The sequence below is a fragment of the Paracerasibacillus soli genome, from assembly GCF_042432965.1.
Taxonomy (GTDB): Bacteria; Bacillota; Bacilli; order Bacillales; family Amphibacillaceae; genus Paracerasibacillus; species Paracerasibacillus soli.
Genome location: NZ_JBHLWL010000007.1, coordinates 1 through 45,999, shown reverse-complemented (window position 1 = coordinate 45,999; position 45,999 = coordinate 1). Strand labels below are relative to the sequence as shown.

The window sequence follows — 45,999 nt, the reverse complement described above, 5'->3', positions numbered from 1 at the left end:
ACTTTAATTCTACAGGGAAACTCACTTGTTTTCTATTTTTACTAATACTAAAAATAGTGTTAGTGAATTTTTATCACCAACACTATTTATTGTAGAGCCTTTTTATTTTGCTTCTCAATCATCAAACTTTTCTAGTGCTGCATAAATTGCTGCAATTTCTTTTTCCAATCGAATGAGTTGTTCTTCGGCGGAAGAAACACGGCCTTTTACGTACTCCAATTTATCCATATCACTTTGAATCCGTGCATAATCAGCTTTTAAATTGGTGAGTTCATGTTCTAGTTGTTCTTTTGTCATATGTTTTATCGTCAAGTATATTCACGCTCCTTTTCTTCAGTTTAGCAAGGAAAATATACATCTGCAATTGTTTTTAATATAGGACGTTGACGCAAAATTCCTGTTGTACTATAATTACAAAAATTAATGGGGTGAGTCAGTGAATATATATTTTGAACAATCGATACAAAAGTTTAGTGATAAGGTTACCAACCTATTGGAAGAAAAGGAGGCATGTAACAATTTATTGTTGGGTTTGGTTGAACGAATGAAATCTCAACCTATGATAGAAGGAGTTTACCTTGGTTTAGTAGAAAACGATGGAAAGGTCATCTATTGCTTGATGCAAACCCCAGGGAATAATTGGATCTTGCCAGATGTCAATCATGTCCCACCAATTGTTTTGAAATGTATCGTGCACACGCTAATCGAGCAGGAAAAAGAAATACCTGGTGTAATTGGACCAACTACTGCTACGGTACATTTTGTACAGGAATACCATCGCTTGAAGGAAAAGGAAATATTGCACGAGCATATGAAACAACGAATCTATCAGTTACATGATGTAAAGTTATTGCCAGAAGGTCCTGGGGAATTAGTTGTCGCTACAATGAAATATCATGATCTTATATCCGATTGGCTCGTTCAATTTGGAAAACAAATAAATGAAAGCATGACAGAGGAACAAGCAAAAGAGATGGCTACCCGATTTATTGAGCAAAAGTCGTCTTATTTATGGATGGTCAATCAAGTTCCAGTATCTATGGTAAATAAAGCTAGAGCAACAAGGCATGGTGCGACAGTAAATGCAGTATTTACGCCAGATAAATTTAAACGGAAAGGTTATGCAACAAATGCAGTCAGTGCACTTTCGTTGAGGCTTTTACAGGAAGGATATCGATTTTGTGCCTTATATACAGATGATGCAAATCCAACTTCAAATGGAATATATCAAAAGATTGGATATGAGCAAGTAGGAACCTCTATTGTATATCGTAAGTAGAATGCTACTGATTAAGATCACAAATTATCCACATCATCATCATAAACATCAATAGAATAAACCGTCAAAATATGCTAAAATTTGAGCATATCACCTACATGGGGGAAATAGTTAAATGGAAAACTGGAAAAACGTATATGAAGCATGGATGTCAAAAGAAGATTTAGATCTAGCTTTGAAACGTCAACTAGAAGAGAGTAACGAAGAACAATTACATGAAGCTTTTTATAAAGAATTAACATTTGGTACTGGTGGGATGCGCGGCATTTTGGGACCAGGAATAAATCGGATGAATAAGTATACAATTCGAAAAGTTGTTAGCGGATTGGCAGATTACTTATTAGTCGCATGTGTTAATGTGAAAGATCGTGGTGTCGTCGTAGCGTATGACTCTCGATATATGTCGAAGGAATTTGCGTTAGAAACCGCAAAAGTACTCGGGATGTATGGCATTAAAACATATGTTTTTAAAACAATTCATCCAACACCACTTTTATCATTTGCTGTACGTTATTTAGGCACCGTAGCAGGAGTTATGATTACAGCGAGCCATAATCCACCAGAATATAATGGCTTTAAAGTGTACAATGAAGATGGTGGCCAGATGATACCCGAAGAAGCGGATGCTGTCATTGAAAAAATTCAAGCAATCGAGGATGAACTATCAATCCCGGTTATGGAACAAGATGAACTTGAAGCAAAAGATCTATTAATTTGGGTCGGTCAGGAAATTGACAATGCATACTTAGAACAGTTGCAGCTTATTACGAAATTAAGTGAAATAGATTTTAAACGTAATAAAGATTTAAGTATTGTTTATACACCATTACACGGTACAGGACGTGACCTCGTTGAACAAGGTTTACAACAAATGAATTTTAAACATGTTCATATTGTGGAAGAACAAGCCGTTCCGGACCCAGCATTTTCTACTGTAGCATCGCCAAATCCGGAGGAGCATCAAGCGTTTACGCTCGCAATAGAAGCAGGAGAAAAACAGAACGCAGATATTTTACTTGCTACCGATCCAGACGCAGACCGACTCGGTGTAGCGGTGAAAAATAGAGCGGGTGAATATACGATTTTAACAGGAAATCAACTCGGCTCATTAATGGTTGATTATTTATTAAAACATACGGAGCCTATTTTATTACAAAATGCCCGTGTATTAAAGTCGATTGTTTCTACAGAATTTGCAAAAGCTATTGCAGAAAAATATGGCGTAGAAGTTGTAAATACGTTAACTGGATTTAAATATATCGCTGAAAAAATACATCACTATGATGAAACGGGCGAAACGTTTATGTTCGGGTTTGAGGAAAGTTACGGGTATTTAGTCCAAGGCTTTGTCCGTGATAAAGATGCGGTGCAAGCATCCATTATGGCGTGTGAAATGGCATATTATTGGAAACAACAAGGGAAAACATTACTCGAAGCATTGGAAGAATTATATGAACAACACGGATATTACATGGAGGGAATGTCTTCACTTACATTGGAAGGAAGAGAAGGCATTGAACAAATCTCTCGTATAATGGAGACGATACGCAAACAACCTTTGAAGAAAATCGCCCATTTACATGTTTTAGAGGTGGAAGATTATTTGACTAGTATAAAGCGAACGATTGTAGACCAATCAGAGGAAGAAATAGCGTTACCACAAGAGAATGTATTGAAGTTTATTTTAGAAAAAGATAGTTGGGTTTGTTTACGGCCATCAGGAACAGAACCAAAGATTAAATGTTATTATGGCGTTTCAAGCAATAGCAGTAAAGAAAGTGAACAAAGCTTATTACAATTAAAACAATTCATGGAAAAAGTTATGCATGATATTATTGCAAGTGATGCGTAGTATTTTGGTATGATATTATTTTGTCTTATTATGAAGCTTCACACTGCCATGATGTTTTCACCAATTTAAAAAACTATTGACTTTATAGCGTTGCACATGTTTTAATAAAAGTAACAATCCTAAAGGGGAGTAGCTGGACAAAATAAGTCGTCATTACGAGAGAAATCTCCGGCTTATTTTGGCAACGGACGTTGTTAGCGAGACCTTTACCGTTCATGGTAGAGGTCTCTTTTTTAATGGACCTTTACCTGAAATAAACGGGTAAAGGTCATTTTTGTATAATCGGTACCAACAGCGCTTTTGTTTTACGATATACATATTGATGACCAAGGATTTATAAGGAAAAAGGGGAGTGTGGTACAGCACATATTTGATGCTGCTTTTCACACAGTGTATTTTCGGAGCGCTTGTATGCGCTACTTAAATTTCCAAGTTACGTTACGGAATAGTTTATCTGAATTTCGCTAGTGAAATAGCAACAAACAATAAGCCTTTCATAAAAGGAGAAGATAAAATGGAACTAATATTAGAATATGGATGGGTATTGCTCATTCTAATTGGATTAGAAGGTTTACTTGCAGCAGACAATGCACTCGTATTAGCAATCATGGTAAAACATTTACCAGAGAAGCAACGAAAAAGAGCGCTATTCTATGGTTTGGCAGGAGCGTTTGTTTTACGTTTTGGTTCCTTGTTTATTATTTCCTTTCTTGTTGATGTATGGCAAGTACAAGCAATCGGAGCTGCTTATTTATTAATCATTGCTTCTACAAACCTGTACCGGAAACTTCATAAACGGCAAGCACATCAGCCTGAGATAGTGGAACAACAAAAAGAGGCTTCTACGGGAAGCTTCTGGTGGACGGTTGTGAAAGTGGAATTTGCTGATTTAGCCTTTGCAGTTGACTCTATTTTAGCAGCAGTAGCGTTGGCAGTAGCATTACCGGCAACAGGACTTGGGCATGTTGGTAGTTTAGATACGGGGCAATTTATTGTCGTATTTGCTGGTGGAATGATTGGACTTATTATTATGCGGTTTGCTGCGAATGTTTTCGTGGAACTGTTAAACAAGCGTCCAAGCTTAGAAATTGCTGCATTTGCAATTGTTGGTTGGGTCGGTGTAAAATTGGCAATCATTGTAGCAGGGCATGAGGACATTGGTTGGATTCCAGCTGACTTTTCCCATTCGACCCTATGGAAGCTCATCTTCTACACGGTCTTAATTGCGATTGCGGTCATCGGTTGGTTTGCCTCAAGCCGTAACATGAAACAGGTAGAAACAAATGGGAACAATAAAATTGAAATTGAATAAACAAAAATAGGAAGTGAGTCGATTGGTCGTTCATCTCAAACGAATCTATGAAGCACCAAGTAATGCAGATGGTGTAAGAATTTTGGTGGATCGTATTTGGCCACGGGGGATATCCAAGGAAAAGGCGCAGTTAGATGAATGGTTAAAGGAAATTGCGCCCTCCCATGATTTGCGAAAATGGTTTGCACATGATGTGAGCAAGTTTCCTGCTTTTGCAGAAAAATACAAAGGTGAATTAAAGCAAAATGATGAACAAAGGACGGCTTTTCTGAAGTTAAAACAAATCATTCAACAATCCGAAATGGTGACATTACTTTATGCTGCAAAAGACGAGGAACATAACCAAGCACAAGTTTTAAAACAATATATTGAAAATGACGGGGGTTAACTTTACCCCCGTCTACTATTTTTGGGGTCTGACCCCTTTCCATGTTTGTTTGATATACATATAAAGAAATGGAATTGGTATGAGAAATAAAATTAGGTTTGGTAACATAACTGCTGATAATTGTTCTACCATTGTGTAATTTAAAAAATCAGGCATTGGAACGTCTAAAACCAAAAGAATATAGACGAATGTATTGTTACATATATGGATGAATATGGGCACTAGTAAATTATTTGTTTTTAAATAAAGTAATGACATAACAATACCAAAAATAAAAGCGCCAATGATATCCATATGTAAAATACCGAAAATGATATTCGTGATAATTAAACTAGCGATAATATGAAACTTTCGCTCAAGTCGCTTTAAAAGGAGTCCTCTAAATATGTATTCCTCAACAATTGGTCCAACGAGACAAATGTATAATATAAATAAAAAAGTAATGATACCCCTACCGAATATTTCGGTGTCATCTTGCAACATTTCCTCTACGTAATTTGGGAAGAAAAATGACAATCCGTAACTTGATACCCATACCGCACCAATTGAAAAAATAAATAATAGTAGCGTCAAGCCAAGTAAATTTGGAACTTGTCCGGAAAATCCCTTAAACGATATTGGGTAGAGTAAGGATTGTTGCTGTTTTCTCGTTTGTACTTTCAACCAAATGAAGGGAAAGATACCGAACAATGTATAAGAAAAAATAGTGTCACCTAGAAGTGAATCTTCCTCAGAAGGAAAAAGGAAGACTAAGACAAACAGAGTGCCGATAAACCCAATGACAAAACTTCTTATTTTCATTTCTTCAAACATGAAATACCTCCTTGCACATTTAACCATCATATCGTTTCATGCACATGTAAATTTTTATTTGATGTATAACATGTATACGCTTCAAGCGTAATTAAAGATTCATGTAGAAATATTATTTTTTAGTTGAATATAAGCGATAAATCTATTATGATGATAAAGCATACTAATTTAATCGGAATAATATAAATTAATGTGCACATGTCTATGTAGGAACGCATATGATGTGAAAACTAAAAAAACAGGGGGAGTTGAAAACATGAATACGGGTTTTGTCATCATAAATATCGTTGTATTATTAGCAATTATGGCTTTGTTAATCTTTATGCAAAGAAAGCACGTTTCATTTACAAAACGGGTTTTTACAGGTTTAGGTATTGGTATTGTATTAGGTTTCGCTCTACAATTTATATATGGTGCCGATTCTACTGTATTGGGGCAAACGACTGATTGGTATAGCATCATTGGAAATGGGTATATTCGCTTATTAATGATGATTGTTGTTCCACTTGTCATGGTCTCTATTATTCAATCCATTATTAATTTGGAAAAATCATCGGAGCTTGGGAAAATAGCGGCTTGGATTATCGGTTTTCTTGTTACAACGGCGATGGTTGCAGCGTTAATTGGTGTTGTTACAGCTGGTATTTTTGATTTGAACGCTGAGCAAATTGAAGCGGGGCAGGCTGAAACAGATCGCGGTATGATGCTGGAAGATCGTTTAGGGGAAGTGGAAAATCTATCCACACCACAGAAAATATTGAATTTCATTCCGTCTAATATATTTCTAGATATGACAGGAGATCGGGCAACTTCTGTTATTGCGGTTGTGATCTTTTCCATGATTGTCGGAATTGCAGTACTAGGCGTACGTAGGAAAAATCCCGAACAAGCGGAAATGTTTACGAAAATGGTCAATGCAGTATACGCTGTCATTATGCGGATTGTCACATTAATTTTACGATTGACACCGTTTGGTATTTTAGCATTAATGGCTAATACAGTGGCGAGCACAAATTTTGCCGGTATTATGGAATTAGGTAAATTTGTTATCGCATCTTATGTGGCGTTGTTCGTTATCTTTATATTCCATTTTATTTTAGTTGCAGTGTTTGGTTTAAACCCATTCACATATGTACGAAAAGTGATACCAGTACTTGGATTTGCGTTTACGTCACGTTCTAGTGCAGGTACCATCCCATTGACAATTCAAGTGCAAAAAAACTCACTTGGAGTTGATACAGGTATTTCCAATATGGCTGCCTCTTTTGGTGCAACAATCGGGCAAAATGGTTGTGCGGGTATGTATCCGGCGATGTTAGCCGTGATGATTGCGCCAACCGTTGGCATTGATCCATTTACTCCAGCGTTTCTTGTGAAATTGATTCTCATTATCGGAATTAGTTCATTCGGTGTTGCTGGAGTTGGTGGTGGTGCAACATTTGCAGCCTTAATTGTATTATCTTCAATGGGCCTTCCTGTTGCTCTAGCTGGACTACTTATTTCGATAGAAGCACTAATCGATATGGGGAGAACAGCAATTAACGTGAATGATAGTATTCTAGCGGGGACATTGACCGCGCGTGTATTGAAAAAATTAAATGTAAAAATATTCCAAGATAGAGCGGCAATAGAAGAAAATATTTCACTATAATGGGAGGAAGGAGTGTAAAAAGCTCCTTCCCCTATTTTTTGGGTAATATATACATTTGGATTAGTTGTTTGTGCGCAATCTATACGATTGCTCGGAAAGCTCCACTAAAAGTTTTCTTTAGCATATCGGGCTTCATTACTTTGCAGTGGCATAGCGTTCATCATCTTCGCTATGCCTTTTTCAAATGAATGCCCTTAAGTTTGTTAAAATCTGCTTCTCTTTTACTTGATGATATGTTGCAAAAGGACACCCGAGTTCTTGCATACGCTTCACACCATTTTTAATTGTAAACTGTGCTGGGTGGAGTGTGTCGTTTATTTCGTCCCAAAATAACGGCATTGCAATTGTACCATCATCTGTTCTTCGTGGAGAATATGGTGCGATAATCGTTTTGTCCTTTCCGTGTTGAACATAATCAATATAAAGTCTATTGTTGCGGTTTTTCTTCAGTCGTTCGGTTGTAAAGGAATCGGGATATTGCTGTTCTAGTGTCCAAGCAATGGCCTGTGTGAAAACTGCTGTTTCATCATAAGTCATACTGCCAGTCGGTATCGGAATATAAATTTGTAAACCTTTATTCCCTGACAATTTGACGAAGGATTGAAGTTTTAAACCGTCTAACATTTGTTTGATCAGTGTCGCAGCAAAAACAGCCAATGAAAAATGGTTACGGTCAGGAGGGTCAAGATCAAAGACAATTTCCTCGGGAGTGGATGTAGCGACTGTTTGAAAAGGAACATGGTATTCCAATGCGCCATGATTACTAAACCAAATGAGTGTCTCAAGATTGTTACATAGTATTAAATTTTCTGTGCCCGCTTCATTTGGAACATGTTCAATAAAATCAGGTGCATAGTTTGGTAGATGTTTTTGAAAAAATGATGCTTCCTCTACTCCTTCTGGACAACGGATGACTGTTAAAGCACGGTTTTTTAAAAATGGTAACATGTATGGTGCGATTTCGCGCATATATACGAGTAAATCTCCTTTTGTATATGCCGGTTTAGGCCAATATAATTTATCAAGTTTAGCGTAGTCTATGTCATCAGGCAACATGGCTTGTTCTAGCTGAACGCGGTCTGCAGTATAATTTGTTGCGTCATCGTGAGGTAAGAGCTCCACGAATTCTGGTTCACGTAATTCTTCCTCGTATAAATCAAGCGTATGAATCGTAGTACAAATTGCAGGTGGTAATGTATAATAATTTTCATTGTATGTACCATTTGTTAAAAAAAGTTCCGTTAACGTTTGTTTCGCTTGCGCTTCTAATTGATGTTTACATTTTCCAATATTTTTTAGTTTCCCGTCGGCATCATAAACTTGGATAGAAAAATAGCCATTTGTAGGATGATACGCCGTTACAATACCGTGAATGGTGCGCCAATTTTTAATTTTAAACCAATCATGATGTTGCTTTGCAAATAAATATTTGCTTTTTCTCCGTTTAGCAATAATCCCTTCTCCTTTATGTACAAAAAGCTCCCGCCAAAGGTCATCTGGATGTTCATATGGAAAAACATAATGTAGTGGATGTTCTTTTTGCTCGGATTTGATGGAAGCAAATAATGTATGTAATTTATTTTTTCGTATGAAAAGTTCTTGTGAGCGCATATTGATGCCATTTAATTGTAACAGATCGAATGCCATGTAAGAGGCGGGTCGAGAGGCTGCTGCTTTCTGAATGAAATCGGGCCTTCGTAGGCGCCCGCGTTTTTGTATCCAAGCAAAGTTAGCTTGAATCGGATTATTTAAAACGACTAGTTCGCCATCGAGTTGAAGCGGAAGATAGGGGGCTATATCCTTTTCAATTCGTTTACAGCCTGCGATGATTTCTGGGAATTTATCTGTTAAGTCTTTATTGTTTTTACTTATTAAACGAATTTCTTCCTTTTCCCATACTAATACACAGCGGAACCCATCATATTTTACTTCATAAAACCATTCGTCTCCTTGCGGAATATGTTTACTTGCGATTGGCTTCATGATATCCATATATCTTACTCCTCGTATATGATGTTTAGGTGTTATTTTTCCACCTACTGTTTCTAATTGAAGTATCAAGCTCGGTTAGTTATTTCGTGTTGCTATTTTAAACGAAATACAACTTCATACATTTTGTCTTCTTATGATGGCTTGTTACCCATCCTTTCATTCGGATAAAAATAATATATATTGCCAAACTATAAAAAGACAGATTTTATACCTTAACCGTGCTGAATCGCGATAGTGAAATGTCACGTACGGTCTTTAAAATTAGCACAATCACAATGGGGGAACGTTTTTTGTTAGTTGCTCACGGTGAAATGAATATTTTACTATGATGAGAACTGTTGCTATACCATTGTATTTATATATTGTACGTTGAAAAAACAAGAGGAGGTGCGTAATCATGCATACGATGTGGAAAGGTACGATTAGTTTTGGCCTTGTTAATATCCCTGTAAAAATGCATGCAGCAACGGAAAATAAAGATGTATCTTTACGTCAGCTACACAAAGAATGTCAGTCACCGATAAAATATCAAAAGGTTTGTCCAGTTTGTGATCGTGAAGTAAAGGAAGATGAAATTGTAAAGGCGTATGAGTACGTTAAAAATAAATTTGTCGTACTTGATGACGAGGACTTAGAGGCAATTAAAAGGGAACAGACTGATAAAGCGGTAGAAATTATCGATTTTGTTAAGTTGGAGGAAATTGACCCAATTTATTTCGAAAAGAGTTATTATTTATCCCCGAATGAAGGCGGGACAAAAGCATACAGTCTCCTACGTACGGCTCTTGAAGATACGGGGAAAATTGGTGTTGCCAAAATGATGATACGCTCAAAAGAACAACTTGCAGTAATTCGTGTTTATCAAAATACAATTGTAGTAGAAACTATTCATTATCCTGACGAAGTTCGTCATGTCCAGGATGTTCCGAATATACCTGATCAAATCGAAACGGGCAAGAAAGAGTTGGATACTGCAAAGTTACTCATTAATCAATTAACGTCTACATTTGATCCAGAAAAATATGAGGATGCATACAGAAATGATTTGCTTGCGTTAATTGATCAGAAAAAGGATACAGCACAAGTTACAACTGCAAAAGATAAGCCAACTCCTGATAATGTGACCGATTTGATGGAGGCGTTGCAAGCTTCTTTAGCAAAAGCAAAGAAGGATAAACCAAAACCGCGTCAGCCAAAACGTACGACGAAGAAAAAGACTGCAAATGAATAATAAAATTTGCTTGCTCTATCGTAAACCCCAAAAGTTAGTGTGTCATATAACTGAAGGGGTTTACGTTTTTATGTACAATTTTAAGTTGTTGCGTGGGCACTTCCGCGTGATTAACAAAGACAAAAAACATGTCCGAACGTAAGATTACAAATTTTACAAAGAGGATTACACTTTTTCAATTCTTTTACATTCTTCCAACAACCCTATTAAATCTATGTTTTTTATTATCGAACAGCGTACACTAGAAATATACTAGTAGAAGTACGACATATCATTCTCTACCTTATTAGATACCGAAATTGGAAGTGTCACTTAAGGGGGCATGGTTGGAAAAAGGTAAGTTGTAAGTTAGCGAAGAAGATAAAAGCAGATAAGTCAAAACATGAATATAAAGGGTGAGAAAATGAAACGGAATGCTTATTTTGATAATGCGAAGTTCATCTTGATATATCTTGTCGTGTTTGGGCATATGTTACAACCGTTTGTGCAGGATTCCCAATCATTAAACACCTTGTATACATGGATCTATACATTTCATATGCCAGTCTTTATATTTCTAGCTGGCTTTTTTGCAAAAGGTGCTGGATCTCTAGCATATATTACGAAACTAGCAAAGAAATTATTGGTACCATATATTATTTTTCAAGTTATTTATACAGGTTATTATCTTGCAATTGGAAAGCAAAATTGGTTAGCGGATAGCATTTTTTATCCGCATTGGTCATTATGGTTTTTAGTAAGTTTGTTTTGTTGGCACATCCTACTCATTTTTTATAAAAAATTACCACCAAGTTTAAGTGTCGTGATTGCAGTACAAGTAGGATTAATTGTTGGGTATTTTGGCCAAGTAGGGCATACGTTTAGCCTATCACGGACTTTTGTGTTCTTTCCCTTCTTCTTACTTGGATATTGGATCACAGTGGAACAGGTAAAAGTATTAAAACATGTTCGAGTTAAAATTGCCTCTCTTGTATTTATGGCAATCATGGCAGTCGGGATATATTATGCACCAGACATTAACTCTGGTTGGTTATTGGCTTCGAAATCATATGGGCAACTTGGTCTACCTGAGTATGGTGGAATTGCTCGTTTCTTTGTATATGTCACATCAGCCTTAATGGGAATGAGTATTTTAGCTTGGATTCCGCAGAGAGAATTAATCATTACATCCTATGGAAGTCGGACACTATATGTTTATTTACTCCATGGTTTTTTCATACAATTTTTCCGTCAATATGATTTATTAAGCGTAGATGGAATAATAGATTTACTTGGAATTGGATTATTATCTTGTTTGCTCGTCTTTTTACTAGCCAGTAAGCCGATTAGAATTGTCTGGCAGCCATTGATTGAAGGAAGAGTTACGATACTTCGAAGGCTATGGAAACAGCTAAATCCTAGGCAAACCTGAAGTTTTGAAATAATATGTACGCTAAACAGAAAGAAACTCGCATAAATAATGGAAGCGTGGAAAAACTAAAAAGGAATCCTTTTGTCTACAATCCAACCCACCTAGCGCATAATAACTACGGATTACAAAGAAATCAAAAAATTATAATTACGTATTGCGTAGCATGCTAATTCAAGGTACAATGGGTTATAAATTGGAATCGTTGTAGATATAGGGGGAAACGGTATGACAGATTTCCTTAAATGGTGTACGATATTTGAAAGAAAATTAGACAGACAGCTAAATGACCAAGAAATAGCGTTTATTAAATGGCTATCAAAGGAATATACAAAAGAGGAAAATCAAAATATATCATAACTTTCCCCTTGAGGATAAGACAAAAGTGATAAAACGTATATGGGAGGAATCCTTGTGTTACAACTTATCCTTTATATTATTGTGGCTACGCTTATCGGTTTAATGGCTTTTAGTTTATTTCGATTTAGAATGCCAGGTGGTGCAACAGGTTCGATTGTCGCCGCTTTACTCGGTGTATGGATAGGCGATGTCGTATTGCTGTGGGAGTTGGGGCCACAATTAGCCGGGTATCATATAGTTCCGTCTGTAATAGGTGCAACCGTTGTGGTGCTTGCAGTCGGATTGTTGGCGAGACGTGCTAATATTGTGCGATAAATATAAAACAAACTTTCTAGCAAAACGTAAATTGAAATAAGTGAGATAAAGTAGGGGCATTACATATTTTGTATGATAAATATGTGATGCCCTTTCTTGGTGGATAAGAGCACTCTGTTTGATATGTGCCATCAATGTAATTAATAATCTACGAGTATTTCAAGTGTACACGTGAAAATGACCTAGGACAGGTTTATAGGCGTTGTAGTAGGATGTGGAATTTAGGTAATAAATGATGAGTGGTTCTTCCTAAAAGGACGCTTATGAAATGATTATGTTATACTGAAAAATGAATGGGAAATTGGAAAGGAGACATGAGATTGGGTGTTTCATATGAAACGATTTTACATAGAATAAAGGCAGAAATAAATGAAGCTGAAAAAAAGGTGCACAACGAAAGTTTATTTGTAAAACATATTGAAAATATACAATTACTTTGTGATTTGGTTGTAGCTAGTGAGCAACCAAAGCCAACTAATCAAATCATGGAGAAAGCGACACATCCATCCAATTCGCTGGGCGATATTTCAGCAGCTGAGCTAAATATTATGATGGGTGGTAAAAGGCCCAAAAAAACAGCAGTGGATATGGAAGATGGAGAAGGGAATGGATCATCCATTTTTGATTTTTAACGTACTTTCCAGTAGGGAAGTGTGTCCTCTTACTAATTGCATGTACACTTTATAAGTAAGTTAGGGACGGTAGGCGGGAAAGATAGTGCCTAACATCATATTCGAGGAGAGATGGCGGAATGAAAATATTTTTACTATTAGGTGTGATAAACGGATTCCTAGCTGTAGCTTTGGGAGCATTTGGAGCGCATGGATTGGAAGGAAAAGTTTCAGACCATATGTTGGAAATATGGGAAAAAGCAGTTACATACCAAATGTTTCACACAACTGCTTTATTAGCGGTAGGCTTACTTGGCATGAAGCTCCAACAAGCGTCATTAGTTTGGTCAGGATGGTTATTTTTTATAGGTATTGTTTTGTTTTCGGGTAGTCTATATTTATATGCGACAACAGGTGTTAAAACACTTGCAATGATTACACCGTTTGGTGGTGTCACCTTTTTAATTGGTTGGGTGCTGCTTGGTTATGCCGTTTTAAAAATCGTTTAAATGCGCCATTATATTCTGATAAGCAAATAGGCAATTAAAAATAGGAGCAAGAGCGCGCGCGAAAATTGTTTTCCTGCATGAGGTGCTCTTCTGGAATGAAGAAAAATAAAGCCATCACAAACTAAACTAATTGTCATAAGTAATAGGCATAATACGAGTAACCATAAGGAACCACGAAAAAGAGCTGCAATTCCAAGCAAACATGCAAGGACAAGTGTAATAAGCTCAATTTGTATATATTTTTCATAAGGGTGTTTCATAGTATCGCCTCATTTGCAGTGATGATGACTTGTCATCCTTGTCTAAAATAGTTGGAAAGAAAAGGATAGTATCAATCACTATCCTTTTTTATGGCTTGATTATCGACTTGGGTACTGGGAAACCTGACCGGAACTTTGCCCGCCAAATGGATAAGAATATGCAATCTCTTCGTCAAATACAACATAATCTAAGTAAATCATTAATAATAAATAACGTTTATTTGTTGCTGGATCACTTAAAATAATATGATCCCTTCCAGCTGCTTCTATTCTCCCTTTAAATACCTTTTGAGTGCTATTGAAGCGCATATAAACTGTAGCTTCTTTTCCTCTATTTAACCGTAAGATATTCTCAATATATGATTGTTGAACTGGTAACATCCCCGGAAAATTAAATGCTTGATCACTTAATTGCTGTTGTTGCTGTTGCTGCGGTAGTTGCTGCTGTGGTGGAAATTGCCGATAACCATATGATGGATAATATGCTGGTGATGCTGTAGGGTAATAGAAATAAGGATATCCATACCCACTTTGATTTTGCTCTTCACTCATTAATTATTACCTCCTCTAAGTTTTCCCTTTTTAAAAAACTGCTGGACAAACAGATTGTAACGGTGCATAAAAGCAGTGAGATTTAAAGCGCCCACTATTCCATTGGTCATACCATTGCGCAGGACAATTTCCTTCTGGTTTAAAAAACCATAATGCATTTGTCGCTGGATGAAAACGTTGACCGTTCATCACACGTTGCGCTAAATTCTTATCAATATCTCGAGCACGTTGATAAAAGTAACCTTTTTGTGTCGCTTCAAACCCCCCAGGGCTTTGAAAGACCATGTCTCTTATAGAGCGGATTCCTTTAAAATCAAGACAGTTTGAAATAACGCGGTTAACACCTACGTTTCCAACCATCAACATACCTAGCTGACCTTCCCCTTCTGCCTCAGCACGAATTAGTCTTGCTAATAAATCTGTACCTTCATCCGTGATTGGAACGACAGCCAAAATTGACACCTCTTTTCTGTTTACCCATGATGCGAGTTCACTACATGATATGTATGATAAATAAAAGACAGATATTACTTTTTTAGAAAAAAGAAAATGATAGAATCGCATGTATCCAAAAGATTGTTAGGCGAAAGAAATGAATATGACGGGCTTGTAATTTTTTTGTTAAAAAGGAAAGAAGGTTGTCACGAATTTTTCATTATTTTCCAATGTCGATTGTTTTATTTCTTGGTGAAAGTATACTATCATTTTTATTGGAGAGATTTATACATGTATATAGATTTTTTCGTTTTAAAAATAGGATGGAGGCATCATCAATGAGCAATATGTTTATAGAATTAGAAGAAAAGTTAGCCGGTACATACAAAAAAATTGTTTTTCCAGAAGGACTGGATGAACGTGTATTACAAGCTGCAGTAGCATTAAGTAAAAAGGATGCGGTAAAGCCAATACTAATTGGGAATCGTGATGAAATAGAGAAAAAGGCGCAATCTTTACAAGTAGATATTACAGGCTGTGAACTACTTGATCCTCAAACGTATACGAATTTCTCACAAATGGTTGATCAATTTGTAGAGCGCCGTAAAGGTAAAGCAACAAAAGAAGATGCAGAAAAGATATTATTAGATGAAAACTATTTTGGGACGATGCTCGTGTATATGGGTGAAGCGGATGGATTAGTAAGTGGAGCAGCTCATTCGACAGCCGATACAGTACGACCAGCATTACAACTGATTAAAACAAAGCCTGGTGTTACGAAAACTTCAGGTGCTTTCATTATGGCGCGCGATGAAGAGAGATATGTATTTGCCGACTGTGCGATTAATATTGCGCCAAATAGTCAAGATTTAGCCGAAATTGCAGTGGAAAGTGCGAAAACAGCGAAGTTATTTAATATTGATCCTCGTGTTGCCATGTTAAGCTTTTCAACGAAAGGATCTGCAAAATCGGAGGAAACGGAAAAGGTATCAGCTGCATTGGATTTAGCCAAGGAAAAAGATGCCTCACTTGTCATTGATGGTGAGTTTCAGTTCGATGCTGCATACGTACCGAGTGTTGCCGCTAAAAAGGCACCAGATGCTGTAATTAAAGGTGATGCGAATGTTTTTGTTTTCCCAAGTTTAGAGGCTGGGAATATTGGTTACAAACTTGCACAACGTTTAGGAAACTTTGAAGCAGTTGGTCCAATCTTACAAGGGCTTAATAAACCAGTAAATGATTTATCACGTGGTTGTAGTACAGAAGACGTCTATAATTTAGCATTGATCTGTGCAGTACAAGCAGAGTAAGCGAAAGAACGTTATGAATTTCTAAGTCCATAGATATTAAGAAAAAATTCCTTATCCCAGTTGAAAGTGGTGTGTAAGGAATTTTTTCTAGATTGGCATGACTGTGTGAGCTATGGAAGATAGGTAGGTGGCCTCCGTGAAGTTAAAATGTGCCAACGCAAATTAAATAAGTAAATGGCGTTTTAATAGGTATTTTGAATGATTCGAATGCACGTACTTCAATAGCCACTCACAATATTGCAGAGGAAGACCCATCTATATGATAAAATGCTTAGTGAAGGGGATTTTATCATATAGAGATGGGTTTTATCTTTATTCAACTCTTAGTTGTGCAATTCTTTCATTACGTTTCAAAAGTTGTGTGTAGCGCTTTTCAAATGTTTCATATTCACGATCAGAGAAAGGTGGTGTCACGAGTTCCGTTGCAAAATGAGCTAATGCTTGCTTGGCACGATTTTTCATATCCGCAACAGTTAGTTTGTGCCCCAATAAATTCGATAGTGAATCCATCACTTGCGGGTCAACCGTTGGATATGTAAATTTCGTTTCTTCTCCTTTTATTCCTACATCGTAAAATCCTCTAACTAGCTGTGCACGTGCATGGCTATCCCCATTGACATCCAAATAAATTTGGATGGCGGCACTGTCTTTAATTCGCCGCTGGGAAATTCCGGCAAACTTTTTTCCATCAATACTTAAATCATAATCGCCAGGACAGTACGAACCGACGATTTCATAAGCTTTAATATCATTTGTAAGGTCACGTAACATATATTCGATAAATTGAACCATTGCCTCGTAGCAATCATGAATAGATAGATGTTTCATGTCGGACAAGATTAATGAAATATTTAATACGCCTTCATCTAGTACAACTGCTAAGCCACCGGAGTTGCGAATCATGCTATGGTATCCGGCGCTTGAAATATGTTGTACGCCATCTTCTAAATAAGGAATTCTTCCATCGGGGATCCCGAGTACAACAGTTTTTGGATGGACCCATAATCGCATCGCAGGAGGTGACTCACCATTACTAATGGATGTTGCAAGCGCGTCATCAATCGCAAAAGATGTGAACGCATCATTCTTTTTATGGTGAAATGTCGTTTCCTTTGTGGAATCAATATAACGAAATGTTGTATGGTGTATGATTTCTTGCCAGTTTTTCATATGTAACTCCTCGTATGTCATATTATTTAGGCACAATTTCCTGCCTATTTTTCTTAACTGATTTATAATGGATAACATCTGTTAACCCGTCACTTGCGCTACAGATGGACACTTTTCCTCTAGGCTACATGAGCCTTCCATCGCACAGGACGTGCTCGTGCTGTGAAAGGATGTCGCGTATTTAGCCTGTCGAACGGGTTTCACTCTATGAGATAGAGGGATTGATGTAAGCTGAAAAGCAGTTCAGACAAACACATTGTAATTTATGAACATTCTCTGTAACTTATTATCTCACCCTTTTATCTGTACATGCTTTATTATATAATAATACATATTGGTCGAAAAGAAACGAGTTGAAACGAACGATGGCATATAAAGATGAACAATTAAGTGAAGAAAAGGTATTTAAAGACCCGGTACATCGATATGTACATGTGCGGGACCGGGTAATTTGGGACTTAATTGGTACACCGGAGTTTCAGCGTTTACGGAGAATTACGCAACTTGGTACGACTTCCATCACATTCCATGGTGCGGAACATAGCCGTTTTAATCATTCGCTTGGGGTGTATGAAATTGTCCGGCGAATTATTTGGAACTTCAAAGATCAAGCCTATTGGAATCCTGAACAACGATTACTTTGCCTATGTGCTGCGTTGTTACATGACTTGGGGCACGGGCCTTTCTCACATTCATTTGAAAAAGTGTTTAAATTAGATCATGAACATTTTACACAACAAATTATTCTCGGTGATACTGAGATTCATAAAATATTGGAAAAAGTACGGACAGGCTTTTCACAAGATGTCGCCGATGTGATTGGCAAGACATATGCAGATAAACTTGTCGTCAGTTTAATATCAAGTCAAATAGATGCAGATCGAATGGACTATCTACAACGAGACGCATATTATACGGGCGTAAGTTACGGCCATTTTGATATGGAACGAATTTTACGTGTGATGCGACCGATGGAAGATCAAGTCGTCATTAAATCAACGGGTATGCACGCGGTAGAAGATTACATTATGAGTCGATATCAAATGTATTGGCAAGTATATTTTCATCCTGTATCAAGAAGTGCGGAAGTTATTTTGACGAAGACTTTCCAACGGGCAAAATATTTATATGAACAGAACTACCCATTCAAATTAGAACCATTACACTTTATTTCATTTTTTAATGGGAAAGTGAATTTAAAAGATTACTTGAAGCTTGATGAAGCAATTGTTTATTACTATTTTCAGTTGTGGCAAGAAGAGGAAGACGCTATTTTACGTGATTTATGTGAACGATTTTTAAATCGCCGTTTATTTAAATATATTGAGTTTAATCCAAATCAAATGATGGACGTTTGGATGGAACTACATGCATTATTTCGTGCAGTTGAGATTGACCCAGATTATTACCTTGTCGTGGATTCCTCATCTGATTTGCCATATGATTTTTATCGTCCTGGTGAGGAAGAGGAACGTTTACCGATTCATTTACTGATGCCAAATCAAGAGCTGAAAGAGTTATCAAGGCAATCGGATATAGTAGAAGCAATTTCCGGAAAAAAACGGACAGATCATAAATTATATTTTCCATTAGATGTACTAGAGCAGAAAAAAGACGTACCAGAAGTAAAAAGAATTTTAGCAATTTTAGCTGGTTGAGGAGCTGTTTAAAGATGTTGACGAATCATGCAAAAATCATGCAGTTTTTTTCTGTAGTAAAAGGGGTTACGGGACGAAAGAAACTACAGAAAATGATCTACATTTTACAGTCATGTGGTCTTCCGTTTGAAGAAAAGTATCAGTTTCATTTTTATGGACCTTATTCAGAAGAACTTTCATTGCGAATGGAGGAACTATGTAATTTAGGATTCATTACAGAACAAAAGGAAGAAAAGAGCAGTTACTTTCAATATCGTTATGAGATGACAAAAGATGGGGAGAAATTCCTTCATCAATTTTCAAAAGATATGCCACAGCTAGAGGAAAAAGCAAACATGATTATCGAATATAGCTCACGTTTTTTAGAACTCGTGGCTACGATGTTGTTTTTCCGCGACCTACCACGTGACGAAGTAATAAAAAAAGTCCACACAGTAAAACCAAAACAAAAATACACAGAAAAAGAATTCCAAGAAGCCTGGGAACTAATCACCAAACTACACGCCTGAAACATGGGGACGGTTCTCATGTTTCACTTCTGTTGTGAAACATAGGGACGGTTCTGATGTTTCACTTCGTAATACGGGGAAGTTATTCATCCACTTTAAAATGCAAGAGCTGCTTTCATATTAGACAGCTTGATTCTATTGTGTAATCACAATATTTTTTTGAAATCACCGAAATCATTCACAAAAGCTTATCGCCCATTGCGCCATTCAACATGAGTCAAACGAAGTAGTAAACCTTAGCGGTCGTACGTGAAAATCCATGAAACATGAAAACCTCCCTCCACCTATGCTACAATATATACCAATCATGTCAGAAGGAGGATCAGAATGAGTATAGACCAATCTTCAAATAAGAAAAATAGGTTTACCATTATAAAGGATGATTCCAATGATGGGCATGGCGGGTACGGTGTAGGCTCCATTAGTTTAGAAAATATGTCATCTGTTATTGTGTCGCCGACAGAAAATCGTGCTTATTTGGATATGGACGCTATGCATGCTAGAAGCGAAGTAGAGCGGCGTGTAAAATATATGCAAGATCGTAGCGAAGTTCCCAATCCAACTTTGTATTGGATTGTTTGGGTAACGGTTGAACGTGGAGAAAAAGGACCGTATTATGCAGGAGTAACTGGTTGCGAACTGCTTGTAGATAAGCCGAATAAACGTGCTTATAAATCAATGGCAGAGCATGTTACAAATATGGAAAAGTCACTTAAGGGGAAAATCATCGTGGATCATATGGACGAGCATTCCAAAAAATTACTCGGTGAATTTTTATCCAGTTTTAAAGAGGACTTTTGGGAGAACTCTACAGATGAATTAAAACAAGCGCTTGTTTGAGCGTGTGGACCATCTGAAAATAAAATTTTGAACAATTTGTGACTTAATTTTGAACAAATGAGTAAAACCTTGTACTTTCCAACATAACTTTGTAAAATATGTATACATGGGCTTTACAATTACTAGGACAAAAAGGAACCGACTTTGATGCGTCTGGACAACGCTTCAAGTCGGCTCTTTTTTTTGCACAATCTAAAGGGGGTCTGACCCCATTTAATCAAAGAACATTTCAAACCAGCGTTGGAAGAGTCCTTTGTCATCTTGTTTTTCTTCATATGGTTGATGAGAATGGGCATCACAGTATGTAAGTGGTTCGGTGCCGATTTCAAAATACATTACACGTCTGTTCGGACAATCTGGTGTGGCTCGTTGTCCTGTTTCCAAATCAATCGGAATACCAATAACCCCCCGTGGTGGGATAAATTCGCTATCCTTTTTATCTTGATGAAAAGCTTCCATAAAATCAGCCCATACTTCTTTCGCATAAGACTGTTCCGCAATTACTTCTAAGGTGCGATTATCATCGTATCCGGTCCAAACACCTGTCACAAGCTCGGGGGTATATCCAATCATCCAGCTGTCCGAGGCTGTAGAGCCAGATTTCCCCGCATAAGTTCGGGTTAATTTATCGGCAATGGTAGAACCAGTCACATTCATATAGCCATTTAAGCTCTCGTCAAACATGCCTGTCATTAATTCGGTCAAAATGAATGCCTTTTTCGGATCGAGTACTTCTTTCCGATGCTCATCTTTCCAACTATAAATTGTCGTTCCATTACGATTTTCAATCCTTTTAATCGCATGTCCAACAACGCTTTCTCCACCATTTGCGAGTAGTGCATAGCCACTTACCATTTCTTTCACCGATACTGCTGCGGTTCCTAAAGCAAGTGAAGGTACAGCAGGTAAAGGGCTTGTTATCCCAAATTCTTTTGCTGTCTTCACTAATGTATTTGGTCCAAAATATAAATTTGTTTTCACTGCATAAATATTATCGGAAAGCGCTAAGGCTTGTGCCATCGTTATCGGCTCGTAGGCATAATAACCATTATAGTTTCGCGGTTGGTATACCTCTTGATGATCAAGTTTAAAGACAGTCGGCTTACTCATTAACTTTACATTTGCTGTATAACCGTTATCTAAAGCAGCATAGTATAAAAATGGCTTAAAGGTTGACCCGGCTAATCGCTTTGCATCGATAGCCCGATTAAACATACTCTTTTTAAAGTCACGCCCACCAATTAAAGCTTTCATTTCGCCAGATTGGGGATCCATAGCTAAGGCACCAATATTCATGTCGCTATCTTCTCGAAAAGTATCCGCCACTGTCTTCTCTAATTGTTGTTGTGCGGTGACATCCATCGTTGTATAAATTTTAAACCCACCAGATTGTACGGCTTCACGATCCAAATCGAGTACATGCGCAGCTTCCCGTAGAACGACATCTTTAAAATAGCTACCAAATGAGTCTTCCTGTTTTTGTTGCTCCTTTTCTGCGAAGACGAGTGTTTCGTTTTTTGCTATTTCATATTGTTGTTTTGTAATGTAGTTTTCCTGAAACATTTCACGTAAAATAAGTTGTTGTCGTTTTTCCGATCGTTTCAAATCATTAAAAGGTGAATAATAAGTCGGTCCCTTTGGAATACCAGCAAGTAACGCACTTTCCGCTAATGTGAGATCTTTTGCATGTTTATTAAAATATAATTCACTCGCAGCTTCAACGCCATAGGCCCCATGTCCGTAATAAATGGAATTTAAATAGCCTTCCAATAGTTCTTCTTTGGAGTAAAACATCTCAAGTCGTACCGTATAAAGCGCCTCTTTAATCTTTCGTTTCCAAGTTTTTTCACTAGATAGATATAAAGTTCGCGCATATTGTTGGGTTAACGTACTTGCGCCCTCTTTCAAAGAACGTGACTTAATATCTCGTACCACAGCCCCAATAATTCGTTTAAAGTCAAATCCATGATGTTCATAAAAACGTTGATCTTCAATCGCAAGTGTAGCATCAATAACATGAGGAGACATTTCGTCAAACGAAATCCAATGGCGATTTTCATTCCCTTTTTCTTCCCCAATCTTGTTTCCCTCTTCACCATAATAAACAGTATTTTGTTCGTTTGTTAAGTCGGGTGGTCCTAAAAAGTAGCATGTTACATATATCGTAGAAACAGTAAATAAAGAAAATAAAATGAAAGCAACAATCCATTTTACGATAGGTATATATAATGTAGTAATTTGTAATTTGCGCATTTTTTTCTCCAAGTCATCGTTTTAGTTTCAAATTTCACGTTTGTAATATTATAGGGAAAAATAGCGATAAATAAACGTCTAGCCCGCTTTTTAGAAAAGATAAAACAACTATTGCATGATGAGAATGGGAACAGATATAATAGATGTAATTATATTACGTCAATAAAAACTTGAAACGACAGATTAGAGGAGATTCCATGGCAGAAAAAGTTCAAATAGAATTACATACAACCATTGATGATAACGGACAGATGGAATATAACACGATACGAACAACAGGAGTCTATTATGCAAAACCTGCATACGATGTCCTCACATTTAAAGAAAAGGGAGAAGACGGCACCGTTCATAATTTATTAACGATTCGCCCTGAAAAGGTGAGTATGAAAAGAACCGGACTTGTTGAAATGACGCAACAATTTCGGCTCCAAAATATAACCGAGAATGTATTTACACACCCATATGGGAATATTCATATGGAAACAAGCACACATGATATTTCTTATCAAGTGGATAAAAACCTTACAGGGAAATTACAAGTCAATTACGCAGTGAAACTGAATGGACAAGAAGAAAGAAATCAAAAGATGGAAATCAGCTTTACAAAACTTGAAAACGAGTAAAATCCCATTCCAACAGTGTAGCAACCAATATACAACACATATTTCAGCTGACAGCTTCATAACAATGAATGACACCATACCTTTAAGTAAGTCCATTTCTATATGATGGACTACTTTTTTATTTGTTTCATGTTGTAGGATATAAATATTGGTTGACTGAATGGTCATTCATATTTTATAGTAGTAGTATCAGGGAAACTAAAGGGGGATAAATTTTAATAGAAGTGATTTGACTTTTCAAGAAAATGCAATCGCTATCATATGAAATATTAAACTTGAAGGGGGAGGCGGATTGTGAAAACTTTCTTGCTTATTAATCTACTAGCATTTATTGCAGTCGCTAGTTATGGATTTTATTTGTTTGCAAAAGTTGTAGCAACAAGAGTAGCCTATATTAGGTTGGGGCAAAAGTCAGAATTTGATGGGCAAATAAAAGAACGTCTTAAAAAAATTGTCACGATTGTATTTGGACAATCAAAGTTATTGAAGGATAAAAAATCCGGAATCATTCATGTGATGATGTTTTACGGGTTTATTCTTGTTCAGTTTGGTGCGATTGATATGTTTATTAAAGGACTTGCTCCAGGTAAACATTTACCATTTGGACCGGTATATCCAGCATTCACCTTTTTTCAGGAAATTGTCACCTTAACGATTTTAGTCGCGGTTATTTGGGCATTCTATCGTCGTTATGTTGAAAAACTTGTTCGTTTGAAGCGTGGATTCATGGCAGGTCTTGTGCTTATATTTATTGGCACACTCATGCTATCCGTACTTTTTGGAAATGGTATGATGATGATTTGGGAAGGTCAACAGGCATCCTGGGCTGAGCCAGTTGCTAGTTTGATTGCAACGGTATTTGGGTGGATGTCACCTACTGCAGCAATGGTGATGTTTTTCGTATTTTGGTGGATACATACGGTTACATTATTAGCATTTTTAGTTTATGTTCCACAATCAAAGCATGCGCACTTAATTGCATCACCAATTAACGTATTTTTATCGAAAAGTGTACCAGGAAAATTAAAAAAGCTTGATTTTGATATTGATGAAGATAGTGAAGAGGAAATCTCCTTTGGGGTAGGTAAAATAGAAGATTTCGAGCAATATCAATTAATAGATTTGTATGCTTGTGTGGAATGTGGTCGTTGTACAGATGTTTGTCCAGCAGCAACGACTGGAAAAATGTTATCCCCGATGGATTTAATGCTTAAATTACGTGATCATTTAACAGAAAAGGGAGCTGCCATTACTGGAAAATCACCATGGGTACCAACGTTTGCCTTTGCAGATACAGCAGGCAATCAATTGGCAAATAGTAGTCGAAATGAAGCAGCCGCTACTTTAGAACATGTGTCTTTAATTGGTGACGTGATTACAGAAGAGGAATTAAATGCTTGTACAACATGTCGTAACTGTGAAGATGCTTGTCCAGTAATGAACGAACATGTTGATAAGATTATTGATCTACGACGCTACCTTGTCATGACGGAAGGGAAAATGGATTCAGATATCCAACGTGCCGTGATGAATATTGAGCGTCAAGGTAACCCGTGGGGATTATCGAAAAAAGATAGAATTAAATGGCGTGAATTGGATGAAACTGCATATATTCCAACGGTTAAAGAGTTGAAAAAGGAAGGCAAAGAATTTGAATATCTATTCTGGGTTAGTTCCATGGGAGCGTATGATGCACGGAGTCAAAAGATTGCCGTTGCATTTGCAAAATTAATGAACAAAGCAGGTATTCGTTTTGCAATCCTTGGAAATAGAGAAGCAAACTCAGGAGACACTGCACGTCGTATCGGTAACGAGTTTTTATTCCAAGAAATAGCAGAGAAGAACATTAAAGAATTCCAAAAGCATGATGTGAAAAAAATCGTTACCATTGATCCGCATGCTTATAATATTTTTAAAAATGAATACCCAGACTTTGGCTTTGAAGCAGAGGTCATTCACCATACGCAAATGCTTTATGATTTAGTGATGAATGGGATGTTAAAACCAACACGTCGTATTGCACAGAAATTAACGTACCATGACTCTTGTTATTTAGGACGTTATAATGGTGTCTATGACCCACCACGTGAAATATTACGAGCGATTCCTGGATTAGAATTAGTTGAAATGGATCGTACAAAGGAAAATGGCATGTGTTGTGGTGCTGGTGGTGGTATGATGTGGGCAGAGGAAACAACTGGAAATCGTGTGAACGTTGCCAGAACGGAGCAAGCAATGGCAACACAGTCTTCCATTATTTCGAGTGCTTGTCCATATTGCTTAACGATGTTAAGTGATGGAACAAAGGCGAAAGAAGTAGAGGAAGATATTAGCACAATGGACGTTGCCGAAATTCTAGCATTGTCTGTCCTCGTGGAAGAAGAAGTAAAATCAGCTTAACAGCAAATATATGTTATGAAACAGAGTGAGGGGAATTGGCTTGCCAGTTTCCCTAACTTTCAAACTATGATAAACTAATGATAGCTTAGGTGAGCAATAAATTTATTTTTTTATCATCAATCTGAGCGAGCGTTCAATCAAAATTTGTTGGTATAAAGTAAAGTAAGCGTTTTCATTATGTTATAATCAAATAGTTAAATGAAAAAATATAACTAAAATAAATGATAGATGAGAAAGGGTGCGATTAATTTGAAAAAATCAGTAATTGTTTCTGGTGCTAGAACACCTTTTGGTCGTTTTGGAGGGTCACTAAAATCGTTTACCGCTTCAGAACTCGGCGGAAAGGCGATAAAAGAAGCAGTGAACAGGGCGAAGATGGAAGGATCTGAAATTGGGAAAGTAATTATGGGTACCGTTTTACAAGGAGGGCAAGGTCAACTACCTTCACGCCAAGCATTACGTGAAGCTGGTTTACCATGGAATGTTAAAACAGAGACCATTAATAAAGTATGTGCGTCAGGTTTACGTAGTGTTACAATGGCAGATCAATTGATTCGTTTAGGAGAAGAAGATGTCGTTGTTGCGGGTGGCATGGAAAGTATGTCAAATGCACCATATATTTTACCAGATGCACGTTGGGGAAACCGTATGGGGGATAAACGAGTAGTCGATATGATGATACATGACGGATTGACATGTTCTTTCACAGGGAATCATATGGGGAACTACGGTAATTCCACAGCCGAAGAATACAACTTAACGCGTGAGGAACAAGATGAGTGGGCATATCGCAGTCATCAACGCGCAATTGCTGCCATCGAATCTGGCAAATTCGCCGAGGAGATTGTTCCAGTAGAAGTTCCGCAACGTAAAGGGGAACCAATTATTGTAGATACAGATGAGGCACCGCGAAAAGATACGAGTTTAGAAGTTTTGGCGAAATTACGACCAGCGTTTGATCCAGAAGGAACGATTACTGCTGGAAATGCACCTGGTATTAATGATGGAGCTTGTGCATTTGTCGTGATGTCCGATGAAAAAGCAAAACAACTAGATAAACAAGTGATGGCGACAATTATCGGGCATGCAGAAGTTGCAGTGGAAGCAAAAGACTTTCCACAAACACCAGGAATTGTCATTAACGAATTGTTAGATAAAGCAGGTTACACGAAAGATGATATTGATCTTTTTGAAATAAATGAAGCATTTGCAGCAGTTTCATTAGTAAGTGGAAAAATTGCAAACCTAGACCCGGAAAAAGTGAATGTTAACGGGGGAGCTGTTGCACTCGGCCATCCAATTGGAGCAAGTGGAGCTAGAATTATTTTAACTTTGATTCATGAGCTGAAACGCCGTGGTGGTGGATTAGGTATTGCTGCAATATGTAGTGGTGGTGGCCAAGGGGACGCTGTTTTAATAGAAGTACCGAAAGCATAGTTTTTTTGAACGGCTCTATTTTTAATGGATGACACGGATGGAATCGTGGGGATGATTCAATTTGATCATGATATAAAAATATAGACCGGTTATGTATGTGGCATGATACGCTACAAAAAATAAATGATAATCATGTATTACCACTGCATGTTATGGAGGATCGCAGGGCAGGGCGGTTTCATATTGGTCATGCATAAAAAAGGAAATCAAGAAAGGGAAATGGCAAATAAAGGGGATATATATAGATGAAAATTAAAAAAATAATGGTAATTGGTGCAGGCCAGATGGGGTCTGGAATTGCCCAAGTTTGTGCACAGTCTGGATTTAACGTTTTATTACATGATTCGAATAAAGCGGCACTTGAAAAGGGTATGAACCGTATCGAAGGATTATTGCAAAGAGCTGTTGATAAAACGCGCATTACAAAAACGGAAAAGGAAAATACGCTTGCTCATTTGAATCCTTCGTATGATTTACGGGATGCAAAAGATTGCGACCTTGTCATTGAAGCAGTTATTGAAAATATGGATGTAAAAACGGCAGTCTTCCAAACTTTAGATGAAGTGACACCTGAGCAAACAATTTTAGCGACGAACACATCGTCTTTACCAATTACGGAAATTGCTGCGGTAACAAATCGACCCGATCGGGTAATTGGGATGCATTTTATGAATCCGGTTCCAGTCATGCAACTTGTAGAAGTGATCCGGGGCTTACAAACGAGTGATGGAACGTACGAAGTCATTAAAAAAATGTCGGAAGATTTGGGTAAAACATCTGTAGAAGTGAATGATTTTCCAGGTTTTGCTGCAAATCGTATTTTAATGCCGATGATAAATGAGGCAATTTATGCAGTGTATGAAGGAGTCGCATCTGTCGAGGATGTCGATAAGGTGATGAAGCTTGGAATGAATCATCCAATGGGTCCACTCACATTAGCGGATTTTATTGGACTAGATACTTGTTTATATATTATGGAAGTATTGCATGAAGGACTCGGTGACAGTAAATATCGCCCATGCCCACTATTGAAGAAATATGTGAGCGCAGGCTGGTTAGGCAAAAAATCAGGACGTGGATTTTATCAATATGAAGATGCATGAGTGAATGAGAAAGATGATGTAAAGGTGAAAACATGATGTGGAAGTCCTTTTATTCATGAAACAACAGGGTGTGAACAGAGGGGAGGAAATACGATTGGTATTACATTTTACTGAAGAGCAAAAAATGATGCGTAAAATGGTGCGTGATTTTGCACAAAAGGAAGTTGCTGCGGAAGTAGATAGAATGGAAAAGGAAGATCGTTTTCCGAAAGAACTCATTCATAAAATGGGAGAGCTTGGACTAATGGGCATTCCAATTCCAGAAAACTATGGTGGAAGTGATATGGATTTTACATCTTACATCATTGCTATCAATGAATTAGCAAAAGTAAGTGGTGCGTTGGGTGTCATACTATCTGTTCATACATCAGTCGGAACAAATCCAATTTTATATTTTGGAAATGAACAACAAAAGGAAGACTATGTTTCAAAGCTTGCGACAGGTCAATATTTAGGGGCATTTGCCCTATCTGAACCAGGTGCAGGGTCAGATGCGGCTAGCTTGAAAACTCGAGCAAAACGTGAAGGAGAATATTATATTTTAAATGGTTCCAAAGTATTTATAACCAATGGTGGAGAAGCAGATATTTATATCACATTTGCTCGCACAAGCGATGAGTCTGGTTCTAAAGGAATTAGTGCTTTTATCGTGGAAAAAGATACACCAGGTTTTGTTATCGGTAAAAAGGAAAGGAAGATGGGGTTACACGGATCGAATACTGTGTCATTGACCTTTGACAATTGTAAAGTGCCAGCTAGTCAATTATTAGGTGTAGAAGGTGAAGGGTTTAAAATTGCGATGGCTAATTTAAATGTTGGTCGCATTGGGATTGCCGCCCAAGCGCTTGGTATAGCGGAAGCAGCATTGGAACAGGCCGTTTCTTATGCGAAGGAACGTGAACAGTTTGGAAAGCCGATTGCAAATCAACAAGGGATCTCCTTTAAACTAGCTGATATGGCAACACAAGTTGAAGCTGCAAAACTACTAGTCTATCAAGCTGCCTCACTTGTAGAACAAGATATTATTTGTAATAAAGAGGCGTCGATGGCAAAATTGTTTGCGACAAAAACAGCAGTGCAAGCAGCAATTGAAGCGGTGCAAGTTTTTGGTGGGTATGGTTATACAGAGGATTATCCAGTAGAGCGATTTTTCCGTGATGCAAAGGTGACGGAAATTTATGAGGGAACAAATGAGATCCAGCATGTTGTCATTGCGAAGCATCTTTTTATGTAATGAAATGAAAGCGGGTTCATTGTTTGCGTTGTTGGGAAGGCCTATGATTTGGAAAGTGATTGCTTTTACACAATAGAACCAAACTGTCTCGTAACGTGCTAGGTTGTTTTCCGCTACGGACCGTTGCTTTCCGCGGGCAACGCTTCAACTTCCTCGGAAGCAAAAGGATGCTTCCTGTGGGATTTTCAGCTGTTGCTTTTCCCGCAGGAGTCAACGGTCCTCCGCTCCAAACAACCGCCGTGATTATGATAGTCAATCTTTGTAAGTCTTTTAAGAAACATACTTCAAAGGGAAAATACTTGTGCACAATTGATTTGCATGCATTGGTAGGGAATTTAATTTACCCTTTATTAAATAATGTCACTTAGCGTAGGCAGAGTACGTAGACTTCTCAAAAATGCGAAAAAAATTGCGTTTTATCGTGCGATGCTTCGCTGTCGTAGTGTCCTGCGGGAACAGACCAGATGAACGCGAACCAGGGCTAAGTTCACCACGTCCTGTGGTAACGCCTGCGCTAGTACGTCCTGTGCGTCGGAAACCCCACATGAAAAAATTTAAGGAGGGCCGACTAAATACGGCCTTTGCGGCCAACGTCGGCATACCCCAGTGTTGGGGCAAGGCCGTGCCCGCGGAAAGCGAAGTATTCTGCCGAAGCGACGTTAGCGAGCTAATTAAGTTTAAAGACAAGTTTTCACTACGGAACAGTTTAGGTCAATTAGGTAAGTAAATAAATGATAGGATTCTACGATGTGTTCTTAGTAATACGAAATAGCACCTATACAAACAAGGGGGAAATAGAGATGAATTTTCAACTAACAGAAGAACAAGAAATGCTCCGAAAGATGGTACGAGATTTTGCAAAAAAAGAAGTGGAACCTACAGCAGCAGAACGTGATGAAGAAGAACGATTTGATCGTGCCATTTTTGATAAGATGGGAGAACTCGGTTTAACCGGAATTCCTTGGCCGGAAGAATACGGCGGGATTGGATCAGACTATGTAAGCTATGTCATTGCAGTTGAAGAATTATCACGCGTATGTGCATCGACAGGCGTTACATTATCCGCCCACTTATCTTTGGCAAGTTGGCCATTATATAAATACGGGAATGAAGCACAAAAGAAAGACTTCCTTTATCGCCTCGCAACAGGTGAAGCGCTTGGTGCTTACGCATTATCAGAACCGGGTGCAGGAAGTGATGTTGCATCTATGCGCATGTCTGCAAAAAAAGATGGCGATCGGTATATTTTAAACGGAAATAAGGTATGGATTACAAATGGTGAAGTGGCAGATATTTATATCGTATTTGCGAAAACCGACCATGATGCCAAGCATCGCGGAATAAGTGCTTTTATTGTAGAAAAGGGAACAGAAGGATTCTCCTTTGGTAAAAAAGAAAAGAAATTGGGGATTCGTTCTTCTCCTACAACGGAATTAGTTTTTGAAAATTGTAGTATACCAGCAGAAAATATGCTAGGGACTGAAGGTGACGGATTTAAAATCGCAATGTCAACGCTTGATGGTGGAAGAAACGGAATTGCCGCTCAAGCAGTTGGAATTGCCCAAGGAGCACTTGACGCAGCAATTGCCTATGCGAAAGAGCGAGAGCAATTTGGGAAACCAATAGCACATAATCAAGGAATCTCCTTTAAATTAGCCGATATGGCGACGGAACTCGAAGCTGCACGATTATTAACATATCAAGCAGCATGGTTAGAATCACAAAATCTACCATATGGAAAAGCATCCGCGATGTCTAAATTATTTGCTGGTGATGCGGCAATGCGCATCACGACAGAAGCTGTGCAAGTATTCGGTGGGTATGGGTATACAAAAGATTATCCTGTGGAGCGTTATATGCGTGATGCAAAAATTACACAAATTTACGAAGGAACAAATGAAATCCAACGCCTTGTCATTGGCAGAATGTTAACGAAGTAATATAAAAGCATAGAAGTAATAAAAAAATATATAGATAGGAATAAGTTTTGAAAAAGACCCGATACGGTCAACAAACAATCAGGAGGGGAAGCGTGAAAGCCTCTGCCTGATTGCAGTCTCACTTCATAATACGTATGAAAGGAATGGCAACATGCATCCACTAGTGGAACGGATTAAACAAAAAGATGTTCGTGCCTTAGCGCGCGCAATTACGATTGTTGAAAATGATGAAGAAGATAAGTTAGCGCTCATGAGCGAAGTCTTTTCGATACAAAAGACCGCATTATATGTTGGATTAACAGGATCACCAGGTGCTGGAAAAAGTTCTTTAGTGAATCGCTTAATTGCAGAAATACGTCAAGAAGACAAAACAGTTGCTGTAATTGCAGTTGATCCAACTAGTCCATTTAGTGGCGGTGCACTCTTAGGGGACCGTGTCCGGATGCATGACCATTTCACAGATGATGGTGTATTTATTCGCAGTATGGCAACAAGAGGAAGCTTAGGTGGTTTAGCAAGGGCAACAAAGGATGCAATTCGTATTTGTGATGCGTATGGATTTGATGTTGTGATTGTTGAAACAGTTGGTGTTGGACAATCAGAATTAGATATTATGAAAATAGTAGATACGACAGCAGTTGTACTGACGCCGAACAGTGGCGATGTGTTGCAAATCTTCAAAGCAGGTATTATGGAAATTGCTGATTTATTTATCATTAATAAAGCGGATTTGCATGGTGTTGGAAAACTTCGTGCACTTTTACGTGAACTCGTCATGATAACAAAAACTGATAGACGCGAAACACCCATCGTAAAGACAATATCGACTGAAAATAAAGGTATCGATAAACTATGGAAAGAAATTAACAAACATCATCAATATTTGTACGAAACGATGGAAGGGGAAAAACGTCGTACGAATCAATTAGAATTGGAAGTGTATGAATTAATTCGCGAAGAAATATGGCGGGACATTCAACAATTTATCATGAATGACGAACATATTCCACCAATCACAGCAACAGATGATCCTTATCAACTTGCAAAACTCATATTTACAAAGTGGAAAAAGGAGGGAGCCATAAAAGGTGACTGAAAACCGCATTGAAACATCTGTCAAGGATCAGGAGTTAATTGCGAAAAGACGGCAGCAGATGATAAAAGGGGCAATAAGTTTATTTAAAGAAAAAGGCTTCCACCGCACAACGACGAGAGAAATTGCTAAGGAATCGGGGTTTAGTATTGGTACGCTCTATGAATACATACGAACGAAAGAAGATGTGCTATTTCTCGTTTGTGATGCAATTTATGAGCAAGTTCGAAAACGGCTAGAAGATACCATTCAATCTGATTCCCCATCCATTGATAATTTAATATTTGTTGTGAAAAAATACTTCGTTGTGATGGATGAAATGCAAGAAGAAGTCATTATTATGTATCAAGAAGTTAAATCATTAAAAAAACCGGCACAAGACTATGTACTACAAAAAGAACGCGATATGGTGAACATGCTAAAAGAAGCAATTGTAACATGTTTACCAGACACGTTAACAGAACTTGATGCCGAATTATTAGCGAACAACATTTTCATTCAAGGGCAAATGTGGGGCTTCCGTAGATGGATATTACAAAAACGTTTTACATTAGAAACATATGTAGATAAACAAGTTCAATTTTTGCTATCAAGTCTAGCAAAATAGCAAATGAACATGATTGTATCGATTTCGTACGGAGTTAAATTGAGCGAGCGTTCAGTAGGGGACGTGGGAAATGTGAGTGTGAAAGAGAAAAAAAGCATGCATACAAGGGGAGGATTTTTGTGAGTCAAGTAGAAATATATCGTCCGACACATCCAGTTCGATTTGTAACTGCGTCTAGTTTATTTGATGGGCATGATGCATCGATTAATATCATGCGCCGAATTTTACAGGCAAGCGGGGCAGAAGTTATTCATCTTGGGCATAACCGTTCGGTTGAGGAAGTAGTCCATGCGGCAATCCAAGAAGATGCGCAAGCAATAGCTATTTCTTCTTACCAAGGTGGTCATGTAGAATATTTTAAATATATGATTGATCTTTTGAAGGAATTAGGGGCTGAACATATCAAAGTATTTGGTGGTGGCGGTGGTGTTATCATCCCACGTGAAATAAAGGAATTACATGATTATGGTGTGGCATGGATTTTTTCACCAGAAGATGGTCGAAAATATGGTCTGCAAGGTATGATTAATGAAATGCTTAAAATCGCTGATTACATGCCACCTTTTCATGGAAAAGAAGAAATAACAAAGCTTGTAACTGGAGACAGGCAAGCTATATCTCGTCTTATCACTTATATTGAAAACGAAAAAGGTGAAAGTAAAGACAAGGAAAATATCTTGAACGCAGTGAAGGAAAAGGCAAAACATGCTATCCCGGTTCTTGGAATTACAGGTACAGGTGGAGCGGGAAAAAGTTCCTTAACGGATGAGCTAATTCGACGTTTTATCCATGAGGTACCAGAGCGAAAGATCGCGATTATTTCGATTGACCCGACAAAGCGAAAAACAGGTGGAGCACTACTCGGTGATAGAATTCGAATGAATGCGATTTTTTCAGATCGTGTGTATATGCGCTCATTAGCAACACGTGATTCAAAAACTGAATTATCGAAGGCGATTCAAGATGTTATTACGATTTTACGAGCATCAGATTATGACTTTATTATTGTAGAAACAAGTGGTATTGGGCAAGGGGATGCTGCTATAACGGAAATAACGGATTTATCAATGTATGTGATGACAGCTGAATTCGGTGCACCAACCCAACTAGAAAAAATTGATATGATTGACTTCGCTGATTTTATTGTAATTAATAAATTTGAGCAAAACGGTGCAGAAGACGCATTGACACAAGTGCGAAAACAGTATGAACGCAGTCATATGTTATTTCATGAGGATCAAAATAAGTTCCCGGTTTTTGGAACGATTGCAAGTCAATTTAATGACGCGGGGACAAATGCACTTTTTGCCAGCTTGATTGATACATTAAATGACAGATACGAATGGGATGAACAAGTTGATTTTGAAAGATATAAGATTGCCGAAAAGCAAAACATGATTATCCCAAATGATCGCCGTCATTATTTATTAGAAATTGCCCAGCATGTTCGAAAGTACCACGAATATGTAGCAGAGCAAAGTGATATTGCACGTACATTATTTCAGCTTGAAGGCACGAAAGCAGTCATTCATGATGAACGAACAAACAAAACAATATTAGAGACGATTTCAAAATACGAGGAAAAACTGGACACGAAGGCCAAAAAGCAATTAGAAGCATGGGATGAAACACAGAAAAAATATCAGCAGGAAACAATGACTTTTCAAGTACGAGATCGAGAAATTGAAATGGATATTGTAACAGAATCTTTAGCTGGTTTAAAAGTTCCGAAAGTTGCGTTTCCAAAGTATACCGATTGGGGCGAGCGTCTCACTTGGCTATTGAAAGAAAATGTCCCGGGCGCATTCCCATTTACTGCTGGTGTCTTCCCGTTTAAACGTAAAGGTGAAGACCCGACACGCCAGTTTGCAGGTGAAGGAACACCAGAAAGAACTAATCGCCGTTTTCATTACCTATCGAAAAATGAGGAAGCGAAACGACTTTCAACAGCGTTTGATTCCGTTACATTATACGGAGAAGACCCAGCGTATCGCCCAGATATATATGGGAAGGTTGGCGAAAGCGGTGTTAATATATGTACATTAGAAGATATGAAGAAGTTGTACGATGGTTTTGATTTAACAAACCCGAAAACATCTGTTTCGATGACAATTAATGGACCTGCACCTATTATCTTAGCGATGTTCTTTAATACAGCTATCGATCAACAAGTAGAAAAATTTAAACAGGAACAAAAACGTCAACCGACAACAGACGAATATGAAAAAATAAAAGCTGACACGTTGTCGGTTGTCCGTGGTACTGTTCAAGCAGATATATTAAAAGAAGATCAAGGACAAAACACATGTATTTTTTCTACAGAATTTGCATTACGGATGATGGGGGATATTCAGCAGTACTTTATTCATAAAAAGGTACGGAATTATTATTCGGTGTCAATCTCTGGTTATCATATTGCTGAAGCCGGTGCAAATCCAATTACACAATTAGCGTTTACACTGGCAAATGGATTTACGTATGTAGAATATTATTTAAGTCGTGGTATGCATATTGATGATTTCGCACCAAACTTATCATTCTTTTTCTCAAATGGCCTTGATCCGGAATATACGGTTATCGGTCGGGTGGCACGACGAATTTGGGCGGTCGTGATGCGCGATAAATACGGTGCAAATGAACGTAGTCAAAAATTGAAATACCATATTCAAACATCAGGCCGGTCCTTGCATGCACAAGAAATTGACTTTAATGATATTCGTACGACATTACAAGCTTTAATCGCGGTACAAGACAACTGTAACTCCTTGCATACAAACGCTTATGATGAGGCAATTACAACACCTACAGAGGAATCGGTCCGTCGTGCCATGGCAATCCAAATGATTATTAATCGTGAATTTGGGTTAACAAAAAATGAAAATTCCTTACAAGGCTCGTTTATTGTCGATGAATTAACAGACCTTGTAGAAGAAGCTGTTTTACAAGAATTCGAACGGATGAATGACCGTGGTGGTGTGCTAGGAGCAATGGAGCGTCAATACCAACGCGGAAAAATCCAAGAAGAATCATTGTATTATGAAGGGAAAAAGCATTCAGGGGAATTACCAATCATTGGTGTAAACACATATTTAAATCCGAATCCACCATCGGAAGAAGACATTGATGCAATGGAGTTGGCCCGGGCAACAAAAGAGGAAAAGGAACATCAAATAACTGAATTGAAGAAATTCCAAGCAGAAAATAAAGAGCAAGTTGATGTTGCTCTAAAACGATTGAAGGAAGTTGCAACAACAAATGGCAATATATTTGCGGAATTAATGGAAACGGTAAAAGTAGCTAGTCTTGGCCAAATTACAAATGCACTTTATGAAGTAGGCGGACAATACCGTAGAAATATGTAAATAAATAGTTTCATGCTTAGAAGGGGTATGTACACAGTACCCTTTCATTTTTTATTAAAAAGACCTTAAGATTGTACTATCTCACATAGAGTTGGCGTATATTTAAAGCAATTTATCATAGTCTAAGCGAAAACTCCTTTAAATTAGTTTTTAAAAAACATAGCATATGGTAATGCTAAACGATATATTACTTTTTCAATGTAAAAGAGGTCTTTTTTTACCTCTCATCAAACGTCAAATATATCGTCTTTTAGTCACAAAAAAAGATAAAATGAAACGTGACGTATATTACTAGCATAAACCTTATATTTTTGCTTATAATGGTTTGTGTAGTTTTGAAAAGATATGATGTATAATAATCAAAAAGTAAATTGCTTTTTAATAAGACACATATGAAGTATGACAAAAGTTATGTTACAAATTTGGTTGGGAAAAATGAAATTCTTAATGAGGCAATTTGTCACATTATCATTTATAAAGGGAGTGCGATAGCATGAGCTTAGCGGATTATAGTAAAGAACAATTGCAAGATATGTCGATGATTGAGATTGCGAACTTAATTTTAATTGATGAAAAGAAAGCAATGGATTTTAGAGATATTTTTGAAAAGGTAGCAGAAATAAAAGGATATTCAGAGAATCAAAAAATAGAGTATATGGCACAGTTTTATACTGATTTAAATGTGAATGGTCACTTTATGACGCTTGGTTCGAATATGTGGGGATTAAAGCGCTGGTATCCAGTAGAGCAAATTGATGAGGATATTACAGTTACTCCGAAAAAGAAAAAGAAGAAAAAGAAGAAAAAGGTTGTTGAAGATTTCGATGAAATTGAAGAAGATTTAGATTTGGAAGACGAAGATGATGAACAAGATTTACTAGATATAGATAGTGATGATGACGAAGATGATGAAGACGAAGATTACGATGAAGTAGAGGAATTTGATAAGAAAGATGATGAATTTCCTGACTTCGATGATGATTTAGATGAGGATGAAGAAGAGCCAGAAATTGAACTCGACGATGAAGAATTTGATGAAGATGACGAGTTTGAAGACGAAGATGATGATGAATATGTAAAGAGCGAAGATAAATAATATTTTAATTTTGCTTACAAGATTTTTTCTCATGTATCTTGACTTTTTCCACTTGGATAAGTACAATTTTAGTTGGGCTCCATAAAAAGATAAACATAGGCGTTCCCCTATTTATAGGGGAGCGCTTTTCTTTTTTTGATAAAAAAATAGATGGGAAATGACAGTCTACTACAAATGAACTGTCTGTTTTTCCGAGATTTTCCCCAAGAGGTGGAAACGAAGTTCTAAAATAAGATTCAAAATATACTTCGTGTACACAATAAGGGTAACAATAACAAATATATGAAGGACAAAGAAAGAGGGATGAACGTGACTAAATATATATTCGTCACAGGTGGTGTTGTATCATCACTAGGAAAAGGAATTACAGCTGCGTCACTAGGTCGATTATTAAAAAATCGTGGTTTAAAAGTAACGATACAAAAATTTGACCCGTATATTAACGTAGACCCAGGAACGATGAGTCCATATCAACATGGAGAAGTATTTGTCACAGAAGATGGCGCAGAGACAGATCTTGATTTAGGTCATTATGAGCGATTTATTGATATTAATTTAAATAAATATAGTAATATTACGACAGGTAAAGTGTATTCCACTGTCATCAAAAAAGAGCGTCGCGGCGATTATTTGGGTGCAACAGTACAAGTTATTCCCCATATTACAAATGAAATAAAAGAACAAGTATTTAGAGCTGGCGAAGCAACTGATGCTGATGTTGTAATTACTGAAATTGGTGGAACAGTTGGCGATATTGAATCACTTCCTTTCCTTGAAGCGATTCGACAAATTAAAAGTGATATTGGCCGTAACCATGTGATGTATATTCATTGTACGCTTGTTCCATATATTAAAGCGGCTGGTGAAATGAAAACAAAGCCTACGCAACATAGTGTGAAGGAATTGCGTTCATTGGGAATTCAGCCAGATGCAATTGTATTACGTACAGAACATCATATTAGTAAAGAAATGAAAGAAAAGATTGCGCTATTTTGTGATATTAATGAAAATGCAGTCATTGAAATGCGTGATGCTGATGTGTTATATCAAATTCCGCTTGATTTACAAAACCAACATTTAGATCAACTTGTGTGTGATCATTTAGGTCTAGTATGTCAAGAAGCAAAGATGGATGAATGGCGTGAATTGGTAGAACGTGTACAAGGACTAACAAAAAAGGTTACCATCGGTTTAGTTGGAAAATATGTTGAACTACCTGATGCTTATTTATCTGTTGTAGAGGCGTTAAAACATGCTGGATACGTATATGATGCGGATATAGAAGTGAAATGGATTAACTCGGAACAACTAGATACAAAAACAATCGATGAAGCATTATCTGAAGTAGATGGCATTATTGTCCCTGGTGGATTTGGAAATCGTGGTATTGAAGGAAAGCTTGAAGCGATTCGTTTTGCACGGGAGGAGAAGATTCCATTTTTAGGAATTTGTCTAGGTATGCAATTAGCTACAGTAGAATTTGCAAGAAATGTACTCGGTTTAAATGGTGCACATTCAACTGAAATTGATCCAAAAACGGCTTATCCAATTATTGACTTGTTACCAGAGCAGAAAGATTTATCTGATCTTGGCGGTACATTACGTCTTGGTAAATACCCATGTAAATTAGTAGATGGCACGAAAACAAAAGCAGCATATGACGCGGATATGATTGAAGAACGCCATCGTCATCGTTACGAGTTTAATAATGATTACCGTGAACAAATGGAGGAAAAAGGTTTTGTCTTTTCTGGGACAAGTCCGGACGGTCGTCTTGTAGAAACAATCGAAATACAAGATCATCCATGGTTTGTTGCTAGTCAATTTCACCCAGAATTTAAATCACGTCCAACAAAACCACATGCATTGTTTGTAGGTTTTATTGGAGCAGCGCAACAATATAAATAATTCATTTATTTTTCAAAAAGTCCACTATGGTATGTTATACCCGAAAAGTTAGATGTGGTGGTCTAACTTTTCGGGGGTACATCATAGAAATGGGCTTTTTTGAAATGTAAACGAGCATAAATATACTGCATCGTGATATGTCTCATTACATTGTAAACCATTGAATGAGAGAAAGTTCGACTTAGGCGGAGGCGGGGATTCAAACCTATCATCGTCCCTTTATGTATTAGGTAAGCGAAGATGTAACGAATAGGTGCTTATGATCTTGATAAAATTTCGCAATGTGCGATATAAAGTGCGTTTTATTGATGAAGCTTATCATTCTAACACGACAGGAACTTATGCATTTTATAAAGCTTTGTGTTGTATCAAGTTTATAAAAATAGTAGTTTAAAATAAGAAGTAATCGGGTAAATCGGTAATGGCCTGCTTTCCTTTTCGACATTATTTGTAAATAAATGTTGCATTGAAACGTTTTGCATGTAATGATGGATATAATTAAACATACATCTTCATCATGTTGTCTGTTTTATACATATTATATAGTACATAGACATCAGGACTTTTTACTTGTATTGTTATTTCGTTCGTTATAAGGGAGGACTTTTGGCCCAAAGTGTGAATTGGTATGTGGGGGGAGAAACATTCATGAAACATATTTTAGTTGTTGATGATGAACATGGAATACGGCTACTCATTCAAGAAATACTGAAAGCGGATACACTAACGATACATACTGCTGAAACGGGTAAACAGGCAATTGATATGATTTTAGAACTACCAATTGAGTTATTGATTATTGATTATAAATTACCAATTATGGATGGTATAGAGGTTTTACATATATTAAAAGATAAAAAAATTAACTTACCAACCATTTTTATGACGGGATTGATTGAATCTATTGAAGGGGAAGTAGAACAATTTGATTTTGTGAAAGCAGTGATATCTAAACCTTTTGATGTGAAAGAATTATACACAACCGTTCTTTCCATTATGAAATTGCCTTGCCCAAAGTAAAGGTTACATCATCGGTTATTTTTCGCATTTTTCGTCTAGATTGCAAATATCCTGCTATTATTTTCTTTTAGTAAAGCATTGTAACAATTTAGTCATTTTTATAAGAAACCATTATTTTTATGTTATGTCATCGCTATCATTGCTCAGAACGAATGGGAAAAGGCTGACGCTTAAAAATAAGATTGTCCTCAATTGTTGCGCCAACATCTGTGAATTGATATTCTATATGTGTAAAGTTATGTTTTATTTATATATGATACTTAGTCTCAAAATTTATTTGTAACAACAATCTGAGGAGGAGTTTTTTATGCCATTAGTTTCAATGAAAGAGATGCTTGAAAAGGGGAAAGAAAATCATTACGCAGTAGGTCAATTTAATTTAAACAATTTGGAATATACGCAAGCAATTTTGCAAGCGGCTGAAGAAGAAAAGTCTCCAGTTATTCTTGGGGTTTCTGAAGGTGCAGCGAGATACATGGGTGGGTTCAAAGTTGTCGTTGCAATGGTTGAAGCATTAATAGAAGAGTATGGTATTACAGTACCAGTCGCTATTCATCTTGACCATGGATCAAGCTACGAAGCTTGTGCAAAAGCAATTCATGCAGGATTTACTTCAGTCATGATTGATGCATCTGCACTACCACTTGATGAAAATATTGCAGTTACAAAAAAAGTAGTAGAATTAGCACATTTCCATGGCGTGTCTGTTGAAGCAGAATTAGGACGTGTTGGTGGACAAGAAGACGATCTTATTGTCGATGACGCGGAAGCAATGTATGCAATTCCAGAAGAGTGTGATCGCCTAGTTAGAGAAACTGGTGTGGATTGTTTTGCTCCTGCACTAGGATCTGTTCATGGACCTTATAAAGGTGAACCAAATCTAGGGTTTGATCGTATGGAAGAAGTAATGAAGCTTACTGGTGTTCCATTAGTTTTACATGGTGGTACAGGCATCCCAACAAAAGATATTCAACGTGCAATCTCATTAGGAACTGCAAAAATTAATGTAAATACAGAAAACCAAATTAACCAAACAAAAGCAATTCGTGAGGTTTTAAACAACGATCTAGACGTATATGATCCAAGAAAATATTTGGGACCTGGACGTGACGCAATTAAAGAAACAGTAATTGGCAAAATGCGCGAATTTGGTTCATCCCAAAAGGCATAATAATGAATAGTACGTTTTAAAATATGATGGGACAGTGAGGGGTTCACATGAAATTTTTTGTAGATACAGCAAATATTGATGAAATTCGTGAAGCGAATGAACTCGGTATTCTAGCCGGGGTTACAACAAACCCAAGTTTAGTTGCTAAAGAAGGTGTATCTTTTCATGAGCGATTAAAGGAGATAACAAAAGTTGTCTCTGGTTCTGTTAGTGCGGAGGTTATCGCGGAAGATGCTGCAGGAATGATTGAGGAAGGAAAGGAATTAGCTGCCATTGCTCCTAATATTACGGTGAAAGTACCGATGACATTAGAAGGATTAAAGGCTGTTAAGGCTTTTCACGACCTTGGCATCAAAACGAATGTAACGCTCATATTTAATGCGAATCAAGCATTGCTTGCTGCCCGTGCTGGTGCAACATATGTTTCACCATTTTTAGGTCGATTAGACGATATTGGCCATGATGGCATGCAATTAATTGCGACAGTTGCAGAAATATTTGACCGTCACCAAATTCCTACAGAAATTATCGCAGCATCCATTCGTCACCCGCTACATGTAACAGACGCTGCATTAAATGGTGCACATATCGCAACCGTCCCACTACAAGTCTTAAAACAACTTGTAAAACATCCATTAACTGACCAAGGAATCGAACGTTTCCTAGCAGACTGGAACAAAACAAAATAAAGAAAGCCATAGGCACGAAATGAAAAAGTTCAAAAACGTTATCATTTCGTGCCTATTTGAACATACTGTTAGAAAAGCGAAAGCACCCGCTTAGCAACGTCGAACTGCGCCCTGCCAAGCAGGGTGGGTCGACGTTGCCACGCAAAGTGGCGGTTTTAGTCGATCATCCTATAAAGTCTACCGAGATAAAGGAAATATGCCCCAACATTGGGGTATGTCGACGTTGGCCGCAAAGGCCGTAAGTAGTCGACCTTCCTTTAGAGGATACGAACCGATATTGACTTATCGTACGGAGGCGTCCGAAGTTTGCTAGTTGCTGGGTGCTTGAGCTAGACAAGAAAAGCGAAAGCACCCGTTTAGCAACGTACAAACTGCGCCCTGCCAAGCAGGGTGGGTCGGCGTTGCCACGCAAAGTGGCGGTTTTAGTCGATCATCCTATAAAGTCTACCAAGATAAAGGAAATATACCCCAACATTGGGGTATGCCGACGTTGGCCGCAAAGGTCGTAAGTAGTCGACCTTCCTTTAAAGGATACGAACCGATATTGACTTATCGTTTAGGGAGGTAGTTCGACTAAGTACGCCACGTCTGTGGCAACGTCGAACTGACCTACGTCCTGTAGGCCCAAGTTTGCTAGTTGCTGGGTGCTTGAGCTCATGCGTTAGCTTTATGTAGAACGCAACCATCCAAAATATGAGACATGTTCGTACTACGTATGTACCTTGTACGCATGTTTGCATCATCAACATGTCTTTATAAATGTATCGATAAAGTGGGGTTTTTTACATGCAGAAAATTTTAGTTGAAGGTGGTCATGTTTTAAACGGAAAGGTTCGGATTAGTGGAGCTAAAAATAGTGCAGTTGCTTTAGTACCAGCAGCAATTCTAGCAGATTCCCGCGTTACATTAGAAGGCCTTCCCAATATATCTGACGTATATACACTTGCCCAATTGCTAGAGGAAATTGGCGGAAGTGTCTCATGGGATGCAGGGCAGACACTGCATATTAACCCGGAAAACATGATTTCTATGCCATTACCAAATGGAAAAGTGAAAAAACTACGTGCCTCTTATTATTTTATGGGGGCAATGCTAGGGAAATTTAAAGAGGCAGTAATTGGCTTACCTGGAGGCTGTCACCTAGGTCCGCGTCCAATTGACCAACATATAAAAGGATTCGAAGCATTAGGTGCAGAAGTAACCAATGAACAAGGTGCAATCTATATTCGCGCGAAGGAATTAATTGGTGCTCGGATTTATTTGGACGTCGTGAGTGTTGGAGCAACGATAAATATTATGTTAGCCGCAGTTAAAGCAAAAGGAAGAACAGTTATCGAAAATGCGGCAAAGGAACCGGAAATTATCGATGTTGCAACATTGTTAACAAATATGGGCGCGAAGATTAAAGGTGCTGGTACAGATGTTATTCGCATTGATGGTGTACCAACTTTACATGGTTGTCGTCATACAATCATTCCAGACCGAATAGAAGCCGGGACATATATTATTGCGGCGGCTGCAGCTGGAAAAGAAGTCGTGATTGACAATGTTATCCCGCAACACTTAGAATCACTCCTTGCAAAACTTCGTGAAATGGGTGTCACCATCAAAGAAAGTGATGATCAATTATATGTTTCCCCGGGCAAGAAGTTAAAGAGTGTAGATATCAAAACATTAGTTTACCCCGGCTTTCCAACTGATTTACAGCAACCATTTACAACATTGTTGACAAGGGCATATGATACAGGAGTCGTAACAGACACTATTTACAGTGCTCGCCTTAAACATATTGATGAATTAAGACGCATGAATGCAACGATCAAAGTAGAAGGCGGATCTGCAATCGTTACAGGACCAGTGGAATTAGAAGGTGCAAAAGTAAAAGCAAGTGATTTACGTGCAGGCGCAGCACTCGTTATCGCTGGACTAATCGCCAATGGTATTACTGAAATAACTGGCCTTGAACATATTGATCGTGGTTATGAAAATATGACTAAAAAATTAACGAATCTCGGTGCTAAAATTTGGCGAGAAAATATGACAGAAGAAGAAATTAGGCAATTTCAAAATTCGTAATTCATATTAAGATAAATACGTGATATGATAGAGATATTGGAAAGAAAATGCTCTTCTTTTGTACCTCTTGGGATGAGGGTATTAATAAAAGGGAGAAGGAATAATAATGGAAAGAAGTTTAACGATGGAGTTAGTACGCGTGACAGAAGCTGCAGCATTAGCATCTGCTCGTTGGATGGGAAGAGGAAAGAAAAACGAAGCAGATGATGCTGCTACATCAGCAATGCGTACTGTATTTGACACCATTCCAATGCAAGGTACCGTTGTCATTGGAGAAGGTGAACTAGATGAAGCGCCGATGCTTTACATTGGTGAAAAGCTTGGAATGGGAACAGGTCCAATTGTTGATGTGGCAGTAGATCCTTTAGAGGGAACAAATATTGTTGCAAGTGGTTCGTGGAATGCGTTATCTGTTATTGCAATCGCGGATGGCGGTATGTTGCTCCATGCACCGGATATGTATATGAGGAAAATTGCAGTTGGCCCTGAAGTAGTAGGGAAAATTGATATTAATGCTTCCCCACGAGAAAATATTGAAGCTGTTGCCAAAGCTAAAAATAAAGCAGTAGAAGATGTCGTTGCCGTTGTTTTAAATAGACCACGTAATCATGGTGTAATCGCAGCAATTCGTGAAGCGGGTGCTCGAATCAAACTCATCACGGATGGTGACGTGGCAGCCGCAATCAATACAGCTTTCGATCATACGGGAGTTGACATTTTATTTGGTATAGGCGGCGCGCCAGAAGGTGTATTGTCAGCTGTTGCCTTAAAATGTTTAGGCGGTGAAATCCAAGGACAGCTTATGCCAACAAATGATGCAGAAAAAGAGCGCTGTAAACGGATGGGAATCGATGATATCAACAAAGTTTTTTATATGAATGATTTATGTGATGGAAATGACGCAATTTTTGCGGCTACTGGTGTAACCGATGGTGAGTTGCTAAAGGGAGTTCAATTCAAAGGATCCAAAGCAACAACACAAACAGTTGTGATGCGTGCAAAAAGCGGAACGGTTCGTTTTATTGATGGAGAACATAGTTTAATTAAAAAACCAAACCTCGTTATGGATGCAGAATAGAGAAGCCCTAATAAGTAATTGGGTTGTGATGTAGCCCATTACATCTAAGTGTAAACTAAAAGTCTATGTATAAAAAAACTTAAATAGCCAACAATATTACAAGTCACATAGATTTAGCTGAAGTAGCGTTGTAAAAACCCCTTGAAAACGTCGGTTTACAGCGGTAGACCGACGTTTTACTTTTCATGAGTTGAATAAATTCCGTTAAAAGTTTAATATAGAGTTAGTAAAGCGGTTTTATTACCGTGATGATTTCTATTAAGATACAAAATAAATAAGCTATATGTTCAATGATGTTCTATGAAGCATTCCTGCGTAAACACTACGTCAATGGAATTAGTTCATTTTGAAAACTTGGCTCTACAATAAATAGTGTTGGTGATAAAAATTCACTAACACTATTTTTAGTATTAGTAAAAATAGAAAACAAGTGAGTTTCCCTGTAGAATTAAAG

Annotated in this window: 39 protein-coding genes; 31 read left to right on the top strand and 8 right to left on the bottom strand. The window is 37.7% G+C overall.

The features are described 5' to 3' along the window. Nucleotides 1–114: 114 nt before the first annotated feature. A complete protein-coding gene (locus ACFFIS_RS02010) occupies nt 115–312 on the bottom strand; it encodes an SE1832 family protein (protein ID WP_320380345.1) in 198 nt (65 codons plus the stop codon). Between the two features lie 124 nt (nt 313–436). Here ACFFIS_RS02010 and ACFFIS_RS02005 point away from each other — a divergent pair, with 124 nt between their 5' ends. The 4 genes from ACFFIS_RS02005 (at nt 437) to ACFFIS_RS01990 (ending at nt 4,831) form a co-directional block, all read left to right on the top strand. Further along, nucleotides 437–1,279: a GNAT family N-acetyltransferase gene (locus tag ACFFIS_RS02005; protein WP_320380344.1), complete on the top strand. Its 843-nt coding sequence runs from the start codon at nt 437–439 to the stop codon at nt 1,277–1,279. A 115-nt stretch (nt 1,280–1,394) separates the two neighbouring features. Continuing rightward, nucleotides 1,395–3,131, top strand: a complete 1,737-nt coding sequence (locus ACFFIS_RS02000) for a phospho-sugar mutase (RefSeq protein WP_390185937.1) — start codon at nt 1,395–1,397, stop codon at nt 3,129–3,131. Nucleotides 3,132–3,645: 514 nt separating this feature from the next. Continuing rightward, entirely contained in the window at nt 3,646–4,443 is a 798-nt protein-coding gene (locus ACFFIS_RS01995) for a MeeY/MeeF family manganese export membrane protein (protein ID WP_390185935.1), read from the top strand. Nucleotides 4,444–4,465: 22 nt separating this feature from the next. Further along, nucleotides 4,466–4,831, top strand: coding sequence for a DUF488 domain-containing protein (locus tag ACFFIS_RS01990; RefSeq protein ID WP_320380340.1), 366 nt, complete (start codon nt 4,466–4,468; stop codon nt 4,829–4,831). Between the two features lie 15 nt (nt 4,832–4,846). On the opposite strand, the gene ACFFIS_RS01985 is transcribed toward ACFFIS_RS01990, so the two are convergent. Continuing rightward, nucleotides 4,847–5,644: a CPBP family intramembrane glutamic endopeptidase gene (locus ACFFIS_RS01985; RefSeq protein WP_320380339.1), complete on the bottom strand. Its 798-nt coding sequence runs from the start codon at nt 5,642–5,644 to the stop codon at nt 4,847–4,849. Between the two features lie 256 nt (nt 5,645–5,900). On the opposite strand from ACFFIS_RS01985, the gene ACFFIS_RS01980 reads away from it, so the two are divergent. Then, nucleotides 5,901–7,295: an L-cystine transporter gene (locus tag ACFFIS_RS01980; RefSeq protein WP_390185933.1), complete on the top strand. Its 1,395-nt coding sequence runs from the start codon at nt 5,901–5,903 to the stop codon at nt 7,293–7,295. Nucleotides 7,296–7,475: 180 nt separating this feature from the next. Here ACFFIS_RS01980 and ACFFIS_RS01975 read toward each other — a convergent pair whose 3' ends face one another. Continuing rightward, complete coding sequence (locus ACFFIS_RS01975) at nt 7,476–9,287, bottom strand: DNA ligase D (protein WP_390185932.1); 1,812 nt, start codon at nt 9,285–9,287, stop codon at nt 7,476–7,478. 397 nt (nt 9,288–9,684) lie between these two features. On the opposite strand from ACFFIS_RS01975, the gene ku reads away from it, so the two are divergent. The 6 genes from ku to ACFFIS_RS01945 all read left to right on the top strand — a co-directional run bounded on the left by ku (nt 9,685) and on the right by ACFFIS_RS01945 (nt 13,721). Further along, on the top strand, nt 9,685–10,518 hold the full coding sequence (ku, locus tag ACFFIS_RS01970; protein WP_320380336.1) for a non-homologous end joining protein Ku: 834 nt from the start codon (nt 9,685–9,687) through the stop codon (nt 10,516–10,518). Nucleotides 10,519–10,921: 403 nt separating this feature from the next. Next, nucleotides 10,922–11,929, top strand: coding sequence for an acyltransferase family protein (locus tag ACFFIS_RS01965; RefSeq protein WP_390185930.1), 1,008 nt, complete (start codon nt 10,922–10,924; stop codon nt 11,927–11,929). 225 nt (nt 11,930–12,154) lie between these two features. After that, nucleotides 12,155–12,286: a hypothetical protein gene (locus ACFFIS_RS01960; RefSeq protein WP_320380334.1), complete on the top strand. Its 132-nt coding sequence runs from the start codon at nt 12,155–12,157 to the stop codon at nt 12,284–12,286. 54 nt (nt 12,287–12,340) lie between these two features. Continuing rightward, complete coding sequence (locus tag ACFFIS_RS01955) at nt 12,341–12,601, top strand: GlsB/YeaQ/YmgE family stress response membrane protein (RefSeq protein WP_320380333.1); 261 nt, start codon at nt 12,341–12,343, stop codon at nt 12,599–12,601. Between the two features lie 320 nt (nt 12,602–12,921). Then, a complete protein-coding gene (locus tag ACFFIS_RS01950; RefSeq protein ID WP_320380332.1) occupies nt 12,922–13,233 on the top strand; it encodes a DUF5327 family protein in 312 nt (103 codons plus the stop codon). A 119-nt stretch (nt 13,234–13,352) separates the two neighbouring features. Then, nucleotides 13,353–13,721 carry a DUF423 domain-containing protein gene (locus ACFFIS_RS01945; protein WP_320380331.1) on the top strand — a complete coding sequence of 123 codons (369 nt, stop codon included), beginning with the start codon at nt 13,353–13,355 and terminating at the stop codon, nt 13,719–13,721. Nucleotides 13,722–13,729: 8 nt separating this feature from the next. Here ACFFIS_RS01945 and ACFFIS_RS01940 read toward each other — a convergent pair whose 3' ends face one another. The 3 genes from ACFFIS_RS01940 to ACFFIS_RS01930 all read right to left on the bottom strand — a co-directional run bounded on the left by ACFFIS_RS01940 (nt 13,730) and on the right by ACFFIS_RS01930 (nt 14,986). After that, complete coding sequence (locus ACFFIS_RS01940; protein WP_320380330.1) at nt 13,730–13,981, bottom strand: hypothetical protein; 252 nt, start codon at nt 13,979–13,981, stop codon at nt 13,730–13,732. Between the two features lie 99 nt (nt 13,982–14,080). Then, nucleotides 14,081–14,533 carry a spore coat protein GerQ gene (gerQ, locus tag ACFFIS_RS01935; RefSeq protein ID WP_320380329.1) on the bottom strand — a complete coding sequence of 151 codons (453 nt, stop codon included), beginning with the start codon at nt 14,531–14,533 and terminating at the stop codon, nt 14,081–14,083. Nucleotides 14,534–14,563: 30 nt separating this feature from the next. Further along, the gene (locus ACFFIS_RS01930; RefSeq protein ID WP_390185929.1) at nt 14,564–14,986 is read right to left on the bottom strand and encodes a cell wall hydrolase; all 423 of its coding nucleotides are present in this window, start codon (nt 14,984–14,986) and stop codon (nt 14,564–14,566) included. A gap of 320 nt (nt 14,987–15,306) precedes the next feature. Between ACFFIS_RS01930 and pta the strand changes: the two genes are divergently transcribed. Then, nucleotides 15,307–16,278: a phosphate acetyltransferase gene (gene pta / locus ACFFIS_RS01925; protein WP_320380328.1), complete on the top strand. Its 972-nt coding sequence runs from the start codon at nt 15,307–15,309 to the stop codon at nt 16,276–16,278. Between the two features lie 312 nt (nt 16,279–16,590). Here pta and ACFFIS_RS01920 read toward each other — a convergent pair whose 3' ends face one another. After that, nucleotides 16,591–17,448: a lipoate--protein ligase family protein gene (locus ACFFIS_RS01920; protein ID WP_390185927.1), complete on the bottom strand. Its 858-nt coding sequence runs from the start codon at nt 17,446–17,448 to the stop codon at nt 16,591–16,593. Between the two features lie 365 nt (nt 17,449–17,813). Between ACFFIS_RS01920 and ACFFIS_RS01915 the strand changes: the two genes are divergently transcribed. From ACFFIS_RS01915 to ACFFIS_RS01905, 3 genes are all read left to right on the top strand, one after another. Continuing rightward, nucleotides 17,814–19,106 (top strand): HD domain-containing protein, encoded by a 1,293-nt coding sequence (locus tag ACFFIS_RS01915; RefSeq protein WP_320380640.1) that lies wholly within the window; start codon nt 17,814–17,816, stop codon nt 19,104–19,106. A gap of 14 nt (nt 19,107–19,120) precedes the next feature. Continuing rightward, nucleotides 19,121–19,615: a YwgA family protein gene (locus ACFFIS_RS01910; protein WP_320380325.1), complete on the top strand. Its 495-nt coding sequence runs from the start codon at nt 19,121–19,123 to the stop codon at nt 19,613–19,615. Nucleotides 19,616–19,942: 327 nt separating this feature from the next. Further along, on the top strand, nt 19,943–20,455 hold the full coding sequence (locus ACFFIS_RS01905) for a YwhD family protein (RefSeq protein ID WP_320380324.1): 513 nt from the start codon (nt 19,943–19,945) through the stop codon (nt 20,453–20,455). A gap of 213 nt (nt 20,456–20,668) precedes the next feature. On the opposite strand, the gene ACFFIS_RS01900 is transcribed toward ACFFIS_RS01905, so the two are convergent. Then, entirely contained in the window at nt 20,669–22,708 is a 2,040-nt protein-coding gene (locus ACFFIS_RS01900) for a transglycosylase domain-containing protein (RefSeq protein WP_390185925.1), read from the bottom strand. A 197-nt stretch (nt 22,709–22,905) separates the two neighbouring features. On the opposite strand from ACFFIS_RS01900, the gene ACFFIS_RS01895 reads away from it, so the two are divergent. The 16 genes from ACFFIS_RS01895 (at nt 22,906) to glpX (ending at nt 45,545) form a co-directional block, all read left to right on the top strand. Continuing rightward, complete coding sequence (locus ACFFIS_RS01895) at nt 22,906–23,331, top strand: YwiB family protein (protein WP_390185923.1); 426 nt, start codon at nt 22,906–22,908, stop codon at nt 23,329–23,331. A gap of 294 nt (nt 23,332–23,625) precedes the next feature. Next, nucleotides 23,626–25,731: a (Fe-S)-binding protein gene (locus ACFFIS_RS01890; protein ID WP_390185922.1), complete on the top strand. Its 2,106-nt coding sequence runs from the start codon at nt 23,626–23,628 to the stop codon at nt 25,729–25,731. Between the two features lie 249 nt (nt 25,732–25,980). After that, nucleotides 25,981–27,168: an acetyl-CoA C-acetyltransferase gene (gene mmgA, locus ACFFIS_RS01885; RefSeq protein ID WP_390185921.1), complete on the top strand. Its 1,188-nt coding sequence runs from the start codon at nt 25,981–25,983 to the stop codon at nt 27,166–27,168. A gap of 245 nt (nt 27,169–27,413) precedes the next feature. Then, a complete protein-coding gene (locus tag ACFFIS_RS01880; RefSeq protein ID WP_390185919.1) occupies nt 27,414–28,271 on the top strand; it encodes a 3-hydroxybutyryl-CoA dehydrogenase in 858 nt (285 codons plus the stop codon). A gap of 94 nt (nt 28,272–28,365) precedes the next feature. After that, nucleotides 28,366–29,505, top strand: a complete 1,140-nt coding sequence (locus tag ACFFIS_RS01875) for an acyl-CoA dehydrogenase (protein ID WP_390185918.1) — start codon at nt 28,366–28,368, stop codon at nt 29,503–29,505. 800 nt (nt 29,506–30,305) lie between these two features. Continuing rightward, nucleotides 30,306–31,445 carry an acyl-CoA dehydrogenase gene (locus ACFFIS_RS01870; RefSeq protein ID WP_320380319.1) on the top strand — a complete coding sequence of 380 codons (1,140 nt, stop codon included), beginning with the start codon at nt 30,306–30,308 and terminating at the stop codon, nt 31,443–31,445. Between the two features lie 151 nt (nt 31,446–31,596). Continuing rightward, nucleotides 31,597–32,541, top strand: coding sequence for a methylmalonyl Co-A mutase-associated GTPase MeaB (gene meaB, locus ACFFIS_RS01865; protein WP_320380318.1), 945 nt, complete (start codon nt 31,597–31,599; stop codon nt 32,539–32,541). After that, entirely contained in the window at nt 32,534–33,145 is a 612-nt protein-coding gene (locus ACFFIS_RS01860) for a TetR/AcrR family transcriptional regulator (protein WP_320380317.1), read from the top strand. The genes meaB and ACFFIS_RS01860 overlap by 8 nt, the downstream gene beginning before the upstream one ends. Nucleotides 33,146–33,264: 119 nt before the next feature. Continuing rightward, a complete protein-coding gene (gene icmF / locus ACFFIS_RS01855; protein ID WP_390185916.1) occupies nt 33,265–36,507 on the top strand; it encodes a fused isobutyryl-CoA mutase/GTPase IcmF in 3,243 nt (1,080 codons plus the stop codon). A gap of 493 nt (nt 36,508–37,000) precedes the next feature. Continuing rightward, a complete protein-coding gene (rpoE, locus tag ACFFIS_RS01850) occupies nt 37,001–37,603 on the top strand; it encodes a DNA-directed RNA polymerase subunit delta (protein WP_390185915.1) in 603 nt (200 codons plus the stop codon). A gap of 309 nt (nt 37,604–37,912) precedes the next feature. After that, nucleotides 37,913–39,511, top strand: a complete 1,599-nt coding sequence (gene pyrG / locus ACFFIS_RS01845) for a CTP synthase (protein WP_390185914.1) — start codon at nt 37,913–37,915, stop codon at nt 39,509–39,511. Nucleotides 39,512–40,159: 648 nt separating this feature from the next. Beyond that, nucleotides 40,160–40,531, top strand: coding sequence for a response regulator (locus tag ACFFIS_RS01840; RefSeq protein ID WP_320380314.1), 372 nt, complete (start codon nt 40,160–40,162; stop codon nt 40,529–40,531). Nucleotides 40,532–40,838: 307 nt separating this feature from the next. Further along, nucleotides 40,839–41,702: a class II fructose-1,6-bisphosphate aldolase gene (gene fba / locus ACFFIS_RS01835; RefSeq protein ID WP_390185911.1), complete on the top strand. Its 864-nt coding sequence runs from the start codon at nt 40,839–40,841 to the stop codon at nt 41,700–41,702. Nucleotides 41,703–41,749: 47 nt separating this feature from the next. Further along, a complete protein-coding gene (fsa, locus tag ACFFIS_RS01830) occupies nt 41,750–42,391 on the top strand; it encodes a fructose-6-phosphate aldolase (protein WP_320380312.1) in 642 nt (213 codons plus the stop codon). A gap of 786 nt (nt 42,392–43,177) precedes the next feature. Continuing rightward, nucleotides 43,178–44,467, top strand: coding sequence for a UDP-N-acetylglucosamine 1-carboxyvinyltransferase (gene murA / locus ACFFIS_RS01825; protein WP_390185910.1), 1,290 nt, complete (start codon nt 43,178–43,180; stop codon nt 44,465–44,467). 106 nt (nt 44,468–44,573) lie between these two features. Next, nucleotides 44,574–45,545, top strand: coding sequence for a class II fructose-bisphosphatase (gene glpX, locus ACFFIS_RS01820; RefSeq protein WP_320380310.1), 972 nt, complete (start codon nt 44,574–44,576; stop codon nt 45,543–45,545). Nucleotides 45,546–45,999 lie beyond the last annotated feature (454 nt).

What these genes read in the sequence shown, in the direction of transcription:
- pta (WP_320380328.1), top strand. Translation starts at nt 15,307, where the DNA reads ATGAGCAATATGTTTATAGAATTAGAAGAAAAGTTAGCCGGTACATAC.
- glpX (WP_320380310.1), top strand. Translation starts at nt 44,574, where the DNA reads ATGGAAAGAAGTTTAACGATGGAGTTAGTACGCGTGACAGAAGCTGCA.
- gerQ (WP_320380329.1), bottom strand. Translation starts at nt 14,533, where the DNA reads ATGAGTGAAGAGCAAAATCAAAGTGGGTATGGATATCCTTATTTCTAT.
- ACFFIS_RS02000 (WP_390185937.1), top strand. Translation starts at nt 1,395, where the DNA reads ATGGAAAACTGGAAAAACGTATATGAAGCATGGATGTCAAAAGAAGAT.
- ku (WP_320380336.1), top strand. Translation starts at nt 9,685, where the DNA reads ATGCATACGATGTGGAAAGGTACGATTAGTTTTGGCCTTGTTAATATC.
- ACFFIS_RS01910 (WP_320380325.1), top strand. Translation starts at nt 19,121, where the DNA reads ATGTTGACGAATCATGCAAAAATCATGCAGTTTTTTTCTGTAGTAAAA.
- murA (WP_390185910.1), top strand. Translation starts at nt 43,178, where the DNA reads ATGCAGAAAATTTTAGTTGAAGGTGGTCATGTTTTAAACGGAAAGGTT.
- ACFFIS_RS01870 (WP_320380319.1), top strand. Translation starts at nt 30,306, where the DNA reads ATGAATTTTCAACTAACAGAAGAACAAGAAATGCTCCGAAAGATGGTA.
- ACFFIS_RS01880 (WP_390185919.1), top strand. Translation starts at nt 27,414, where the DNA reads ATGAAAATTAAAAAAATAATGGTAATTGGTGCAGGCCAGATGGGGTCT.
- ACFFIS_RS01965 (WP_390185930.1), top strand. Translation starts at nt 10,922, where the DNA reads ATGAAACGGAATGCTTATTTTGATAATGCGAAGTTCATCTTGATATAT.
- rpoE (WP_390185915.1), top strand. Translation starts at nt 37,001, where the DNA reads ATGAGCTTAGCGGATTATAGTAAAGAACAATTGCAAGATATGTCGATG.
- ACFFIS_RS01940 (WP_320380330.1), bottom strand. Translation starts at nt 13,981, where the DNA reads ATGAAACACCCTTATGAAAAATATATACAAATTGAGCTTATTACACTT.
- meaB (WP_320380318.1), top strand. Translation starts at nt 31,597, where the DNA reads ATGCATCCACTAGTGGAACGGATTAAACAAAAAGATGTTCGTGCCTTA.
- ACFFIS_RS01905 (WP_320380324.1), top strand. Translation starts at nt 19,943, where the DNA reads ATGAGTATAGACCAATCTTCAAATAAGAAAAATAGGTTTACCATTATA.
- ACFFIS_RS01945 (WP_320380331.1), top strand. Translation starts at nt 13,353, where the DNA reads ATGAAAATATTTTTACTATTAGGTGTGATAAACGGATTCCTAGCTGTA.
- ACFFIS_RS01895 (WP_390185923.1), top strand. Translation starts at nt 22,906, where the DNA reads ATGGCAGAAAAAGTTCAAATAGAATTACATACAACCATTGATGATAAC.
- ACFFIS_RS01995 (WP_390185935.1), top strand. Translation starts at nt 3,646, where the DNA reads ATGGAACTAATATTAGAATATGGATGGGTATTGCTCATTCTAATTGGA.
- ACFFIS_RS01960 (WP_320380334.1), top strand. Translation starts at nt 12,155, where the DNA reads ATGACAGATTTCCTTAAATGGTGTACGATATTTGAAAGAAAATTAGAC.
- ACFFIS_RS01980 (WP_390185933.1), top strand. Translation starts at nt 5,901, where the DNA reads ATGAATACGGGTTTTGTCATCATAAATATCGTTGTATTATTAGCAATT.
- ACFFIS_RS01975 (WP_390185932.1), bottom strand. Translation starts at nt 9,287, where the DNA reads ATGGATATCATGAAGCCAATCGCAAGTAAACATATTCCGCAAGGAGAC.
- fsa (WP_320380312.1), top strand. Translation starts at nt 41,750, where the DNA reads ATGAAATTTTTTGTAGATACAGCAAATATTGATGAAATTCGTGAAGCG.
- ACFFIS_RS01915 (WP_320380640.1), top strand. Translation starts at nt 17,814, where the DNA reads ATGGCATATAAAGATGAACAATTAAGTGAAGAAAAGGTATTTAAAGAC.
- ACFFIS_RS01900 (WP_390185925.1), bottom strand. Translation starts at nt 22,708, where the DNA reads ATGCGCAAATTACAAATTACTACATTATATATACCTATCGTAAAATGG.
- ACFFIS_RS01840 (WP_320380314.1), top strand. Translation starts at nt 40,160, where the DNA reads ATGAAACATATTTTAGTTGTTGATGATGAACATGGAATACGGCTACTC.
- fba (WP_390185911.1), top strand. Translation starts at nt 40,839, where the DNA reads ATGCCATTAGTTTCAATGAAAGAGATGCTTGAAAAGGGGAAAGAAAAT.
- ACFFIS_RS01985 (WP_320380339.1), bottom strand. Translation starts at nt 5,644, where the DNA reads ATGTTTGAAGAAATGAAAATAAGAAGTTTTGTCATTGGGTTTATCGGC.
- ACFFIS_RS01920 (WP_390185927.1), bottom strand. Translation starts at nt 17,448, where the DNA reads ATGAAAAACTGGCAAGAAATCATACACCATACAACATTTCGTTATATT.